Origin of the sequence: Streptococcus sp. ST14, assembly GCF_046098195.1 — a bacterium.
GTDB lineage: Bacteria > Bacillota > Bacilli > Lactobacillales > Streptococcaceae > Streptococcus.
The window spans coordinates 1-57671 of sequence record NZ_JBJUSF010000007.1 but is presented as its reverse complement, the minus strand read 5'-3'; the positions used below and the strand labels follow the sequence as shown (position 1 = coordinate 57671).

Sequence of the window (57671 nt, the reverse complement as noted above, 5' to 3'; positions counted from 1 at the left end):
ATCTATTCTCCCATCAATCAAGAAAAGCTGGGTACAGTACCTGCTATGAGTCAGGTTGAAGTAGATGAGGCTATGAAAGCAGCGCGTGCAGCTCTCCCAGCATGGCGTGATTTAGCACCCGTTGAGCGTGCAGCTTATTTGCATAAGACAGCAGACATTTTGGAACGTGATAAAGAAAAAATTGGTACCATTCTTGCCAAAGAGGTTGCAAAAGGAATTAAAGCAGCCATTGGAGAAGTAGTACGTACAGCAGAATTGATTCGTTTTGCTGCCGAGGAAGGTCTCCGTATCACTGGACAAGCAATGGAAGGTGGCGGTTTTGAAGCTGCAAGTAAAAATAAACTAGCCGTTGTTCGTCGTGAGCCAGTTGGAGTGGTGTTAGCTATCGCGCCATTTAACTACCCAGTAAACCTTTCTGGATCTAAGATTGCTCCGGCATTGATTGCCGGAAATGTCGTTATGTTTAAACCACCAACACAAGGATCTATTTCTGGTCTCTTGTTGGCTAAAGCATTTGACGAAGCCGGAATCCCAGCAGGTGTCTTTAACACCATCACTGGACGTGGTTCTGAAATCGGAGACTACATCATCGAACACAAGGAAGTGAACTTCATTAACTTTACAGGTTCAACACCGATTGGGGAGCGTATTGGTCGTTTAGCTGGTATGCGCCCAATTATGCTGGAGCTTGGTGGAAAAGATGCAGCAATTGTCTTAGAAGATGCAGATTTAGAAAATGCAGCTAAGCAGATCGTAGGTGGTGCCTTTAGCTACTCTGGTCAGCGTTGTACCGCTATCAAACGTGTTTTGGTTGTGGAAAGCGTAGCAGACAGATTGGCTGAATTGCTCCAAGCTGAAGTTACTAAGCTAACAGTCGGTGATCCATTTGACAATGCAGATATCACACCTGTTATTGATAATGCTTCAGCTGATTTCATCTGGGGATTGATTGAAGATGCTCAGGAAAAAGGAGCCAAAGCGCTCAGCCCAATCAAACGTGAGAACAATCTCATTTGGCCAGGACTTTTTGATTATGTCACAAGAGATATGAAATTAGCCTGGGAAGAACCATTTGGACCAGTTCTCCCGATTATTCGAGTTGCAGATGCCAACGAAGCGCTAGAAATTGCTAATGAATCAGAATTCGGTCTTCAATCTTCAGTCTTTACAAATGACTTTAAGAAGGCATTTGAAATTGCTGAAAAACTTGAAGTGGGTACCGTTCATATTAATAATAAAACACAACGTGGACCAGATAATTTCCCATTCCTTGGTGTAAAAGGTTCTGGTGCAGGAGTGCAAGGAATTAAATATAGTATCGAAGCGATGACAAATGTCAAATCCATTGTTTTTGATGTGAGATAATTTATAAAATCAGGAAAATAACTTCCTGATTTTATTTTTTTCAAAATAATACAGTAAAAAATTGATAAAAAACGAATATTCTGGTATTATAATAAAAAAATATATGGAAATTGTTTCGTGTTCTATTTTCTGGATATCTTTTTTAAAATGCTAGGTAATTTTTTGAAGGCTTTCATAAAAAAATATGATTTCCTTCGTAAATTACTTGAAAGTTATCTTAAAAGAGTGTATAATAGAATTATAGAAAACGCTTACAAAAGAAAGGGGATTGAATGAATAATCAAGAAGCATTAAGAACCTTTACTACAGGTGAGAACTTTCACCTCCAGCATTATTTAGGAGCGCATAGAGAGGAGAAAAATGGAGAAATAGGCTATACCTTTAGGGTTTGGGCCCCGAATGCACAAGCAGTTCATCTAGTTGGTGATTTTACTAATTGGGTTGAGAATCAGATTCCCATGGTTCGTAATGAAGCAGGTGTTTGGGAAGTCTTTACGAGTCAAGCTCAGGAAGGTCAGATTTATAAATATCATATCACGCGTGCAAATGGTCACCAGATTATGAAGATTGATCCTTTGGCAGTTTATTTTGAAGCTAGACCGGGTACAGGAGCTGTTTTGACCAATATCCGTGAAAAGAAATGGAAAGATGGACTTTGGCTAGCACGTCGCAAACGTTTGGGATTTTTCGAGAGACCAGTTAATATATACGAGGCTCATGCAGGGTCTTGGAAGAGAAATCCAGATGGTAGTCCCTATACGTTTTCGCAACTGAAAGACGAGTTGATTCCATACTTAGTTGAGATGAACTATACACATATTGAGTTCATGCCTTTAATGGCTCACCCACTTGGATTGAGCTGGGGCTATCAACTTATGGGTTACTTTGCTTTTGAACATTCCTATGGCACACCTGAGGAATTCCAAGATTTCGTTGAAGAGTGTCATATAAATAACATTGGTGTTATTGTAGACTGGGTTCCAGGTCATTTCACCATTAATGATGATGCCTTGGCATATTATGACGGTACACCAACTTTTGAATACCAAGATCACAACAAGGCTCATAACTATGGTTGGGGTGCTCTGAATTTTGACCTCGGGAAAAATGAGGTCCAGTCTTTCCTGATTTCAAGTATTAAATTTTGGATTGATTTTTACCACTTAGATGGTATTCGGGTCGATGCAGTGAGCAATATGCTGTATCTAGATTATGATAATGCTCCTTGGACTCCAAATAAGGACGGCGGAAATCTTAACTACGAGGGTTATTATTTCCTTCAACGGTTGAACACAGTGATTAAGTTAGCTCATCCAGATATCATGATGATTGCAGAAGAAAGTTCATCAGCAACAAAGATTACTGGTATGAAAGAAATGGGCGGCCTTGGATTTGACTATAAATGGAATATGGGCTGGATGAACGACATTCTCCGTTTCTACGAGGAAGATCCGATTTATCGCAAGTATGACTTTAATCTTGTGACTTTCAGCTTTATGTATGTTTTCAATGAAAACTATCTCCTGCCTTTCTCACATGATGAAGTAGTTCATGGCAAAAAGAGTATGATGCATAAGATGTGGGGAGATCGCTACAATCAGTTCGCTGGTCTGCGCAACCTCTACACCTATCAAATTTGTCATCCAGGCAAGAAACTCTTGTTCATGGGTAGTGAGTACGGACAATTCCTCGAGTGGAAGTCTGAAGAGCAGTTAGAATGGTCTAATCTAGAAGATCCGATGAATGCCAAGATGAAGCATTTCACTTCACAACTGAATCAATTCTATAAAGAGCATCGTTGTCTTTGGGAAATTGATACTAGTTATGATGGTATAGAGATTATCGATGCTGATAATAGAGATCAGAGTGTCCTTTCCTTTATTCGTAAGGGCAAGAAGGACGAAATGTTAGTCTGTGTCTTTAATATGGCACCAGTTGAACGTAAGGACTTTACGATTGGTTTACCTGTTGCAGGTATTTACGAAGAAGTTTGGAATACAGAATTAGAAGAATGGGGAGGTGTGTGGAAAGAGCACAATCAAACAGTTCAGACTCAAGAAGGCTTATGGAAAGATTATGAGCAGACTTTGACCTTTACCTTGCCTGCTATGGGAGCAGGCATCTGGAAGATCAAGCGTCGTTTGAAACCGGCTAAGAAAAAAGAATAATGGGCTGTTGATTACAATTTTTTAGTTTTTAAAAACGGATGTACTTGTATTGGACTTGAAACACAAGAGAAATGGATTTCCTATTATTTTTATAAAAAGTTTGACTTCCGACCTTCTTTCGATTTTAACGTTCACATGTCTTTATAAAGGAGTAGAAAATGAAGAATGAAATGCTAGCTTTGATCCTTGCGGGTGGGCAAGGAACACGTCTCGGAAAACTCACTCAAAGCATTGCCAAACCGGCAGTGCAATTCGGTGGGCGCTACCGTATCATTGACTTTGCTCTTTCCAACTGTGCAAACTCTGGAATCCATAATGTTGGTGTGATTACGCAGTACCAACCTCTCGCTTTGAACAACCATATCGGAAATGGTTCGAGCTGGGGATTGGATGGTATCAATTCAGGCGTTTCTATTTTACAACCTTATTCAGCCAGCGAAGGAAACCGTTGGTTTGAAGGGACTAGTCACGCTATCTACCAAAACATTGACTACATCGACAGTGTTAATCCTGAGTATGTTTTGATTCTTTCTGGTGACCACATCTACAAGATGGACTACGACGATATGCTTCAGTCCCATAAGGATAACAATGCCAGTTTGACAGTAGCTGTCCTAGACGTACCTCTCAAAGAAGCTAGCCGTTTCGGTATCATGAATACAGATGCCAATAACCGTATTGTTGAATTCGAAGAAAAACCTGCGCAACCTAAGTCTACAAAGGCTTCTATGGGAATCTATATTTTCGACTGGAAACGACTTCGCAATATGCTTGTTGCTGCTGAAAAGAGCAATGTGGATATGTCTGATTTTGGTAAGAACGTTATCCCTAACTATCTCGAGTCTGGTGAAAGTGTCTATGCTTATGAATTTAATGGCTACTGGAAAGACGTTGGTACGATTGAGTCACTTTGGGAAGCTAATATGGAGTACATTTCGCCAGAAAACGCCTTGGATAGCCGCAATCGTCAGTGGAAAATTTACTCAAGAAACTTGATTTCACCACCAAACTACTTTGGTGCGCATGCACATGTTGAGGATTCATTGGTCGTAGATGGATGTTTTGTAGATGGAACCGTAAAACGTTCGATTCTTTCAACAGAAGCACAAGTACGTGAAGGTGCTGAGGTCGTTGATTCTGTCATCATGAGCGGGGCTATTATTGGCCATGGAGCAAAGATTACTCGTGCTATTATTGGTGAGGGTGCCATTATTGCAGACGGCGTAGAAATTGACGGAACGGATGAAGTACAAGTAGTAGGATACAATGAAGTAGTGGGGGTAGCAACAGATGAAGATTGATAAATATTCAGCCATTTTAGGAAACACAGTTGGTTTTCATGATATGTCAACGTTAACAGAACACCGTCCGGTAGCTAGCTTGCCTTTCGGTGGGAAATACCGTTTGATTGACTTCCCCCTTTCCAGTCTTGCAAATGCAGGTGTTCGTAGTATCTTTGGTATTTTCCAACAAGATAATATCAGCTCAGTTTTTGACCATATTCGTTCAGGTCGTGAGTGGGGCTTGTCAACCCTTCTAAGTCACTACTATCTAGGAATTTACAATACTCGTGTTGAAAGCAGTACAGTTGGAAAAGAGTATTACCAACAGCTTCTTACCTATTTGAGACGTTCAGGTTCAAACCAAACCGTTTCGATTAACTGCGATGTGCTGGTGAATATTGACTTGAATCAAGTCTTCCACCTACACAATACAACGAATGGTCCGATCACAGTTGTATATAAGAAACTTCCAAAGAAAGACATTTCTGATGTGAATGCTATCTTGGAAATTGATGAAACTGACCATGTTCGTTCACACAAACTCTTTGATAATAAATCTACAGATGAACTCTTCAACATGTCTACAGATATCTTTGTTGTGGATACTCCTTGGTTGATTGAACGACTTGAAGAAGAAGCTCAGAAGGAATATCCTGAAAAGTTGCGCTATGTCCTTCGCGATTTAGCTGTAAAAGAAGGAGCTTTTGCTTACGAATACACAGGCTACTTAGCAAACATTCATTCTGTTCAGTCCTATTATCAAGCAAACATCGATATGCTTGAATCTAAAAAGTTCTACTCACTCTTCTCACCAAATCAAAAAATTTATACCAAAGTTAAGAATGAAGAACCAACCTACTATGCGAATACTTCAAAAGTAAGTACTTCTCAGTTTGCTTCTGGTAGTATCATTGAGGGTGAAGTAGTTCAGTCAGTCCTATCTCGTAACATTTATGTTCACAAAGATAGTGTTGTGAAGAACAGCGTTCTGTTCCCTCGTGTTGTGATTGGTCAAGGTGCCCAAGTTGAATATGCTATCTTGGACAAGGGAGTTGAGGTTGCGGACGGTGTTGTCATTCGAGGCACAGCAGAACATCCAGTTGTAGTGAAGAAGGGTGAAACAGTAACAGAGGACATTTATTCATGAAAATTTTATTTGTAGCGGCAGAAGGAGCACCCTTTTCAAAAACAGGTGGTTTGGGCGATGTTATTGGCGCACTTCCCAAATCACTTGTAAAAGCGGGGCACGAAGTTGCAGTTTTCTTGCCTTATTATGATATGGTAGAAGCTAAGTTTGGAGACCAGATTGAGGATGTTCTCCACTTTGAAGTTAGTGTGGGATGGCGTAGACAGTACTGTGGCATTAAGAAAACGGTCTTGAATGGGGTTACTTTCTACTTCATTGATAATCAGTATTATTTCTTCCGTGGTCATGTGTACGGTGATTTTGACGATGGTGAGCGCTTTGCCTTTTTCCAACTGGCTGCTCTTGAAGCTATGGAACGCATCGGCTTTATCCCTGACCTTCTACATGTTCATGATTACCACACAGCCATGATTCCCTTCTTGTTAAAAGAAAAGTACCATTGGATTCAGGCATATCAAGGAATCAGAACCGTTTTAACTATTCATAATTTGGAATTCCAAGGTCAATTTTCTGAAGGAATGCTGTGGGATTTGTTCGGTGTGGGCTTTGAACGCTATGCTGATGGCACCCTTCGCTGGAATGATTGTCTCAACTGGATGAAATCAGGTATTCTCTACGCGGATCGTGTCTCAACCGTTTCCCCTAGCTATGCGCACGAGATTATGACCAGTCAGTTCGGCTGCGGTTTGGATCAGATTCTTCGCATGGAGTCAGGTAAGGTTTCAGGGATTGTTAATGGTATTGACGCAGATCTTTATAATCCTCAAACAGACCCACTTTTAGACTATCATTTTGATAAGGAAGATTTGTCTGGAAAGGCGCAAAATAAGGCAAAATTGCAAGAAAGAGTTGGGTTGCCTGTGAGAGCAGATGTTCCTCTAGTTGGGATTGTCTCTCGTTTGACCCGCCAAAAAGGTTTTGATGTCGTTGTAGAAAGCTTGCATCGTTTCTTACAGGAGGACGTTCAAATAGTCCTTTTAGGAACAGGTGACCCGGCTTTTGAACATTCCTTCTCATGGTTTGCTCAAGTCTATCCTGACAAGCTATCAGCAAATATCACTTTTGACGTCAAACTTGCTCAAGAAATCTACGCAGCTTGTGACCTCTTCCTCATGCCAAGTCGTTTTGAACCATGTGGCTTGTCTCAAATGATGGCGATGCGCTATGGAACTCTACCATTGGTTCATGAGGTTGGTGGACTAAGAGATACAGTTCAATCCTTCAATCCAATCGAAGGAACTGGAACTGGATTTAGCTTTGACAATTTAACACCATACTGGCTTAACTGGAGTTTCCAAACAGCCTTGGATGTTTATAAGTACCAGCCGGACGTTTGGAGAAATCTACAAAAACAAGCTATGGAATGCGATTTCTCATGGGATACAGCCTGCAAATCTTACATGGACTTGTACCATAGTTTAGTCAACTAATAGATAAAATCGTATGATTCTTTCATACGATTTTTGGGCTGTTTAGAAAGGAAAGCTTATGTCTCAAGAAAAAGGCTTGTGTGTCATGGACGTTGACGGCACCCTGATAGCAGAAGAGGTGATTGATCTTTTAGGAAAAGAAGCAGGTTGCGAAGAAGAAATATCGCAGATTACAAGCCAGGCAATGCGAGGCGAACTGGACTTTGAAACAAGCTTACGAGGGAGAGTGGCTTTGTTAGAAGGTCTTCCGATTTCAGTCTTTGATACTGTCTTCAAATCCATTCATCTGTCTAAGAATGCTCAAGAATTTATCTCCATACTTCAAAAGAAGGGTATTCTAGTTGGTCTAGTGTCTGGTGGATTTGCACCAATAGTTGAGAGATTAGCAAAATCCCTTGGTATCTCCTATTTCTCTGCCAACCAGTTGGAAGTCAAAGACGGTTTTTTAACAGGAAAATCAGTTGGTGAAATTGTGACAGGTCAAGTAAAAAAAGCTACTCTTGAGAGATGGAGAAAGGAATTAGAACTGCCCAAAGAAAGAACGATTGCCATCGGTGATGGTGCTAACGACCTCTTGATGTTAAAGACAGCAGGATGTAGTATTGCATTTTGTGCCAAAGAGGTCGTAAAAACAGAGATAGCTTGTCATGTAGATACGAGGGATTTTTTGGAAGTTCTACCTTTGATTGATTTCTTAGAATGAGAGGGAACTATGAAAATTGTAATTGCACCCGATTCTTTTAAAGAAAGTTTGACGGCAGAAGAGGTCGCTCAAGCTATAAAAAGAGGATTCCAAAAATCGATAGCAGATGTAGAATGTCTGCTTTGCCCTGTAGGCGATGGTGGGGAAGGAACCGTAGACGCTATTCGACATTCTCTTGACCTAGAAGAAAAATGGCAAGAGTTGACTGGACCTTTTGGCCAAAAAGAATCAATGCGCTACTTTTATAAAGATCAAATAGCGCTCTTTGAAGTTGCTGACTTGGTTGGTCTTGGAAAGATTCCGCAGGAGAAACGAAACCCTCTCCACATCCAAACTCGCGGTATCGGAGAATTGATCCGCCATCTTATTGATCAAGGTATGAAAGAAATCTACATCGGTGTAGGTGGTACGGCTAGTAATGATGGTGGAATTGGCATTGCAGCTGCTTTGGGTTATCACTTTTATGATAAGAATGGAAAAGAATTGCCAGCTTGCGGTCAGACTTTGCTTGAATTCGAGTTAGTTTCAAATAGCAAGTTGTATAGGATACCTGAAGACGTGAAAATCCGCATTTTAGCAGATGTCGTGAGCCCTCTATGTGGTCATCAAGGGGCGACCTATACATTTGGAAAACAAAAGGGCTTGGATCCTGGTTTATTTGAAAGAGTAGATCTGGCTATACAGCGGTTCTATGAAAAATTTTCACCATCAACCCTCTCTCTTAAAGGAGCAGGAGCCGGCGGTGGGATTGCGGCTGGACTCTGTGCCTTTGCTGAGGCCACTATCGTATCTGGGATTGACACTTGCTTAGATTTGATTGACTTTGACAAGAAAGTTGAAGATGCTGATTTGGTTATCGTTGGAGAAGGTAGACTGGACAGTCAAAGCCTTGCTGGGAAAGCGCCTATAGGCGTAGCAAAAAGAACCCCTAACGGAGTTCCAGTTATCGCTATTTGTGGTAGTCTTTCCGAGGATTTACCTTCCCTGCCATTCGAAAATATACAAGGAGCCTTTTCTATTTTAGAAAAAAGTGAACCTTTGGAAGACAGTCTGAAAAATGCAAGACTCTATTTGGAGCACACATCTACTAATATTGGTCGTTTATTAAATATGAGAAATCATTAACCAAACCATTTTTTCCAGATGGATTTTTTAGGTGGCTCTGCCTTTTTCTCTTCCCAGAGGCTTGAGAATGCAAGTCTAAGGTCCTTTTCGTCTACTTGAACAGGTTCATTTGTATGAATGACAAGACCGAAAGGAGAGGTGATATGATCATCTGAAACAATAGTCGCCTGACAGTTGCTTTCCTTTGCTTGTTTTAAGTAAAAGACCTGTTTGTCAAACTCGATATTTGGTGAAATCTTCACAAAAAGTGCCTCTACCTTTTCTTGAAACCCCTCTAAAATAGAGAAAAATCCATGTTCTAATTCAGGACTATTGGCAGTACTGATATCAGCGTAGCCAAGAACTCTTTCCTCGAAAGTCCCGAGATAGCGGCGTTGTTCGTCAGGGTTTAATTTCGGCCCACCATGAGCTTTTTCTAGTAGTTGTTTTGATAAATCTGTCATAAAAACAGTATATCACAAAAATCGTAAGAAAACAGACAAAAGAAAGCGATTACTTTATAAAGTTAAGGAAAATTTGCACAAAGATAACGTTTTTTCTTGAAAAACGCTTATTTTTAAGGTATCATAGAGGTGTAAAAAATTTAACTCAAAGGAGAGTAAAAAATGTCAATTATTACTGATGTTTACGCTCGCGAAGTCCTAGACTCACGCGGTAACCCAACACTTGAAGTAGAAGTTTATACTGAATCAGGTGCTTTCGGACGTGGTATGGTTCCATCAGGAGCTTCTACTGGTGAACACGAAGCAGTTGAACTTCGCGACGGTGACAAATCTCGTTACGGTGGTCTTGGTACACAAAAAGCTGTTGACAACGTAAACAACATCATTGCTGAAGCAATCATCGGCTATGATGTACGTGACCAACAAGCTATCGACCGTGCTATGATCGCACTTGACGGTACTCCTAACAAAGGTAAATTGGGTGCAAACGCAATTCTTGGTGTGTCTATCGCTGTAGCTCGTGCTGCTGCTGACTACCTTGAAATCCCACTTTACAGCTACCTTGGTGGATTCAACACTAAAGTTCTTCCAACTCCAATGATGAACATCATCAACGGTGGTTCTCACTCAGACGCTCCAATCGCTTTCCAAGAATTCATGATCGTACCTGCTGGTGCACCATCATTCAAAGAAGCTCTTCGTTGGGGTGCTGAAATCTTCCACGCTCTTAAGAAAATCCTTAAATCACGTGGTTTGGAAACTGCCGTAGGTGACGAAGGTGGATTCGCTCCTCGTTTTGAAGGAACTGAAGACGGTGTTGAAACTATCCTTGCTGCAATCGAAGCTGCTGGATATGTTCCTGGTAAAGACGTATTTATCGGATTTGACTGTGCTTCATCAGAATTCTACGATAAAGAACGTAAAGTTTACGACTACACTAAATTCGAAGGTGAAGGAGCTGCTGTACGTACTGCTGCAGAACAAATCGACTACCTTGAAGAATTGGTAAACAAATACCCAATCATCACTATCGAAGATGGTATGGACGAAAACGACTGGGACGGTTGGAAAGCTCTTACTGAACGTCTTGGTGGTAAAGTTCAATTGGTTGGTGACGACTTCTTCGTAACAAACACTTCTTATCTTGAAAAAGGTATTGCAGAAGGTGCTGCTAACTCAATCCTTATCAAAGTTAACCAAATCGGTACTCTTACTGAAACATTCGACGCTATCGAAATGGCGAAAGAAGCTGGTTACACTGCTGTTGTATCACACCGTTCAGGTGAAACTGAAGATTCAACAATCGCTGATATCGCAGTTGCAACAAACGCAGGACAAATCAAGACTGGTTCACTCTCACGTACAGACCGTATCGCTAAATACAACCAATTGCTTCGTATCGAAGACCAACTTGGTGAAGTAGCTGAATACCGTGGATTGAAATCATTCTACAACTTGAAAAAATAAAATAGTTCAGTGAACTATTTTATCCCGAACCTTGAAATTCAAAAGTTCGGCCGTTGATTTAACAACGTTTTAAGCCCCTCGGATTTTTTCCGAAGGGCTTTTTTCTGTTCAGGGAGCAAAAAGGGGGCAGTGTTTATGGTATAATAGACAAAAACACTTGTATTAGGAAGAAATTATGTCTAAAGAGATTGATATTGAGTATTACCACCAACTAGCACTGCAAAAGCAGAAGGAGCACCGCAAAGTGTTAGCTAATCTAAAGAAAAAACCTCCTAAAAACTTAGATAAGATTGCGCAGCAGATTCACCAAGAAGTCTTTGCTGAGATTGATTGTACTGCCTGTGCTAACTGTTGCAAGACTTTGGGGCCCGACTTTAAAGAAGCAGATATTACCCGTATCGCTAAGTACTTTAAGATGAAATTACCAGCCTTTGAAGCAGAGTTTTTACAGGTAGATGAAGACGGGGATAAGGTTTTCAAATCCATGCCTTGCCCCTTTCTAGGAGGAGACAATCTCTGCTCCATCTATGATGTTCGTCCCAAGGCCTGTCGTGAATTCCCCCATACAGATCGGAAAAAGATCCATCAAATCAACTATTTGACGATTAAGAATACCTTGACCTGCCCAGCAGCCTATCTCTTTGTTGAGAAATTAAAAGATAAGTTATAGATTTTACACCTTTAAATCTTGTACAAAAATTCTGGGGCGGAAGTATCTTATATCTGTTAGACTATAGTTAGAATTGAACACGGCCTAAAAGCTGTGTGAAAAAGATGAAATTTTTTCGGAGCAGGAGCCCCTCCGTCAATTTTCCAATTTTCACTTTGCTTTTAACGGTCTTAGTATCTTTTGTGAGGTGAAAAAGAATATGATGCATCAATTCAATCGAACCATGGAATATCTGGAAAGTAAGTTGGACGCAGAAGTGGATTTGCAGAAATTCCAGCAGCTATCAGGCTATTCTTATGCTCTCTTTAGCAGGCTTTTTTCCATCCTAGCAGATATGACTTTAGCAGAATACTTACGCAATCGCAGGTTGTCAGAAGCTGTGACAGACTTGCGGGAAGGCTCTGAGAAAGTCATTGACATAGCACTGAAATACGGCTATGAGTCTGCGGATGCTTTTAGTGCGGCCTTTAAGAAATTCCATGGGGCAACTCCCTCAGAAGTTCGAAATGGAAAACCTTATCGGATCTTTCCTAGACTTCAATTATCCTTAAAGATTACAGGAGGAAAGAACATGGATATCAAGATTCAAAAGAAGCCTGCATTTACCGTTGCAGGTATCCTATTGGAAGCTATTGACAATAGCAAATGCCCGTCTGCTTGGGAGAATCTCTATAACAATTACAGCTTGGAAAGCCTAGAGAGTCTAGGTAGTGGCCAATCCTTCGGCATCTGTTCGGATGTCAAAGAAGGAGAAATCATCAACTATATGGCTGCTTATGATGTGACGGATAAAGCGAAAGCAGAAGAACTAGGTCTGTCCATCAAAGATGTCCCAGCCGCTGAATATGCTATCGTACCAGTCAAAGGTCCTATACCAGCTAGCATTCACAATGCTTGGAAATATGTCTTGGAGGTCTTTTTCCCTGAAACAGGCTATCGCCACTCAGGAGCACCAGACTTTGAAGTCTATACCGAAGGTGACATGTCGTCACCAGACTATCAAATGGAACTCTGGATACCAGTGATTAAGTACTAGATCATTTTCTGACATTTTATAAAGATGCAAAACCAACTCTGTAGAAGATAGCTTTTACAGAGTTTTTCTTTCTTTGATTACACGAATTTATGAGAAGAACAAAAAAATTGATTTTACTTAAATTTAAGTATAAGGAATTTTTAAGCATTTACTTGTATACTTTTCCAATCATCAAAGAAAGAGGTGTAAATATGAACTATCTAGTTATCCCAGCTTACGAACCTGACTACAATCTCATCAAATTGATTGAAAAGATTCACTATAAGAGCGATTTTTACATCATTGTCATTGATGATGGAAGTTCGGCAGAATGCCAAGACATTTTTGCTCGAGCAGCGAATTTTGCGACGGTCCTTCGCCACCAGGGCAATCAAGGAAAAGGGCAAGCTCTGAAAACAGCCTTTGAGTACATTCAGTCTCTCAATAAGCCAGGGACTGTGGTTACAGCAGATGCAGACGGCCAGCATAGGATCTGGGACATCTTTCGTAGTTTGACCAAATCAAATGAAAATCCTAATACACTTGTCCTTGGTGTCCGTGCCTTTACTGGCAAGGTTCCCTTGCGTAGTCGCTTTGGAAATAGCTTGACTCGTATCTTGTTTAAACTGCAAACGGGTGTCGCTGTATCCGACACACAGACAGGATTACGTGCCTTTTCAACGGATATGATCCCTTTTATGTTCAAGGTAGAAGGACAACGGTATGAATACGAGATGAACATGCTCCTCGAAGCAAGTCAAGTCTACCCAATCTTAGAAGTTCCGATTGAAACGGTCTATATCAACGACAATGAGGCCTCTCACTTCCGACCTATTCGAGATGGCTTGATGATTTATAAAAATATTTTAAAGTTTGCGCTCTCGTCTTTTAGTAGTTTTATCGTAGATTATGTGGTCTACGCTCTCTCTATTCTATGCTTGAGCTTCATTCCGACTGGTTTGCGTGTTCTCCTCTCAAATGGTTTGGCACGTGTGACTAGCTCCATCTTTAACTTTTCTACCAACAAAAAATTGGTCTTTAAGAACAAGGCTAGCAGTTTTAAAACAGGATCAGGCTATTTTGGACTAGCTGTTTGTCTCTTTATCTTAGACACCATCCTGATTCGTTTCTTTAATTCGGGTCTTGGAGTTAATTTGCTGATCGCGAAGATACTTGTCGGAATCATGCTCTTTATCCTCTCTTGGACAGTTCAAACTCGCTTTATTTTCAAAGAAAGGACTTGTAGCCCATTATGAAAGTTTTAAAGAAACCCTATCTATACGCCTCGGTCTTGGGCTTGCTCCTGACAAGCTCCTTTACCTATTCGATGTTGAAGACCTTTGTACTCGCTGAAACGATTTCCACTGTATCTAATACCGGCTCAACCTCTAACACCGCAGCAGCAAGTCAGGCAGCAAAAAATGCTCAAGTGACGGATACTAGCTATTCAGATGGAAATATCAGTGTCAATCTCACTGAAAAGACTGTCAATGAAACGCAGGTCTATGTAGCTGATATAACCCTTAGTTCATCGGACTATCTGAAAACAGCTCTAGCTCAAAACTCCTATGGAACCAACGTCACAGCTAAAACCTCTGTAACAGCCACTGAAAACAATGCTATTCTAGCTGTCAACGGTGACTACTATGGAGCTAATAGTTCTGGTTATGTTATCCGTAATGGAGTTGTCTATCGTGACAGTGTCCGTGAAGACGCTAGTAATGGTGACCTTGCCATTTACAAGGACGGCTCCTTTAAAATCATCTACGAGGACCAAGTTTCAGCTGATCAGTTGGTTCAGGACGGTGTCGTCAATCTACTGGCATTTGGTCCGTCTCTAGTTGAGAATGGAGAAATATCTGTTGATACCAATACAGAAGTCGGTCAGGCCATGTCATCGAATCCTCGTACAGCTATCGGGATTATCGATGAAAATCACTACATCATCATCGTTTCGGATGGTCGTACCTCTGAAAGCAAGGGCTTGTCTCTTTACCAGATGGCAGAAGTGATGAAATCTTACGGAGTGAAGACAGCCTATAACCTTGATGGTGGTGGATCCTCAACTCTCTACTTTAACGGTCAGGTAATCAATAAACCGACTACAGGTGGAAGTAAGATATCAGAAAGGGCGGTGAGTGATATTGTCTACATCGGTTACTAAAATCAAAAACAAACGCCTCAAAAAGACACTCGTTAGCTATAGTCTTCTCACTATTTTCTTCTTTGCATTTAGCCGTATCTACGAGTCCCTTAGTTTTGGGGAGACGTCGCTTCATATGCACTATCTCTTTGCAGTTCCTCTACTAGGAGGCATCGTTCTGGCATTGTTGTTGAAAATCATGCCAAACCTAGGACGAATCAGCCTAAACTTGTGGAACTCGGCAGTTGCAGTCCTAACAACTGGAATGCTCTTTCGAGGAATTGTCAATCTATCAGGTCGTTCAACGACCCTAGATCAACCTTACTGGTATGTCGGCCTAGCCTTTGGTATTTTGGCTATCGCCTCGCTTTTCTTTCATAAGAAAAACAGTTAAAAATTAGCTTTAAAATTAAAAACTGGTTGTTGAGAGAAACAGCCAGTTTTCTTATTGAAGTTCATGACTATAGATCACAAATACCCATATTTTTTGTTTGGATTTTATGGGGCATGCGAATAGTTTTCTCGGTATAATAGTCCCATAGAAGATAAGGAGGCATGAATATGCAGATGTATTTTGGAGATGTGTCACTTTGCTATAGCTATTCATTGGCAATGGCACTGGCTAGCTATGGCTATGACTTTAAAGCAGACTTTCTAGAGGCAATCATGGTAATGGGAAATGGCGCTAGTATCGTAAAGGAAGATGACCAGCACCCTCTAGTATTCTTTGATAACGGAATGCCAGATCTTTCCATCTCCCATTCCTTAAAAATACTTGGGTTTGACTATGAGGATTTCTATCTAAAAGATGGAACTGAAGTAGATTTGGAAGAGATTAAAGGAAAGTTAGAAACCTTTCTGTCCAATGGACCTGTCGTACTGGGACCTCTTGATATGGGCCATCTGACCTACAATCCTAATCACACAATCCTTTATGGTGTGGATCACTTCGTAACCGTGTATGGCATTGATCATCAGCACCTCTATTTGCATGATCCAGCTGGTTTTGCCTGCATGAAGGTTGCTTTTAATGACATATTAGAAGCCTGGAAGGCAGAGACTATTGACTATAAGCGTGGATCTTACTCCATGTGGGGAAATTTTAAGAAGGTCAAGAGTCCTAGTCAGACTGAAATCTATCAGGAAACGGCAAGGATTATGAAAAACCGATATCTGAATGGCCAAAACGGTGTTTTGGAATGTTATGCAAAAGCAGTTGCTGAAAACGGCTTAAATACAGAGCAAAAACAATTGCATCAGTACTTCAGCTTTAAACTTGCAGCTGTTCGAAATCTCTATCTCAGTAAGTTCTTAAAAGTTCATGATCCAGAAGGGGCAAGATTAAAAGAGGAATTGGCTACTCTATTTGGCCAAGCCCACCTTTCGTGTTTAAAAGAAGATTACCAAGAACTGTCCCACTTGCTCTATCAGATAGCAGAAGTGGACGGTCTCTTTAAAGATTTATATGTAAAGTAGTGACTATAAGCATAAAAAATAGTTAGTAGAAGCAGTTTTTCTTAAAATGAAGAACTGCTTTTTGATTATGGTATAATGAAGTAAGAAAACACCTTAAACTACTAGAAAATGAAGGGAGAAATCCTGTGACTAGACCAAAAACAAAAGAGGAGCTAGTGTTAGCCTCTAAGGAAAACTATGAAAAACTTAATCTCCTAATTTCTCAGTTAAGTGAAGAGGAGTTACAGACTTCTTTTGATTTTTCAAAAGACCAAAAGAAAAAAGAAGCTCACTGGAAAAGAGATAAAAATCTAAGAGATGTTCTGATCCATCTCTATGAATGGCATCAGTTACTTTTGACCTGGGTACATTCTAATCAAAAGGGACATGAAAGACCTTTTCTCCCTGAGCCTTATAATTGGAAAACTTATGGAGAAATGAATGTCGCTTTTTGGAAGAAGCACCAGAGAACTTCCTTAGAAGAAGCTATTAAACTCCTCGATCAATCGCATAAAGAGGTTTTAGAGTTGATGGAAGGCTTTAGCAATGACCAACTCTTTAACAAAGGTGTCTATAAGTGGACGGGAGGGACAAGTCTAGGTTCCTACTTTGTCAGTAGCACCTCCAGTCACTATGACTGGGCTCTGAAAAAACTCAAAGCTCATCAGAAAAATTGCAAGAGCAACTAGATGAATTGATAATGAAGTTTAGAAAAGGTTCTTCTAAACTTCGAATAGCTTCATTCTCGTGATTTATGAACAATTCTAGCTTTAGAATCCTTCAAAAATTAAAATTTAAGGATATCATAGACTTAGAATAGTAATAAAACATTTATTTTAATGTAATTCTAAACTTAGAATTACATTGATATTAAAGTAATTGAGCTGTTCGATGCTTAGAATGCCTTTATTCTGAGAAATGTTGACTAGAAAATGGAACAAATGACTTTTTTCTGATATAGGATGATAGATAGATGGGTGAGATGATGAACATACAAAAAGAGAAAGTTAGAAAAGAGTTGATGTCCCTCTGTTTGGGAGAGTTCACAGCCGTCCTATCTATTTGGTTTTGTTTTTTCCTTTTGAAAAATAGGCTTGGTGATTGGAATGGTTTGATCTCTATTCTTCATCCGTTGTCTTTACTGACATTTATTTTGCTTCAAGGTTCAATCTATTGGGCGATTTTGATTAGAAGACTCTCGAAACCTCAGTTCGGAAGTGAAAATGTCCCTAAACTATATGGTGTGCTCAGAATACTAGACCTCGTTTTACTTATTTCAGGCTTTCCTTTTATTGTCTGGAATGCACAGAGTGTCCTAGTGACTATCTTAGCCACGTTGATACAGCTTTTTGCCCTTATCGAATTGGTTAATTATTTCCTCCTACGCCTATCTTATAGTTTGAACCCTCTTGTTTTATGGAAACGAATTACCAAGGGAAAACTTGAAAAAAGCAGAATAGCCAAGGAGTTGGGGTAGGGGGAATGAATGTATGTTTTAGATACTATCAATATAAAACTTTAGTTGACGTTAAATAATATTAAAAATGAGTAGGAGAATATCTATGTCTGTAGGGTTAATGGTTGGTTATAATTGGTGGACTATAGGAGAAGGGAGTCTTTTTAATTCATTCTTTTCGACTATTTATGTTCGCTTAGAGAATAATGAGTGGGGAAGTAGATACCCAGTAATAATGAATAAGCTTTACTGGGGAAATGTTCCTTTTGAATTTGTTGAAAGAGGAATAGCTGAGTTGGTATCTATCCAAGAGGAGTTGAAAAAATTTCTCCCTCAGGATGTTATATGGGATTTTGAAGATTTGTCACTCACTCCTCCTTGGGGAAATAATATCGCAGAGAATATAACAAATTTATCGCATTATTTCATAACGAGTTCCGGAAAAGATTTATTCGAAGTTTTGCTGACTAGTTTTAGATTTGCACTTGAGCACGGTCAAAATGTGAGTGTAAAAAGTATTTGAAACTCAATAAATCAAAGGTTCATTTATGCTATAATGTTCTTAATGAATTTTCAGAAAGGAAACTCAATGCCCTACAAATTTCTACTCTTCGACCTCGACCACACCTTGCTTGATTTTGATGCTGCTGAGGATGTGGCTTTGACGCAACTTCTAAAGGAAGAAGGAGTTGCGGATATTCAAGCCTATAAAGACTATTACATTCCTATGAACAAGGCTCTCTGGAAAGACTTGGAGCAAAAGAAAATCAGTAAACAAGAACTGGTTAACACGCGCTTTTCTCGTTTATTTGCTCATTTTGGACTGGAGAAAGAAGGTAGTTTTCTTGCCCAGCGTTACCAATTTTATCTCGCTCAACAGGGACAAACTTTTTCGGGCTCACATGAACTCTTGGACAGCCTCATCGAGAGAGATTATGAGCTATACGCTGCGACAAATGGGATTACTGCCATTCAGACGGGTCGTCTGGCTCAATCTGGTCTGGCTCCCTATTTCAACCAAGTCTTTATCTCCGAGCAACTGCAAACACAAAAACCTGATGCACTATTCTATGAAAAAATCGGTCAGCAGATTGCAGGATTTGATAAAGAAAAGACGCTGATGATTGGAGATTCCTTAACAGCTGACATTCAAGGTGGTAATAATGCTGACATTGACACCATCTGGTACAACCCTCATCACCTCGAAAATCACACACAAGCCCAGCCGACTTATGAAGTTCATTCTTACCAAGACTTGCTGGATTGTTTAGATGCTTTGTAGTGATTTTCCTAAGAGGTGTTGATATGGAAATTAAAGTCATTGAAGAGATTGATAACTTACTAAATCTCATCGAGCAGTATCAGTTAAAAGGTGTGGTTGCTCAAGTAAATTCGTTAAAAGAGTTAAAGTATATCATAAGCAATCATATAGAGTTAAGTACTCGAGAGAAGATGAATATCCACTATTCACTTTTTCTCCCTAGGGGTGGCTTATCTGAACTCTACTATATGGACGCTAATTTTGAACGGATGAAGTCTGTAAATAATCAACTTTCCTATGCTATTGAAACAATCGAAAAGTTTTTAATGGCTGATTGATACTGTGAATACTAATGTCCAATACTAGGATGAATAACAGTATATATAAGAACTGTAAAAAGTGGTTTAGATAGCCACTTTTTGCTATAATAGAGGCAGTAAAAACGAAGGAGTTGAAGATGCAACACTCATCATGGCATGCTTTGATTAAGGAGCAATTACCTGAAGGTTATTTTGGGAAAATCAATCAATTTATGGAACAGGTCTATGCTCAGGGAACTGTTTATCCACCTAAGGAAAAAGTTTTTCAGGCTCTCTTGACTACACCGCTTGAAGAAGTGAAGGTGGTGATTCTAGGGCAAGACCCCTATCACGGGCCAGGTCAAGCGCAGGGTTTGAGTTTTTCTGTACCTGACTCAATCCCAGCTCCGCCGTCCTTGCAAAACATTTTAAAAGAATTGTCAGATGATATCGGCGTTAAGAAATCTCATGATTTGACGTCTTGGGCTGAGCAGGGAGTCTTGCTTCTCAATGCTTGCTTGACGGTTCCTGCTGGGCAGGCCAATGGTCATGCTGGGCAGATATGGGAGCCATTTACAGATGCTGTGATTCGGGTTGTCAATAATCTAGACAGACCTGTAGTCTTTGTACTCTGGGGTGCTTATGCACGCAAGAAGAAGGCCTTGGTTACCAATCCTCACCACTTGGTTATCGAATCAGCCCATCCTAGTCCTTTATCGGTTTATAGAGGATTTTGGGGTTCCAAGCCTTTTTCCAAGGCCAATGCATTCTTAAAAGAGACAGGACAAGTGCCAATCGATTGGTTTAGATAAGGAGAGAATATGCCTCAGTTAGCGACGATTTGCTACATTGATAACGGAAAAGAACTGCTCATGCTCCATCGCAATAAGAAGCCCAACGATGTCCATGAAGGCAAATGGATTGGTGTGGGTGGAAAGCTAGAGCGAGGTGAGACTCCACAGGAATGTGCAGCGCGTGAAATCCTCGAAGAAACAGGGCTCAAAGCCAAGCCAGTACTTAAAGGTGTTATCACTTTTCCTGAATTTACGCCAGATTTAGACTGGTACACCTATGTTTTTAAGGTGACAGAGTTCGAGGGTGACTTGATTGACTGCAATGAGGGGACCTTAGAATGGGTTCCCTATGATGAAGTCTTAAGCAAGCCAACTTGGGAGGGTGATCACACCTTTGTTGAGTGGCTTTTAGAAGATAAACCTTTCTTTTCAGCAAAGTTTGTTTATGATGGGGATAAATTGTTGGATACCCAAGTTGATTTCTATGAATAAAGGAGAAAGCAGATGCTACTAATCAAAAATGGTCGTGTAATGGATCCCAAGTCTGGTTTGGATCAAGTGTGTGATGTTTTAGTGCAAGATGGGAAAATTGTCAAAATAGCTGCCGAAATCAAGGAAGAAGGAGCAGAGCTAATTGATGCTACGGGCCTTGTTGTTGCGCCTGGACTAGTCGATATCCATGTTCATTTCCGTGAACCTGGTCAAACTCATAAAGAAGACATTCATACTGGGGCCCTAGCAGCCACTGCAGGTGGCTTTACAACCGTTGTCATGATGGCTAATACTAGTCCAACCATTTCGGATGTAGAGACTCTTCAAGAAGTTCTCCAGTCAGCTGCCAAGGAAAAGATTAACGTCAAGACAGTTGCGACCATTACTAAGAACTTTAATGGCCAAGACTTGACAGACTTTAAGGCGCTTTTAGAAGCTGGAGCCGTTGGTTTTTCAGATGATGGAATTCCGCTTGAAAGTAGTAAAGTGGTTAAGGAAGCCATGGAAGAAGCCAAAAAACTCAATACCTTTATCTGCCTTCATGAGGAAGATCCAGGTTTGAATGGAATTCTTGGCTTTAACGAAAACATCGCTAAAGAACATTTCCATATCTGTGGAGCGACAGGAGTGGCAGAATACGCCATGATTGCGCGTGATGTTATGATTGCCTACGCAACAAAGGCCCATGTTCACATCCAGCATTTGTCTAAGGAAGAAAGTGTCAAGGTGGTGGAGTTTGCTCAAGGACTAGGTGCGCAGGTCACAGCAGAAGTAGCACCGCAACATTTCTCTAAGACAGAAGCTCTTCTTTTAACTCAAGGTAGCAATGCCAAAATGAATCCTCCGCTACGTCTAGAGTCAGATCGTCAAGCCGTTATCGAAGGTCTCAAGTCAGGCGTTATCACAGTTATCGCGACGGACCACGCGCCTCACCATGCGGATGAGAAAAATGTACCAGATATCACCAAAGCGCCATCTGGTATGACTGGTTTGGAAACCTCTCTATCTCTTGGTTTAACTTATTTGGTGGAAGCTGGTGAGCTAAGCTTGATGGAATTGCTTGAAAAAATGACTGTTAATCCAGCCAAACTTTACAACTTTGAAGCAGGCTACTTAGCTGAAAATGGTCCGGCGGATATCACTATCTTTGATGCTAAGGCTGATCGTACTGTTGGTCCAAACTTTGCTTCAAAATCAGCTAATTCTCCATTTATTGGGGAAACTTTAAAAGGGCAGGTTAAATATACCATCTGTAAGGGACAAATCGTCTATCAAAACTAGATGGGATTCTGCTCTATAAACTATAAGAATAGAGAGCGTATATGTATCCAACCCATCAATTTAAAGATAAGTTTGTCTTATTTCTTAAGATATTTTTCCCTATCCTGATCTATCAATTTGCCAATTATTCTGCCTCTTTTGTTGATACAACCATGACTGGGCAGTACAATACCATGGACTTGGCAGGAGTATCAACTGCAACGAGTCTATGGAACCCTTTCTTTACTTTTTTAACAGGGATTGTTTCGGCCATGGTTCCCATCATAGGCCATCATCTGGGACGGGGAAAAAAGGAAGAAGTAGCATCTGATTTTTACCAATTTATCTACTTGGCTTTCGGACTGTCTTTGGTCTTGCTTGGAATGGTAGTATTCTTAGCGCCACCTGTCTTAAACAACATCGGACTAGAAGCTCAAGTGGCGGCAGTTGCAGTTTCCTATCTTTGGTACCTGTCTATTGGAATTATACCCTTGTTGCTGTTCAGTGTCATTCGATCTTTGTTAGATTCTCTTGGATTGACCAAGCTATCTATGTACCTCATGCTCCTATTACTTCCTCTTAATAGTGGTTTTAACTATCTTTTGATATATGGAGCATTCGGTTTTCCTGAGCTTGGTGGTGCAGGAGCAGGGCTAGGAACTTCGCTAGCCTATTGGGTTTTATTGGGGATTTCCCTGCTTGTTTTGTTCAAACAAGAAAAATTAAAAGCGCTACATCTTGAAAAACGAATTCCACTCAATATAGATAAAATCAAGGAAGGTGTTCGGCTAGGTCTACCAATCGGGGGAACCGTATTTGCGGAAGTGGCTATTTTCTCCGTGGTGGGACTAATCATGGCTAAGTTTTCATCGCTCATCATCGCTAGCCACCAGTCAGCTATGAACTTTTCCAGCCTCATGTACGCTTTTCCCATGAGTATTTCCTCTGCTATGGCGATTGTTGTGTCTTATGAGGTTGGGGCTAAACGTTTTGAGGATGCAAAAACCTATGCTCGTCTGGGAAGAGTAACCGCCCTTATTTTTGCAGGTCTTACCCTGTCCTTTCTCTACATTTTTAGAGATCGTGTAGCAAGTCTATATGGAAATGACCCTCACTTCATTGAAACCACGGCTGTTTTCCTGACATACAGTCTCTTTTTCCAGCTAGCTGATACCTTTGCGGCTCCGCTCCAAGGAATTTTAAGAGGGTATAAGGACACTATCGTTCCTTTCTATCTTGGTCTAATCGGGTATTGGGGAGTAGCGATACCTCTAGGATACCTACTAGATCAGGTAACTGACTTAGGGGCATTTGCTTACTGGATTGGGTTAATTGCCAGCTTGATTGTTTCTGGTTGTTTGTATCAATGGCGTTTGAAAACCGTAATGAAAAGATTGAGCTAATTTTAAGAAATTATCCTGAAAAACAACTTTGTGAAAAAATGCTCTAACTAGAGAGAATCCCTGTTTTAACAGGGATTTATTTTTTTATATTGTGAAATTTTATTAGCCATATACTTTGACAGTGTATACTAAAAAAGGTAAAATAGTAAGGTAAGTACAAAGTTAGAAAGGCAAGATTATGTCAACTTTAGATAAGAATCTTTTGCTAGAGATGTTCCGTAAGATGGAAGAAATCCGTCGCATGGACTTAAAAATCGCTCAGTTAGTGAAAAAGGGAAAAGTTCCCGGTATGACTCACTTTTCTGTCGGAGAGGAAGCTGCTAACGTCGGAGCGATGCTGGCTCTTAATCCAGATGATCTGATTACCTCAAATCACCGTGGACACGGGCAAGCTATTGCTAAGGGGATTGACCTCAATGGAATGATGGCTGAAATCCTCGGGAAATACACTGGAACCTGTAAAGGTAAAGGTGGTTCTATGCATATCGCTGACCTGGATGCTGGTAACCTTGGTGCCAATGGTATCGTAGGTGGTGGTATGGGAATCGCTGTTGGTGCAGCCCTTAGTCAACAGATGCAACATACTGGTAAAATCGTTGTCTGCTTCTTTGGTGATGGTGCGACCAACGAAGGTGTCTTCCACGAAGCAGTCAACATGGCTTCTATTTGGAAACTTCCTGTTATTTTCTACTGCATTAACAACGGTTATGGGATTTCTGCGGATATCAAGAAAATGACCAATGTGGAGCATATCCATCAACGTAGTGCGGCATATGGAATTCCTGGAATGTTTATCGAAGATGGAAACAATGTCATCGATGTTTATGAAGGATTTAAGAAAGCTGTAGACCATGTTCGTGGTGGCAATGGACCAGTCTTGATTGAAAGTGTAACTTATCGCTGGCTTGGTCACTCATCATCTGACCCTGGTAAATATCGTACGCGTGAAGAAGTGGAATTGTGGAAACAAAAAGACCCAATCAAAAACCTTCGCAAATACCTCATTGAAAACAATATTGCAAGTGCAGAAGAATTGGAAGAAATTCAAGCACAAGTCAAGGAAGCAGTAGAAGCTTCTGTTAAATTTGCAGAAGAAAGCCCATTCCCACCACTAGAATCCGCATTTGAAGATATTTACGCAGACTAAGGAGAAAGAGATAAAAATGGAAACAAAAACAATGTCCTTCCGTGACACCATTATCCTTGCTATGTCTGAGGAAATGCGTCGCGATGAAAATGTATTCTTGATGGGAGAAGATGTCGGTGTCTTCGGAGGAGACTTCGGAACTTCTGTTGGAATGCTCGAAGAATTTGGTCCAGAACGTGTCCGTGACTGTCCGATTTCTGAAGCAGCCATCTCGGGAGCAGCAGCAGGAGCAGCCATGACAGGACTTCGTCCAATTGTCGATATGACCTTCATGGACTTCTCGGTTATTGCCATGGATAATATCGTCAACCAAGCTGCTAAAACACGTTATATGTTTGGTGGTAAAGGTCAGGTTCCAATGACTGTACGTTGTGCAGCTGGTAACGGAGTTGGTTCTGCGGCCCAGCACTCGCAATCTCTAGAGTCTTGGTTTACACACATCCCTGGTCTCAAGGTTGTAGCACCAGGTACACCTGCTGACATGAAAGGACTTCTCAAGTCTTCTATCCGTGATAATAACCCTGTTATCATTCTTGAATACAAGTCAGAATTTAACCAAAAAGGGGAAGTTCCAGTTGATCCAGACTACACAATCCCACTTGGGGTTGGGGAAATCAAACGCGAAGGTACAGATGTAACAGTCGTTACTTATGGAAAAATGCTTCGCCGTGTGGTTCAAGCTGCTGAAGAATTAGCAGAAGAGGGAATTTCAGTTGAAATTGTGGACCCACGTACCCTCGTTCCACTTGATAAGGATATCATCATTAACTCAGTGAAGAAGACTGGTAAGGTCGTTCTGGTCAACGACGCCCACAAAACAAGTGGCTATATCGGAGAAATTTCAGCAATTATTTCAGAATCAGAAGCATTTGATTATCTAGATGCACCAATCCGCCGTTGTGCAGGAGAAGACGTGCCAATGCCTTACGCGCAAAACCTAGAAAATGCAATGATTCCAACAGTTGAAAGCATCAAAGATGCAATCCGTAAGACTTATAACAAAGAATAATACATAATATAAGTTATGTAAATGAACTAAAAAAGACGAGAAACTTTGTATCTTTTAGGTGCAAAACTCTTTTCGTCCTTGATATTATAGATTAGAGCACGGGCTAAAAGCTCGGAAAAAAGATAAATCTCCTTGACTTCATCGAAGTCTGCGTTGATTTCCGATTTTTCGGTCGCTTTTAAACGCCCTTTGCATCATGTAATTGAATTCGGACGGAGGTCTTCGAAAAAAAGATAGATTTCCTTGTGTTCATCGAACACATCGTCAATCTCCTATTTTTTCATTGCCCTCTTCGTCCTTAATATCTTAGTATAGAATTGGAGAGGTCATGGCTGATGACAAGCTAAGAGCGACTCCTGCGGCTAGAAAGTTAGCGGATGATCTAGGAATCAACCTCTACGACGTTTCTGGCTCAGGTGCAAACGGTCGTGTCCACAAAGAAGACGTGGAAACTTATAAAGACACAAACGTGGTTCGCATTTCGCCACTTGCAAAACGAATTGCCCTCGAACATAACATTGCTTGGCAGGAAATCCAAGGAACAGGTCACCGTGGTAAAATCATGAAGAAGGACGTTTTGGCCTTACTTCCTGAAAATATCGAAAACGACACCATCAAGTCTCCTGCTCAAATCGAAAAAGTGGAAGAAGTTCCAGACAATATCACTCCTTATGGTGAGATTGAGCGTATTCCAATGACACCAATGCGTAAGGTTATCGCGCAACGTATGGTTGAATCTTACCTAACTGCGCCAACTTTCACACTCAACTATGAAGTTGATATGACTGAAATGCTGGCCCTTCGTAAGAAGGTTCTTGATCCGATTATGGAAGCGACTGGTAAGAAGACTACTGTAACAGACCTTCTTTCACTCGCTGTTGTGAAAACATTGATGAAACACCCTTACATCAACGCTTCATTGACTGAAGATGGTAAGACCATTGTCACTCACAACTATGTCAACCTTGCGATGGCAGTTGGAATGGATAATGGATTGATGACACCTGTTGTTTATAATGCTGAAAAGATGAGCCTTTCAGAGTTGGTTGTAGCCTTCAAGGATGTCATTGGTCGTACCTTGGATGGTAAATTGGCTCCAAGTGAACTTCAAAATTCAACATTTACAATTAGTAACTTGGGAATGTTTGGTGTTCAATCTTTTGGTCCGATCATTAACCAACCCAACTCAGCAATTCTGGGTGTAAGTTCGACAATTGAGAAACCAGTTGTTGTTAATGGTGAGATTGTTATCCGACCAATCATGAGTTTAGGATTAACCATTGACCACCGTGTTGTTGATGGTATGGCTGGTGCTAAGTTTATGAAAGACTTGAAAGCCTTGATTGAGAATCCGATCTCAATGTTGGTTTAAGTCAGCTATTGTTTTTTAGAGATTTAGATAAAGGAAGTAAGACATGGCCTTAGAAGTAATTATGCCAAAAGCCGGCGTGGATATGACAGAAGGACAAATCGTCCAATGGAATAAAAAAGTCGGAGAATTTGTAAAAGAAGGAGAAATCCTTTTGGAAATCATGACTGACAAAGTCAGCATGGAATTGGAAGCCGAAGAAGATGGATACTTGATTGCCATCCTTAAAGGAGATGGTGAAACTGTTCCAGTAACTGAAGTTATCGGTTACCTTGGTGAAGAAGGGGAAAACATCCCAACTGCTGGAGCGGCTGCGCCAGAATCAAAACCTGCACCTGCAGCTAGTGCCTCAAACGACGATGGTAAGAGCGATGATGCCTTTGATATCGTTGTGATTGGTGGAGGTCCTGCTGGATATGTGGCAGCCATTAAAGCTGCTCAACTCGGTGGTAAGGTTGCCCTTGTTGAGAAATCTGAACTCGGTGGAACCTGCTTGAACCGTGGATGTATCCCAACTAAGACATACCTTCACAATGCTGAAATCATCGAAAACATCGATCATGCAGCAAACCGTGGTATCGTCATTGAAAATCCGAACTTCACTGTAGATATGGACAAACTCCTTGAAACCAAGTCTAAGGTTGTTAATACTTTGGTTGGTGGAGTTGCAGGTCTTCTTCGTAGCTACGGAGTTACTGTTCATAAAGGAATTGGTACCATCACTAAAGACAAGAATGTCTTAGTTAATGGTTCAGAATTGCTTGAAACCAAGAAAATCATCCTTGCTGGTGGTTCAAAAGTCAGCAAGATCAACGTTCCTGGTATGGAATCTTCACTCGTGATGACAAGTGACGACATTCTTGAAATGAACGAAGTTCCAGAAAGCCTTGTTATCATCGGTGGTGGTGTTGTCGGTATCGAACTTGGTCAAGCCTTCATGACATTTGGCTCAAAAGTAACTGTTATCGAAATGATGGACCGTATCGTTCCAGCTATGGATGCGGAAGTTTCTAAGAATCTTCGCTTGATTCTTGAGCGTAAAGGAATGACCATTTTGACAGGCACAAAACTGCAAGAAATCATCGAGGAAAATGGTCAACTTCGTATTAAAGTTGAAGGAAAAGACGATATCATCGCAAGCAAAGCGCTTCTTTCAATTGGTCGTGTGCCAGACCTCGAAGGAATTGGCGATGTTGAGTTTGAATTGGATCGTGGACGTATCAAGGTCAACGAATATATGGAAACTTCTGTTCCAGGTATCTACGCACCAGGTGATATCAATGGTACCAAGATGTTGGCTCACGCAGCCTTCCGTATGGGTGAAGTTGCCGCTGAAAATGCGCTTAAAGGAAATCACGTCGTAGCGAAACTCAACTTAACTCCTGCAGCCATTTACACTCTTCCTGAAGTAGCAGCAGTAGGTTTGACAGAAGAGCAGGCTCGTGAGAAATACGATGTTGCCATTGGTAAATTCAACTTTGCGGCTAACGGACGTGCTATTGCTTCTGATGCGGCTCAAGGTTTCGTTAAAGTCATTGCAGATAAGAAATACGGAGAAATCCTTGGTGTACACATCATCGGTCCTGCAGCTGCAGAATTGATCAACGAAGCGTCAAGCATTATCGAAATGGAAATCACTGTTGAAGAAATGCTGAAGACCATCCACGGACACCCAACTTACTCTGAAGTTATGTACGAAGCATTTGCAGATGTTCTAGGAATGGCTATCCATTCACCTAAGAAAAAATAAATAAGATTTTCAACTAAATTTTCTTAAAGTAGTACGGACGGCAGCGACCTCTATTAGAGTTCCATGCCTAAAAATTGAGCCTCTTGTCTCAATTTTTCCGAGAAATGTAACGATAACACGTTACATTTCTTTTTACCACTTTAGAAAATTGGATTGCTATGAACAGAATTTAAAAACTAAATTTTTGGAAATACTATGAAATACATTATCAATCATTCAAACGACACTGCCTTTAATATCGCCTTGGAAGAATATGCTTTTAAACACCTTTTAGATGAGGATCAAATCTTCCTTCTCTGGATTAACAAACCTTCGATTATCGTTGGTCGCCACCAAAATACCATCGAAGAAATTAACCGTGACTATGTTCGAGAAAATGGTATCGAGGTAGTCCGCCGTATCAGTGGTGGTGGAGCTGTTTATCACGATCTAAACAACCTCAACTACACGATCATCTCAAAAGAAGATGAAAACCGTGCCTTTGACTTTAAGAGTTTTTCAACTCCAGTCATCAATACCTTGGCTCAACTTGGTGTTAAAGCTGAGTTCACAGGCCGTAATGACCTTGAGATTGACGGTAAGAAATTCTGTGGAAATGCCCAAGCCTATATCAATGGGCGTATCATGCACCACGGTTGCTTGCTCTTTGACGTTGATCTGTCAGTCCTTGCTAACGCCCTCAAGGTTTCAAAAGACAAATTTGAGTCAAAAGGTGTGAAATCCGTCCGTGCTCGTGTAACCAATATTGTCAATGAATTACCAGAAAAAATCACAGTTGAAGAATTCCGTGATTTGCTATTGGAATACATGAAAAAAGAGTACCCAGAGATGACTGAATACGTCTTTTCAGAAGAAGAATTGGCGGAAATCAATCGTATCAAGGATACTAAGTTTGGTACTTGGGACTGGAACTACGGTAAATCACCTGAATTTAACATCCGTCGTGGAACAAAATTCACTAGTGGTAAAGTAGAAGTCTTTGCCAACGTCATTGAATCAAAAATCCAAGACATCAAGATTTATGGTGACTTCTTTGGTATCGAAGATGTTGCAGCTGTAGAAGATATCCTTCGTGGCGTGAAATACGAACGTGAGGATGTTCTTAAAGCCTTAGAAACTATTGATATTACACGCTACTTTGCTGGTATCAGCCGTGAAGAAATCGCTGAAGCAGTGGTAGGATAAAAAGAAAAAAGAAGTTGCATATTTTAGCAACTTCTTTTTTTGAGATTAATTTTACATAATTATTATTACGCAACAATCATAAGCTGTCCAAAGCATTCTTTTGTTCATCATTGACGATATGGGTATAGAGGTCAGTTACTTGTGTGCTAGCATGACCTAACTGATGGCTGACCAAAACTTGCGATTTAGTAGCATCATAGAGCCTAGTAGCCAAGGTATGGCGTAGTTTGTGGGGAGTTACTCGGACTTTGAAGTCCTCAGAGTACTTAGCAACCATTTTTTCAACACTAGAAGCATCGATACGATTGGGAACACCTCGGTATAAGGTCAGAAAGAGCGCTGTATCTGTCTTTTCTGTCTTATAGCGTTGATTTCGAATGGCGAGATAATTCTCTAGGTATGGCTTAGCAAAGGCTGCGACATTGACCGAGTCTCGTTTACCACCTTTTCGAGTGACATCGATAACCATCATTTTGAGATTGAGATCTCTTAGATCCAGATTAACAGCTTCAGATAAGCGGACACCTGAGGCTAAGAGAAGTGCAATAATGGCCAAATCTCGCTCCTTGTTCTTATTAAAGGAAGATAGAGCTCGATTGGAGAGCTGTTGTGGGTACTCCTGATCGATATAAGTTAGAAAACCCTCTGTTTCATCACCTAGAAAGAGTTTTTGCTTGATGTTTTCAGCTCGAGCAGCAAGTGTTTCCTTCTTTTTTTTGGTTGAAACTTTCTTCATTACATTACGATAGAAATAGGGCTCTCCTTGGTCATTTTCAACTTCCTCAGTTAGATACTTGTAAAGACTGGAAAGTGCTGACAAGGTCCGATTGATAGTTGTCTGTGAAACACCTTGCTTGGTTGTATTAGCATTCAGCAATGGACGTTCACGTAGATATAGGATAAAAGCTTCCATATCTTTCTTAGACATATTTTCCAAGACAGATAAAGGAATGTCAGAAATTTTATCAGCATTAGAAATTCCAGACTCCAAAACCCAGCTAAAAAATCGATCGTATTCCTTGAGGTATTCGTATAAGGTTGTAAAACTGTAGGGAACAGCAAGCTTTGATTGGTAGTATTCCAGAACATACCAGGGCATGATTTGTTTTAGTTTGTCGATTCGTTCTAGTAAAATCTCACGTTTCATGATTTTCTCCATAATTAAATCTACTAGTAGTATAGCATAGACTTATATATTTTTCAAGAAAATTATAGTTTTTCGGAAAGATGTTATAAGTGTTTGATGGATTCTAGAAAAAACAAAGACCTGGTTCCACAATCATAAGAAACAGGTCTTTTGTGTGTATGTAATCCGGCAATATGTTTATATTTTAATTTCTCTAAAATATTGCAATTGCCATTTTTCCATTGCTATCTTTTGTCGACAGAATGTTTTTACGAATAGCTACCTCGTTTGGAATAATGAATAGTCCCCTCTTATCATTATCAATGATAACGATTATAAGTTCATTTCCTAAGTCCTCATTGGTATAAGGAATGTTCTTGTTGTTTTGGTCTTTTTTCCAAAAAACTGTAAAATATCCTTCTTTTTTTGGTGTTCTTTTTGCCAAGCGGCATCTTTTATACCCTTGCTCTTCCTTTATATTGATAAGAATACCTTCGTATTTTTCATTGTATTTTTCTTCAATGAAATCAAAATCACCATAAAAATTATATAAAACATCGAGTATTTTCATTATGATGTATGTCCCCCTTAGCAAATAACTTTTCCAAAGAATAATACTGTTTCCAACAAAATCAGCTAACAACTATACTCATCTTTTTTATGTATTACCATATAGCAGGATACCAAGATGACGAAGATTTTAATAAGGTAGGTTTCGTATCGTTCAATGTCTATGGTTAGCTGAGACAAGACGTTAATGATCGAATGTGTCATAACGCAAATCCAGAGATTCTTTGTTTTGATATAAAGAGCTGAGAGTATGAAAGAATTCGTCAGCAATCCAAATAAAAACGGTAGAATTTGCAGTGTTGCTAGGGAACCATCTATGTAAAAGAACAACAGATGCCAAAGCGCCCAGCTGAAAAAGGTTAAGATTGTTGAGTAAAAATATAGCAACTTTTCTTGTAAAATTGGTTGAAAAACATATCGCCATCCAATCTCTTCTATACCACCAAAGACAATAAATTTGAAGAACATCAAAAATGGGAGATACCAGCTAAATTCTATTATTTTTCCACCAAACATTAGAAAAGAAAAATCAAGGATAATAAGGAAAAAAGATAATAAATAGTGTTTATAACTGGTATGAATGTTAAAAAAATCGTTTACAATCTTCTTAAAATGAATATGAAAATAGTGATTTGCAACAATTGTTCCCCAAAGAGCTGAAGAAATGCCACCTAAAATGATTCCTAAAATAGTTAATAGATTGGACTGAACAGAAAAATGATTAAAGAGAAAGAAAAGGAGACAAACTGATACTAACTGGCTAAATGTGCCTAGCAAATATACTGCAATTGCCTTATTTCTTTTCATAGAGAATCCTTCCAATAATATTTTACGTAAAATAAATTATGTAAACGGAACTTATAACAACAAATCTTTGACTTTTCCAATTTCACTTTTTGGAATCACCAAGTGAATCATATCACCCAGATACATTCTAGTTGAGCCGTTAACGGTTTGGCTTTTGCCATTATGGACTTGGGTGGTGATGAGTACGTTATGTGGCAAGTTGAGCTCGTGAACCTGTTTTCCAGCGATTTTGTCAGACACAGGGATTTCTATGAGGGTGACTTCTCCTTCGTCTGTTGCTTCTTCTGGTAGCATTTTTTCGAGCATGGCCTCATAGACTGGTGCTCCCTTGAGCAGATCCATGACGATGTAGGCGACTAAGGTCACTAAGCCCAGTGGCATGAGGTTGCGAATATCCCCAACCATCTCAGTTACGAGGATCATGGCAGTTAAGGGAGCCTTGGAAATTGCCCCAAAGTAGCCACTCATTCCCAGAATGACAAATATAGGGAATTGTTCCTGACTGACAAGCCCAAGATTGACACAAATGACACCAACTAGGGCACCAAGTAAGGAACCGAGCGCCAAAATGGGTAGGAAAATTCCTCCTGGGAGGCCACTTCCATAGCTAATCATGCTCCAAACAAAGCGAATCAAAAAGTAAGCTAATAGAACTTGAAAACTAAAATTTTGCTCAGTCAAGGAAAGAACGACCTGATTTCCACCACCGAGAATTTGTGGCAAGAAAATCCCGACTGGTATGATAAGGATAAAGACTAGGATTGGATAATAAGCTTTATCCAAATGGATTTTTTGACCAATCCAGTCATAAATTCGACCAACATTGAGTACAGCTTTCTCATAGAGAAAACCAGAAAGCCCGAGAAAAACTCCCATAAGGAGGTAAATCCAATACTGGTCTAGGGTCATGAGAGGAATGTTGTCTGGCATATCCAGTACGGGTGTTAGGCCAAATATGAGCAGAGAAACAAAGTTTGCTACGAGACTGGCTGCTAGAGTCGAGACCCAGAAAAAACGTGAAAAATGGTGATAGACTTCTTCTACAACAAAGAGGAGGCCTGCAATCGGTGCATTAAAGGCAGCGGCTAAACCTGCAGCAGCTCCACTGGCAATCAGGGAACGTTCCTCTACTGGACTGGATTTGAGCCACTTGGCGATGCCTTTACCACCAACTGCTCCAAGTTGAATACTTGGCCCTTCTCGACCTAGCATGAGCCCACTGGCAATAGCAAGAATCCCCAATACATATTTCTTCCAGAGAACACTCCACCAGTTAAGAGTCATGAGTCCCTTTAGTTCGGCTTCGACTTGAGGAATTCCTGAACCCTTGATATCTTTTTCTGACCGAGTTAGTTTCGCACTAAGCCAGCAAACTATTACATAAAATAGACCAATGATAAAAAGATTGCGCACTAGGTGCGCTTGATCTTGATAGAGTCCTTGTAGCAGGTGGAAGCCCTTTTCGATTAAGAAACGAAAAGATCCGACGATTAGCCCGACGACGAGGCCAACAATAATTCCTCGGCCAACTTGGGATAATATGGTGCTTGAGGCAAAGGCAAATTCTTTCTTGGAACTGAGTGTTTCTGACTGTTCCTCCATAATCATTTCCTCTTACTTGTCTTTCTTAGTTGAAACCAGTGTTTTGACTGGTTCAAAACTGGTTCGGTGAATTGGGGTGACACCTAGTTTTTCTAGTCCTTTTAGGTGTTTAGCTGTTCCATAACCTGCATTAGCTGTAAAATCATATCCAGGATATTGCTGATCATATTCCTTCATCAATTCATCCCGTGTCACCTTGGCTACTATAGATGCAGCTGCGATTGAGAGAGAGTTGGCATCTCCTTTGATGATTGCTGTTTGGGGAATCGACAAATCCAGTTTCATGGCATCTATCAAGAGGTGCTCAGGTTTCGGACTGAGCTGGGAGATTGCTTCCTTCATGGCTAGTTTGGTAGCTTCATAGATATTGACTTGGTCGATGACCTGATTATCCATGATACCAATCCCGATTGATAAAGCTTGGTCTTGAACGGCTTGATAAATTTCCAGATGTTTCTTTTTAGGGATTTTTTTGCTATCGTTGAGGCCTTTAATCTTACAATTTTTGGGCAAGATAACGGCTGCAGCGACTACAGGTCCAGCCAGAGGACCACGGCCGACCTCGTCAACACCTGCTACTAAGGTCAATCCTTGCTTATACAGTTCTTTTTCATAGGAAAGCATAGTTTCTAGGCGAAGGTCTTCATCCAGTTCAGCCTGAATGGCTTTTTTACGCTTGTTGATTTCCTTTTGAACTCCAGAACGACTATCCTTTTCCAGTTCAAGAAAAAGAGGATTGTCTAATTCTTTGACAGTGGCAAGAAGTTCTTTGATTTCTTTAATCGTCGTCATCGATGTCGTCCAATGTATCTAAGGTGTAGTTACCGAGTTTTCCATCACGGACTTCCTTGACGAAGAGGCTGTAAAAGCGGTCGTAGTCGTCTCGGAAACCAAGGGCACGGGTCATATCCATGATGATAACAGGTGCTTCTTCTTCTATCTTCATTTGTTTGAAGCGTTCAGCTAGCTTTTCTGGATAATGTTTTTTGAAATAATTGAGACCAAAAATGGTCACCTCATCCATAGGAAGCAACTGGTCTTTAATTGCCCCTGTTAGGGCTAGTTTCAAAGCGACGGTTTCGTCTTCGAACTTAGGCCAAAGAATCCCTGGTGTGTCTAGGATTTCAAGGTCTTTATTGGTTTTGAGCCATTGTTGTCCTTTGGTAACACCTGGTTTATTGCCGACAACTGCAATCTTTTTCCCAGCCAAACGGTTCATGAGAGTTGACTTACCGGCATTTGGAATTCCTATAATCATGGTCCGCAAGGTTTCGATCTTGATACCGCGTTCTTTCTGGCGTGCAATTTTATCAGCCATGAGTTTTTTAGCTGCATCCGTCACAACTTTTACAGTTACTTGCTCTTTGGAGTTGATAGCCAGAGTTTGGATTCCCTGTGATTCAAAATACTGACGCCATTCTTTGGTCATTGCGGGGTCAGCAAGATCTGCCTTATTCAAAATCAAAAGCTTTGGTTTATCACCCACAATCTTGGTTAACATAGGATTTTGACTAGATAAAGGTAGCCGAGCATCCACCAAAATCGTTACAAAATCAACAAACTTTAGATTCTCCTGAACTTGCCGCCGAGCCTTAGACATGTGGCCCGGAAACCATTGAATAGTAGCCATAAACATTTCCCCTTCCGACTAAAAAAACGTGATAAAAACGTTTTCTTTCTTACTACCTATTCTATCATAAATGAGGAACTTTTGCACAGGCTTTGACCACAATAAATGACAAATAGTATTGGTCCGAAACATCCTTGATGCCAGTAACGATTTACTTGACTTTTTTTGTTTTCAGGTATATACTTAGTGTATACTAATTCGTGGAGGTAGAGCAATGAATACAGTAAAGACTCGGAAGGTGGGGAATTCGCTCACTGTGACCATTCCTAAAAATTTGGGGATGACAGAAGGTCAAGAAATGGTCGTCTACAAAGGGATTGACGGAGTCATTGTCTTAGCTCCAAAACTGAAAGATCCTTTTGATGGGATTACTGATTTGAGAATGACAAATGATTTTGAAGGGGTAAGATCACTTGATAGCGAAATCTGACTATATTCCTGAAAAGCAGGATATCATTTGGCTGGACTTTGATCCATCAGTCGGTCGGGAGATTCAGAAAAGGCGACCTGCCTTGGTAGTTTCTAGGAGAGAATATGCCTTGCAAACTGGATTTGTGGCTGTCTGTCCTATCACTCATGGCCAACATCGTTTGGCAGAAAAAGGCTTGCTCGTTCCTGTCTCGTCGGACAAGGTAGATGGCGCTGTCAATCCATTTCAACTGTATACCTTTGATTTTCGGATGCGTAATGCTCAAAAAATAACAAGAATGGACACACAATGTTTTCAGAAAGTCGTCCAACTTTACCAGTACATCTTTGGAGATACATAAATCCTACCATGCATAGACAAGGTAGGATTTTTTCTATATGAGTAACCTATCTAAAAACGGGTGAAGGCAATTGAGAAGAATTCCTCTAATCCAGCTTTCTTGTGCAGATGATAGATGCTCTGCCTGAAGGCATTCTTTTAGAAAATCGCAGACTTGTTCTGGTGCAATTTCAAACTCAAATGCTTTCATCTTGTAGAAAAAGTCGATGAGATGCTCAGATAAGTAATCATCTGAAAAGGGTACTTCTCCACTTTTTCGAAATTCTAATAAGAGTCGAGAAAATCTAGCTTTTTCATCAGGTAAATCCCGAAAATAAGAATTAAGAAGCCAAGTCTGCTTCTGCTTTCGTTCAATAGGATCTTGATTTGCAATTCGCTGATCCTTTTCCAACTCCTTTTGGTTTTGTTTAACCTTGATAGCCCGTTCGTCTCTATTTTTTCCAAAGAGGATTTTTTCCCATTTTCGTTCTTCTTGGGTCAAGGTTTCTGTAAAGCCAAAGTAATCTTGATAGGCTCGTTCTGCAGGTCCCATGGCAAGAATGAGGTTGTCAGCGTATTGCTTGGCGATTTTATCTCTTTTCTTGCGTTCTTTCTCTGCTTGAATCCGTAGATGCTGCTCGTAGTCGATTTTCTCCTTGCCTAGTTTGACAAGGTAGAGTTGTTCATCGGTCTTACCAAGTAGAAAAGGTTTGATACACTTTTCCAGCACTTCTTCCATACGAGCCTTCTTCTTTGGCTCTGCCTTGGTCCAACTTCCGCCTTGAAAGACCTCTAGGAAGAGCTGATAGTCTCTCTCAGGCGCAAAATGATTGCCACGATTGGCTTTGAAAACACCTTTTTCCCAAAACCATTTTAAAAGTCGTTCGTCAAAGTCGCTTTTATTGACCTTGATTTTTTCCTTTTTCTGAGCCTTTCTGGTTAGGTTTTCAAGTTTTCTGAGAAGCTTGTCTTCCTCTTCCAGTTGCTGATCGAGGATAATACGATGAAAATGACGGACGCAGTCACTACCGATTGGAAAGAGGCGTTGGCCTGTGACACCATTAAAGAGTTCGTAGGCGTATTTTATGGCATTCCCGCAAACACAATTACTACGGCCAATGCCATTAAAAATCAAGGAAACTTCATTCCATTCCTTGGTAGCTTGATCCCAAGTATCGGCTTTTGAAGCCTGTAAAACCGCATCGTGCAGGGATTTTCTAACTGGAAGTGTCATGAGGTCTCCTTTCTAGGTTATACTTTTACAACTTGAACCTCATCTTTGCCGAGCAAAATCAAGTATTTTTCAATGTTTTCAATCGAATAGGCTCGTGATAAAGCTTCTCCGTATAAGGCTAACTGACCACGATAGCGGTCTATGAGTTGACTTGGTTCATCGTAATGGTCTGTTTTGTAGTCGAAAAGAACGATACGATCCTTATAAAGAAGATAGCCATCCAAGATTCCACGAACAACAAAGTCTTCCTGACTCTTTTGGTCGCGTTTGAGCATGGAGAAAGGTTGCTCGCGATAGAGATGATTTGTATTGGCGAGAATTTCTTGACCGAGTGACGTATCAAAGAAGGCTAGGATTTTAGAAAGATTGATCTTGTCTCTAACAGCTGGACTAGTTTGAACTTGTTTAAGAGTATCTTTCAGGCTAGCAAGTGTTGGTTGCTGACCAAGGTCCATTCTCTGCATGAGTTCGTGGGTTGCACTACCAATTTCTGCTCCTGTTACCTTTTCTTTAGTTGAAAAATCTGGTAAATCAAAGCTGATTGGCTTCTCTGGTGATTTGGTTTGGTTAGCAATTTGTACCCCTTCCATATCCATTACTGGTTCGTAGAATTTCTTGATTTGGCTTGGAGTTTGGACACTAGGGAGTTCAATAGCTGCACGGTGAAGCGTATTATAGACTTCTACTTCTTTTAGCATTTCCAAAGCTTCTTTGATAGTTTCTGACTGGCGATTGTCTGCTTGAGAGCTATCTTGGAGAGGGCTCTTGTTTTCCAATTCTCCGATAGCTTCTCTAGTCAACTGGTCTTCACCAACAAAACGATAGCTAAAGTTGAGATTGTCCTTGGTAAATACTTTACTGATAGCCCAGACCCAATCTTGGAAATTTCTTGCTTGCAGTCTGGTATTGCCATCTAATTTTCCATTGTTTGCTGCTGGATATTCCTTGGCTTCTAGCTTTTCACGAGAACCCTTGCCGACAAGATAGAGTTTTTTCTCAGCTCGCGTCATGGCAACATATAGCAGACGCATCTGCTCTGAATAGCTAGCCAGTTGCAGTTCTTTCTCATTCTGCGTATAAGTTAAGCTAGGAATAGAGAGTTTGATGGTTTTAGGATAGTGTGCTTCCACTGCTCCTGTTTCCACTTTGGCAATGTATTTGACACCAAGCCCATTTTGACGACTGAGAATAACTTCTGACATCGAGTCTTGCTTGTTGAAGTCCTGATCCATATTGAGGATAAAGACATAAGGAAACTCCAGTCCTTTGCTCTTGTGAATGGTCATAAGTTCCACGGCATCTTTAGGCGGTGCGACGGCTACGCTTGCGAGATCATGCTGGGCTTCCAAAACCTGATCAATCATACGAATAAAACGAGACAAGCCCTTGAAATTACTCTTTTCAAACTGATCTGCTCGCAGAGCTAGGGCGTAGAGATTGGCCTGTCTAGCAGGTCCGTTTGGCAAAGCCCCAACATAGTCATAATAAAAACGGTCGTTGTAAATCTTCCAAATCAAGTCATAGAGAGAGTGGGTTTTGGCATATAAGCGCCAAGAATCCAAAATATCCATGAATTGATTGAGTTTTTCAGCTAGAGCTGTATGAATCAAGTTTTTCTGACTTGTTGCCAGTTTTTGAGCATTGACCAGTTTCTCATAGAGATTTTCTTGGATTTTATTCTCTGCTTTCTGGAGGGATAAACGTGCCAACTCGTCCTCATCAAAACCAAACATTGGAGACTTCATCAGAGCAACTAAGGCATAGTCTTGCAGGGGATTGTGAATGACACGAAGCGTATCCAGCATGACTTGCACTTCTAGGGATTGGAGATAATTGTTTTGCTCACCGTCGGTTTTGACAGGTATCCCGTACTCAGACAGGGCAAGAAGAATCTGGTCATTACGACTGCGGCTGGAAGTCAAAAGGGCTATTTCTTTAAAGGTAACACCTTTTTCCTGATGAAGCTTTAAGATTTCCTTGATGACCAGGCGCATTTCCCCAGTGAGTTTCGTTTCTGCTTGGCTTTCTTCTTCCTCTTGCCCACTATCGTTCTTGTCGTAGAGGAGAAATTCTGCCTTATTTTCTGGATTGGGAGTTAGTTTGGTATTGGCAAAAACAAGCTGGTGCATGCTATCGTAGTTGATTTCGCCGACCTCCTGGTCCATAAGGCGTCCAAAAACATCATTGGTTGCTGACAGAACTTCTGAACTACTACGGAAATTTTCCTTGAGCAAAATCAGCTTTCCTTCTTGAGGATTTTGCGCATAGCGTTGGAATTTTTCATTGAAAATCTGGGGATCTGCCTGACGGAAACGGTAGATGGACTGCTTGATATCTCCCACCATAAAGCGATTGTGACCATTCGACAGCAATTCCAGCATCCGTTCTTGAATGTGGTTGGTATCCTGATACTCATCGACCATGACTTCATGGAATCTCTCTTGATAAGTCTCGCGAACTTGTGGGAAATTCTCTAAAATCTCAATGGTGTAATGACTAATATCAGCGAATTCAAAGGCATTTTCCTGGTGTTTGCGTTCACGATAAGCCTCCACAAAATCACTCATAAAGGTTTGGAAGGTTTTAGCTAGATCCCAGGTATCTTCATGATAACGCTCTTGATAGTCGAGAATGGTTATCTGGTCTGACAGTTGTCCTAGTTTAGCAAACTGGACCTTTCTCTCATCGTTATAGGCATCAGCCAGTGGTTTCAAATCGGCCTTACGACTGGAGTTAGCCAGAGCTCGACCATTTTTTTCCTTAGAGATGGCGACAATACGCGCAAGCACAGCTTGATAAGCCTGGCTATCGGACTCTTGATTTAGAGAGTCAACTTCTTCCAGAACCTGTTGAACAACTTCTAAATAGGCAGCTTTTGGAAACTCCTTGGCATCGTTATCCAGATGATAACGGAAGAAACTTTCCAAGTCCCAAAGCGCTTGTTTGATTTGCTCGGTCAGTTTCTCTTTTTCATTTGCAAAGTCAGCTTTTTCAAACCCTTTGAGAAAAGACTCGTTCAGCCATTTTTGGGGACTGCTGGTGGATTGAAGGAAATCATAGATTTTGTAGACTTGCTGGCGCAGACCTCGTTCATCCTTGCCACGTCCAGCAAAGTTCTTCACCAAACGGCTAAATTTCTCTTTATTCTCACCTTGGTAATGCTCTTCAAAAACCTGATGAAAAACTTCGTTTTTTAAAATTAACTGTTCACTTTCATTTTGCAAAATACGGAAGTTCGGTGCGATATCAATCAGATAGCCATGTTTGCCAAGGAATTTTTGTGTGAAAGAGTCCATGGTTCCAATGGCAGCGTTTGGTAGATCTGCCAATTGACGTCCCAAGTGTTGTTTGAGATCAACATCATCGGTTTCTTGGATTTGTTGGCTGATTTTTTTCTCCAAGCGCTCTTTGAGTTCAGTAGCAGCCTTGACGGTAAAGGTCGAGATAAAGAGTTGGCTGATTTCCACGCCACGTGCTAATTGGTCCAGAATACGCTCTGCCATAACAAAGGTCTTCCCTGAACCAGCAGACGCTGAAACAAGGATATTTTGCCCTGCCGTATAAATGGCTTCAATTTGCTCGGCAGTTTTCTTCTGTTCCTTGCTCGAACTCGCTTCTGCTTCTTGCAGTTTTTGAATTTCTTCCTCCGTTAAAAAGGAAATGGGCTTCATCGATTCAACTCCTCTCTCATTTTCTCAAACCAAGCTTGCTTGAGTTTTTCTCCGACCAGACGCTTGCCGTCAGCCAACTCTAATTTCTCAAGGAAACGGGCTTGTCCTAAGTGATAATTAGCTTCAAATCCAGTGATGGCTTGATGTTGCTGAACGTATGGGGCAATACTTCTGCCGTTCTCTGTATATGGATTGATGGCAAACTGGCCTTCTAAAATCTTTTCAGCAGCCTTCTTGTAAAGATGGGCATTATAGTCTAGTAGGAACTGGAACTCCTCGTCTGTCAGCTGATTGGCCTTGTTTTTGTTGTAAAATTCGCCCAAGTGACTGCTTTCTTTTTCTAAAAAGAGCCCTTGGTATTTCATAGACTTGCTGGCTTCTGCTACTGCTCCAGACAAACTTTTAACAGATAATAAAGATTGGACAGGTTCAGCCATTACCAAGTACATGGCACCGAAAAAGTTCTGCTCCCCTTCTCTTTTTAGGGCAGCAAGATAGGTTGGCAGTTGGGAATTGAGCCCATTGAAGAAATGAGGAAACTGGAACTGAGTCAGACTAGACTTGTAGTCCACCACCCCTAGCGCTCCATCAGCTTTCAGGCGATCAATTCGGTCAACCTTGCCTCGCACATGGACACTGCGACCATTATCCAACTGAATAAAGGCCTGGTCCTTACCGCCAAATGTTGCCTCCTCTTGAATGGTTTCAATGGCTGGATTATGACGAAGGATGTGGCCCGTAGTTCGCGCAACATCAAGTAGAATTTCTTTTGTAAACTGGGCTTCCAAACTTTCCTGATAAATAGCTTCAAATTCGCGTTCTTGGCTGGTTTCTTGAATAGCTTGTTCCAAGCGTTGGTCAAATGGATTTTCAGCAGGTAGTTTCAAGGCACGTTCAAAAATACGGTGTAAAAAATTCCCGTGACTGCGAGCATCTGGGCGCAGGCGCAATTCTTCCTGCAAACCAAGGACATAACGGAGGAAATAACTGTATTCATTGCGGTAAAACTCCGTCAAACCAGATGTAGACAGGTAAAACTCTTTGTCAACAGGGTAGAGAGCCTGCAAGGTCTCTTTCTCTAATGGCTTGCTGCTTGGACTGGTTGGGAGGGCTGGATTTGTAAGACCTTTTTGATCTAGTTTTTTCCCCATCACACGCGCCAAAACCTTAACAAAAGTTAAATCTTGCTCCCTATCACTCGTCTCGCCCTGCTGGTGATAGGCAACGAGACTGGACAAGAGACTGTGATAAGAACCCATATCTTCTTTGCTAAGATTTTTATGGTTCATTTTCTTTTCTCTTCTGCTAAATCCCAAACTCACCAGTTCCTGAAGATAGGCCGATTCTTTACTCTCATTTTCATTGAGGAGACTTGGTGCTGACAACACCAACTGTTTGCGAGCAGCATTGACTAATGAAAGCATGGTATAGCGATTTTTCTTGAGATTTTCGCTACTTGCAATCAGTAATTGTGCTCCCTCTTCAGTCGCTTGGTTTAGGCTTTGTCTTTCTTCGTCTGTTAACAGGCTGGTGTTTTGCGCAATTTTTGGTAAATGATCCTGAGTCAGCCCAATGGCATAGACAAAATCAGCCGTTAAGGGCGCAATCAAATCGTAACTCTGCACCAGAACGGTGTCAACAGTTGCTGGAATGGTACGATACTGGGATAAGCTCATTCCAGAATGGAGCAAGGCTAGGAAATCCTCTAAACTAACCTGTGAACCAGCAAAAACCGTCGCAAATTGTTCTAAAACATGGCAGAAAGCCTTCCAAACTTCGGCTTGTCTTTCCTGTTCTAGAGTTTCCATAGTAGCTGTCAATTCTTGCATCTGCTTGCTTAAAGCAGCATTTTTTAGAAAAGTATTCCACTTTTGCAAGAGATTTTCAGTCTTTTGCTTCCGACTGGCAAATAAGGTTTCAAGTGGCGCCAAAACGCGCAGACGAATAGCATTCAAACGTTCCAAATCGAATTTTCCATGGTGGGATTTGGTGAAGGTCTGCTGAAAAGCTGGCAAGCCATTGATGCCAAGATAGCGGAGATATTGTTCAAAAGCATCAATATCCGCTTGGCTAAGGTCAGTATACAGACCAGTTCTGAGAAGATTAATCAAATCCTCCTGACGGAAACGGTAACGTTTCAAACGTAAAATAGACTCCACATACTGAGTCAAAGGATGATGAGCCATGGATTCACTTCTACCAAGATAGAAAGGAATCTGATACTGGTCAAAAATGGTTTTCAGCGATAACTGGTAAGAAGCCACATCCCCTAAGAGAATGCGAAAATTCTTGTAACTCAGTTCTGGATGGTCATGTAATTTCTGACGAATAGCGCGAGCCACCAACTCCAACTCTTCCTTTTGTGTCAAACAAGACCAAATTTGCAGATTTTCACGGTCCTTCTCATTGATATCCAAGGTAAGTTCTGAGAAATCATAAGAAGACTCCAGCAAACGAGAGGTCTTATCAAAACTATCCATTTTCTCATGAGTCTGAGAACGTTCCTGAGCAGGTGTTTGGTATTTTGCCCCCAAATGATGAAGAAATTCCACACTGGCTTGGTAGAGATTCCCTTCAGTGAACGGACTGGTATAAGCCTTCTTGCTTGCATAGGCCCCAATAACAATCTCAACACCCTTGCCATGAAGTAGATCCACTACACGCTCTTCCTCAGCTGAAAAACGGGTAAATCCATCAATAACCAAGGCAATCTGACTGAAATCACTACTTACCTTATCATTCTCAATAGCCTCAATCAAATGGGACAACTGACTTCCCTGAGCCAACTGACCTTGATTGAGATAGGCAGTCACTTGCTCAAAAATCAAGAGTAAGTCTACTCGCTTATCTTCATCTGTTAAACTTTCCAGGTCTAAAAAGTTCATCTGAGCAGTCATCATCTCATGATAAAGTTCAATCAACTGCTGGATAAATTGAGGATCCTGCTTAATTGCACCATACACACGTAAGTCTTTGGGATCCAGTTCCGCAAGACATTTATAAAAAGCCATTCCAAGCCCGATGTCATCTAGACTCGTCTTAGCTGGCAAATCATTTAAAACCAGGTAACGAGCCATCTGAGCAAAACGCGTGACGGTAATCGCAAAAGAAGCCTGCTGGGACAAGCATTCCAGCACGGCGCGTTCCTTTTCAAAAGAAAGAGAGTTGGGGGCGATGTAGAAAACCCGCTTGCCAGCAGCAACCAGCTCTTCTGCCTCTCTCGTTAAAATTTCAGTCAAAGAAGTCCGAATATCAGTATAAAGTAATTTCATCTCAGCCTCGTTTGCTTTATCAAAGTTTCTTACTCTATTATAGCAAAGTTCGCTTCACAGTCCAAATCCAAAATTTTAGTTGACAATCATTTAATTAGCAAATCAATCATGCTTCATCATCAACTTTCATATGCTGAAAGATATAGAGAAAAAAGTCTTTGGAAACTTCAAAATGTCCATAACGAAGTCGAGAAGTATAGTCTTTCCATTCAGGATGTTGTCTGGCTATTTCTATGGAACAATCTTTGACTGGTTGATAATACTCGACATTTCGTCTAAAGGGAAAGAATCCTTCGAACTGCTCTACTTGATAGGCCTTTTCGTCTATAATTTTACCTACGGCCACAAAAGCCTGTAACTTATCATGACCATTCATATCGTATTTGGGACTATAGTATAAAAAGTAGTCACCTTTTTTCATACGATTTAAGGGGCCGCCCTTTCCATGACAGACCTGGCAAAAATTCCCTTCAACTCCTCTTAAAACATGGTTCTTCGAAACAACTCCGACCCAATATCTAGGCATTTTTATCCTCCAACTCTACTAACATGCGATTAAAAACTTCTCTATCATTAGATAGTTTTTCAAAAAATTCTTCATCAACCCCTTCTACTAAGGGTAAAGCTTGATTGACCTTCTCCGCGCCAGATTTCGTCACTGAGACTAGTTTTGCCCGACTATCCTTTGGATGTTGATCGCGTTTAATGTAGTCTTTCTTCTCCAGTAGTCTAACAATCTGGGAAACCGTCATGACATCCATACCAGAGAACCGAGCAATATCAACCTGCGTTACATATTCCTCTCTATTAGACAGAAACAAAAGCGAAGTCAAAACGATAAATTGAGGCAAAGTGAGGTCAACCGATTTCAAAACTCTTTTTAAATTGCTTTCCAATTTGTTGTAAACTTTAATGAAAAGAAGACCTGTAGACTCTGTTTCATCATTCTTGTAAATTGAATTAAAGTGATACTTTGACATTTTTTCTCCTAAAATATTAAGTATGCTTATTATATAAGAATTTATTTTGTTTTTCAAGAAAAGGAAAGCCGAATTTTACAATTCTGTCAGACATTTTATAGTCTATATGCTATAATAAAAGCAAAACACCTAGAAAAGGAAGTCTTATGATTAAACTACTAGCCTTGGATATGGACGGAACCCTCCTTAACGAAGCCAAGGAAATCCCGCAAGCCCACATAACTGCCATTCACCAAGCCATTGAAAAAGGTGTCAAACTGGTTCTCTGTACAGGTCGCCCGCTTTTCGGTGTCCTTCCCTACTATAAAAAACTAGGACTGGACCTCCAGAATGAGTACGTCATTGTCAATAATGGTTGTTCAACTCACCAGACCAGTGACTGGGGTCTAGTTGACTGGCAAGAACTCAGTCCAGCTGACATTGAATACCTCTATGACTTAGCAGAAAAAAGCGACGTCCAGTTGACCCTTTTTAATGAGGAACATTATTTTGTACTCGGTGGCAAGCCTAATCAAATCGTTCAAAATGATGCCAAGTTAGTCTTTTCAGACCTGACTGAAATCTCCCTTAAGGAAGCTACTAGTGGCAAATATCGGATGTTCCAAGGTATGTTTTTAGGAACAAAAGAACAAACAGACGATTTTGAGCAGCGTTTTGCGACAGAACTCTGCCAACGATTTAGCGGCGTTCGTTCGCAGCCTGTCATTTATGAAGCCATGCCACTTGGGACGACAAAGGCTACTGCTCTTTCTCAACTGGCAGCGATTTTGAAGATCGAGCCCTCAGAAATTATGGCCATGGGCGATGCCAATAACGATATCGAAATGCTCCAGTTTGCAGGACTTGGCATTGCAATGGGAAATGCTAGCGATTATGTCAAGTCCCTTGCTAATGACGTTACAGCCAGCAACGATAAAGACGGTGTCGCGCGTGCCATTGAGAAGTATATTTTATAAGAAGAAGCCCAGTTCGTGTCAACTGGGTTTTGATATTTAAGAATTTCTAAAACTTTAGAAACTCTTTAGAAATACTTGAGCTTTCTTTGATTTCTATAGCTTATACTAAAGTTAGAAAAATAAATCTAAAGGAGAAAATCATGAAAACAGTACTCGAAATTCATGGACTGACCAAACGATTCGGCCAACAAGCTATTCTTCAAGATCTTAGTCTAACCATAAAAGAGGGAGATATTTATGGTCTAATTGGAAAAAATGGAGCAGGTAAAACTACTCTTATCAAAATCATTACACAACTATTGTTTGCGGATAAAGGAACTGTTTCCCTCTTTTCTAGTCAATCGGAAAATGAGTGGACCAAAGCTCTATCTCGCGTGGGTTCAGTTATCGAATCACCTGTAGCCCATAATCATTTAACAGCTTATCAAAATCTGAAATATTATTGTATGATTCGCCATATTCCAAATGCTGATAAGGTGATTCAGGAGACCTTGGACTATGTTGGCTTGTCAGATACAGGGAAAAAAGTCTTTCGTGATTTCTCACTAGGAATGAAACAAAGGCTTGGCATTGCCATTGCCCTCCTATCAAAACCCGACTTCCTGATCCTTGATGAACCTATTAACGGTCTCGACCCAATTGGAATCAAAGAATTTCGTCTTATGATCCAGCGGCTCAATCAAGAAAAAGGAATAACTATCCTCATCTCTAGCCATATCTTGTCAGAACTCTATCTCTTAGCTAATCGCTTTGGTATTCTGGATCAAGGTAAGATTATCCGTGAAATCAGTAAAGCTGAATTTGAAACACTGAGTGAGGATTATATTGTGCTTAAAACAAGCGACAAAGAAAGAGCTTGTCAGGTATTGAAAGAACAAATCAAGCTCCAGTTTAAGGTTGTCAATCCTGACAATGAAATCCATATCTTTGGTAATGAACAAGATGTCAAACAGATTCTTAAGCAACTAACTTTGTCCGATGTTGCTATTGATGAGATATACTTTGCCCGTCAAAACCTAGAAGAATACTTCACACAATTGGTAGAATAGGAGAAAAATCATGATACATACCATTCAAGCAGATTTTTACCGTCTTTTCCGCTCCAAAGGATTCTGGATTACAGAATTCATTCTCTTTGTTCTCTTGCTAATGGGTGCCACTATCGGGGCTACAGGACATTTAATGTCAGTAAATACAACACCACCAGAGACTCCAACCCATGGTTGGAATGGGATAGAAGCTCTAATCAACGCGTCCAGCAATGGTTCAAACCTCGTTTTTCTCTGCATCATCCTAACCTGCCTCGTTCTTGGGGTCGACCTAATCGGCAAACTATATAAAAATAGTTTGACTGTTGGCGTTTCTCGTACAGAGTTTTTCCTTGCTAAATCCTTTGTACTAGCAAGTATCGCTCTCTTACAACTCATCACCAGTCTTGTGATTGCCTTTATTCCCGCGACTCTACTAAACGGACTTGGTACAATGCCTGATGGTTTTATTGCCAATCTCCTCTTGACGATTTCCCTTCAATTTCTCTGCCTTCTCGCTTGGCTTTCGATTGTTTCCTTTATTCTCTACCTAACTCATTCTTATCTTGCCGTATTTATTGGTTATCTGATTAGCTCTATCGTCCTTTCTATGCCAATGCTTGTTTTCCCAGACATTGAAATTCTACGATATTTAATTCTAGATTTTGCCTATGCTATGACTACTAATAGTCAAGCTATTCTCTATACCATCACGGTTTGCGTAACGGTCATACTTTTCTTCTCTTTCAGTGGACTGACTATTTTCAAGAAGAAAAGCTTATAAAAAGGACCTCCTCTAGCCTACAGAGGAGGTTTCTTTTCGTTAAAAATAAATGAAAACCGAAAACCACTGCCCATCTGTGCTTAGTTTCATCTCCGCTCCAAGAAGATGAACCAATTCCTCGGTAATATAGAGACCTAAACCAGAGGATTCTTCTGTGTCTGATAGATTTTCAGAATAAAAACGATTGCTGAGATTGTCTATATTCTTGATTGGTTTTTTAACAAGATTACCAATTTCCAAAACAAGCCTATTTTCTTCCTTTTTCAAAGAAAGCCGAGCTTGCTCCTTGCCGTGCTTGAGAACATTTCCAAGGAGGTTTTGTAAAATTCTATCCAGAAAGTCCACATCAGTCGTCGTTTTCAATCCTGGTTCAACGTTAAAATCAAGAACAATATGAGAAGATTGAAAAATGTCATAATAGGCTAAAGTCTTCTTCGTTATAAAAGTTGATAAATCAAGTTCTTCCAGTTTCAGTTTGACTGCTCCTTCCATCAAATGACGATATTCGAGGAGAGCTTCCAAACGTTTGGAAACCAAATCAAGGTGATGGGCTATTTTGTTTAAAGTTTCTGGGTTAGGTTCAGGATTTTTTATCAGTTGCTGAGTATATCCGGAAGCGATTGTCAAAGGTGTCCGAATATCATGAGCAATGTTACTGATTGCCATATCTAGGGTGCGTTTTTCACGCTTCATGATTAGCAGATTTTGCTCCACTTCTTGAAATAGATTCTCAATTTGGTTATGTAGACGCAAAACGGTCTTTGAAAAGAAGTTTACACCAATCCTTCTCATGCTACCAGAGCGAATCTTTTCTTCGATTTGTCTGCTTAAATCTCTAACTGCTAGATGATAGCGAATCAAAGAAATCACCAAAATGATGTTAATGAGGAGCAATATAGATATCAAAATATACATCATTGCTTGTCTCCTTTTAATCGAACACCAACTCCCCAAATGGTTTCGATGTACTCGTGATTTGGATCCAGTTGATGCAGTTTTTTACGGAGATTGCTTAGATGAGTGTTGAGCGTATTGTCTCCAGGCAGGTAACTTTCTTCCCAAATCAATTCATAGAGTTCTTCTTTGGTGAAGATCTTTTTAGGATACTGGAGCAACATTTGGAGAATCTGACACTCTTTCTTTGCAAGGCGAATGGTTTCAGTTGCGTTACTTATTTCAAAACTATCCGCATCGAACTGGATATTTTTAAAGTTTTGTACGAAGTTATCAATTTCTCTTCTATTTCCTGACTGATGTTCCCCACTTTGGCGTAATTGCACGGTGACTCTGGCAAAGACTTCGTCCAAATCAAAAGGTTTTACTACATAATCATTGGCACCATCTAAGAGATATTGGCTGATGAGCTTTTTATCACCTAAAGCAGTAAGCATGATGACCGGAGTCTGACTCGTTTGTCGAATAGCTTGCAAGACTTGGTCACCATTTTTCCCAGGAAGCATGATATCTAGCAAAACGAGATCAATGCCACCTTTATCAAACTGCATGATACCTTCTGTGCCTGAAAATGCTTGAATCACCTCGTGTTCCTCTGCAAGAAGGGTTCTTAAGATTTCCTGGATTTCATTATTATCTTCAATTACAAGTATGCTCGCCATAAACCTCGTCCTTTCTAAAACTATTATAACATGTTTTGTTGGGAATTCCAGATACAGAAAAGCTCCTCTCACATTTTAAGCAAGAAGGAGCTAATGAATATTGAATCTACTTAACCAAATAAGCAATCAAGGTTATAATCCATAGATGAGCTGGGTAGAAAATATAAAAGAAATATTTACTCCAACTGGTTTCTTTTCCTCGCTGTCCATTATACAAGGCCGTAAAAGGAAATACGGTGATAAAGAGCCAGTCAGAATTGAAAAGCATCATTTCCAGTGTTTGGTGCCAAGTGTCGTAAATTTGGATGGAAGTCACTAACAAGAAGGCCCACAGAAAGGCATAGAGGAGATTTCGCAAGCCTTTGCGATTTCGACAAGAGTAACTAATCAAGAGAAATGGTAGCATGGTGATACCACCCTCAGTAAAAAGACAACCGAAAATCAAGAGACCAGCAAGCCCAATCCGACGCCACAACTTCTCTTTTTTATCCAGCTCTTTTCTGGGAAAACCAATCCAAAGCATGGTAACACCGATGGCCAAAGTAAAGAAAATATTATTAGTGACCATTACTCCTTTGGATGCAAATAGGGCATTGAGGAGGCTATTTCCAGCAAACATGATCAGCGCCCAAGACCAGAGGCGGATGAGGTAGTTTTTCAAATTTCGAGTATGGATGAAGCCTTCCATAGCCATATAGGCAAACCAAACTCCCACACAACGGGTCATAGCGTGAAAAATACCTTCCCACAGAGGAGAAACGATCCCGGTAATATGCGGGATATGGTCTAGAACCATTACTGCCGCCATCAGGTACTTCAACTGCGTCGCATTCCATTTTCTCATAATAAACCTCTTTCTTTTTGATCTACATAGAGTATAGCATACATTTCCACGTATAATCGTACACCTATCTTACATTTAAAAAGCCTATCTTACATTTTTGTAAGACAGGCGTGAATATCAAAAATTTATTATGAAAGATACCTTCTAGTCCGTAATTCGTTTGTACATTTCTGGTCTTCTATCACGAAACAGTCCCCAGTTGAGGCGTTCGCTTGCTCCCTTATCAAGGTCATAAGTGGCTAACAGAACAGCTTCACCTTGTCTTTCAGCTTGCTCTAGAATAGCTCCTGTTTCATCTGTCATAAAGGAGGAACCGTAGAAGTCAAGACTGGAACTTTGTCCACCATTTTCCTCACTAGGAGTGACTTCTTCCAAACCGTAACGATTGACTGCAATGACTGGGACAATATTAGCTGCTGCGTGCCCTTGCATAGTACGTTGCCAGTGACCACAACTGTCTGTATCCAAAATTGGTTCTGAACCGATTGCTGTTGGATAAAAGAGTAACTCTGCTCCATTTAACGCAAGACAGCGCGCTGTTTCAGGGAACCATTGATCCCAACAGATACCGATACCAATCTTGGCATAGCGAGTATCCCAGACCTTGAAACCAGTGTTGCCAGGCGTAAAATAAAACTTTTCTTGATAATAATGATCATCTGGTATGTGGGTCTTTCGATAAACACCCAGCACTTCCCCATCTGCATCAATAACGGCAATAGAGTTATACAAGACATTGCCATCTTTTTCATAGAAACTGATTGGTAAAACGACCTTTAGCTCCTTTGCAATGGTTTTAAAATGCTGAATAGCTGTATTGTCTGTCACCGACTGGGCATGCTGGTAGTAGTCATACTGGCGTTCTTGACAAAAGTATGGACGTTCAAACAACTCGGGTAAGAGAATAATTTGTGCGCCTTGTTTTGCAGCTTGGCGAACTAAACGTTCCGCTGTTTGGATATTCGTTGCCACATCCTTGTCGCATTGCATCTGGATCGCTGCAACTCTTACATTTCTCATCTTTTTCTCCTATTCTGGGATTTGTTGGGTGATACAGTGAATATTGCCACCACCTAAGAGAATATCTCTGGCTGGAATTCCTACGACCTTACGGTTTGGGAAACACTTGTTGAGGATATCTAGGGCCACTTGGTCATTGACATCCTCAAACTGGGGAACCAAGACAGACTTGTTGGCAATATAGAAATTGACATAGGAAGCTGCAAGACGTTCACCTGCATAACGCTCTTCTTCACCTTCTTCATAGATATAGCCTGGCAAATCCTCTTCGGTTACAACTTGATGAAGCGCTGGGATTGGCAATTTATGAATGGTGAAGTGACGACCTTTTGCATCTGTTTCTTTTTCTAAAAGCTCAAGGTCAGCTGCAGACATGGCATATTGAGGATCATTTTGATCATCTGTCCAAGCCAAGACAAGCTCTGCAGGACCAACGAAAGCGGCAACATTGTCAACGTGTTCATTGGTTTCGTCCTGATAAATACCATAAGGCAGCCAGATAACTTTTTCAGCGCCAAGGCACTCTAATAAGGTATTCTCGATTTCCTCTTTACTGAGATGAGGATTGCGACCAGTGCTTAGAAGGCAACTTTCAGTCACAAGAATGGTTCCTTGACCATCGCTATGGATTGCTCCGCCTTCCAGTACAAAAGGTTTAGCATCATAGACAGGCATTTCCAAGGCCTCAGCAAAACGACTAGCTACTTGGTCATCCTCTTCATAATCTTGATAAAGACCATCGACTGTACCACCCCAGGCATTGAAAGACCAATCGACTGCCAATTTTTCTCTTTTATCATTGACAAGAATAGTCGGACCCGTATCACGCGCCCAGGCATCGTTTGTAGGGATATCTAAATAAACAACCTTGTCTCCTAGATAGGACTGGGCTTCAGATAGATAATCTTGCTCCACCAAAAGGTAAACCCTTTCCCCTTCTGCTATGGTCTTGATAATCTGAGTAAATGCTCTTTTTGCAGCCTTACCTTGAAAGGGCCATGAACCTGGTCGAGTCGGCCAGATCATGAGGGTACCATGATGGGGTTCATATTCTGCTGGCATACAATAGCCTAATTTCTTTGGACTGTCCATTATGATAATCTCCCTTTAAAGTCTTGATAGCCGAAGGTTTTGACTAAGCTGCAGTCACCTTGCTCGTCCATGAGATAGAGACTTGGCAAGCCAATACCGTTAAAGGTATTATTTTTGACAAAGGAGTAGATTGCCATGTCTTCAAAGTAAAGTCTATCACCGATTTGGACTGGATTTTCAAAACTATAATCACCAATCACATCACCCGTCAGACAGGTATTGGAAGAAAGTCTATAGGTATGGGCTTTTTCCTGCGGTTCAAAACCATTTCTCAAAGGTGGACGATAGGGCATTTCAAGTACATCTGGCATATGGCAGGTTGCAGAGGCATCTAAAACCAAAATATCCATACCGTTTTCGACAATGTCCAATACTTCAGTTGCTAGATAACCCGCATTGAGCGCAATAGCTTCACCCGGCTCGATATAGACTTCAAGATTGTAAGTATCTCGGATACGCTTGATTTCAGAAATCAGCAAATCCACATCGTAGTCTTCTCTTGTAATATGGTGGCCACCACCCATATTGAGCCATTTGACCTCATGTAAATAAGGACCAAACTGAGCTTCTACAGCTTTCAAAGTTGTCTCTAAATCATCCGCCCCTTGCTCACAAAGGGTATGAAAATGAAGCCCATCCACTAAGTCCAGCAAATCACTCGGTACCTTGTCTAGGCTAACTCCAAAACGAGATCCAGGTGCACAAGGATCGTAGAGCGCGTGATCTCCTTGAGTTGAACACTGTGGGTTGAGACGCAAACCAACACTAATACCAGCCTCTCGGCAACGAGCCCCATGTTTCCGCAACTGTCTCTCCGAATTGAAGACGATATGGTCCGTTATCTCCAGCAATTCCTCCAAGTCTGCATCCTTGAAAGCAGGTGCAAATACATGGACTTCCCCTGGGAACTCTTCTCTAGCTAACTTAGCCTCATAGAGACCACTAGCCGTCGTACCTGACAGATACTGACTAATCAAGGGATAGGTTTTGTAGAGGGAATAAGCCTTCTGAGCAAGTAAAACCTTGCAGCCCGCTTCTTCCTGAACTTGCTGTAAAATCCGGCAATTTTCCTCTAGTTTGGCTAAGTCAATGACGTAGGCTGGTGTTGGTACTTGTTCTAACTTCATTAGTCCACCATTTGCGGATTTTCAACCACAACCCAAGGCAAGCCATACTCATTCAAAGCTTCAATAAATGGATCTGGATCCAATTCTTCAAGATTATAAACCCCAGGTTGTTTCCAAGTACCATTCATCACTAATTTTGTCCCAATCATGGCTGGAACACCAGTCGTGTAAGAAATGGCTTGTGAACCAACTTCTGCGTAACATTCCTGATGGTCGCAAACATTGTAGATATAGATGGTCTTTTCAACACCGTCTTTGACACCTGTAAAGATACAGCCGATATTGGTTTTTCCAACAGTGCGTGGGCCAAGGCTGGCAGGATCAGGAAGCAAGGCTTTTAAGAATTGAATCGGCACAATGTCTCGTCCATTAAAGTTAATAGCATCTGTACGAAGGAGACCAACGTTTTCCAAGCATTTCATATGCGTTAGATAAGATTGACCAAAAGTCATAAAGAAACGAATACGTTTGACTCCAGGAATGTTTTTGGCCAATGATTCGATTTCTTCATGGTGAAGAAGATACATGTCTTTTTGTCCAACTTGAGGGAAATCATACTCACGCTTGATAGACATAGCTTCAACTTCGACCCATTTTCCATCTTCCCAGTAAGAACCTGGCGCAGAAACCTCGCGGAGATTGATTTCTGGGTTAAAGTTTGTTGCAAATGGATAACCGTGGTCCCCACCATTACAGTCTAAAATGTCGATATAGTGGATTTCATCAAAATAGTGTTTAAGGGCGTAAGCAGAAAAGACGCTGGTCACACCTGGGTCAAAACCAGATCCAAGCAGAGCGGTCAAGCCTGCTTCTTTAAATTTTTCCTGATAAGCCCATTGCCATGAGTAGTCAAAGTAAGCTGTAAAACCAAGTTCCTTGCAGCGTTTTTCGTAGATGGCACGCCACTCAGGATCTTCTGTATCCTCTGCCTCGTAGTTAGCTGTGTCGATATAGTGAACTCCAGTCGCTAAACAAGCATCCATAATGGTCAAGTCTTGGTATGGTAAAGCTACGTTTAAAACGGCTTCTGGCTTGTAGCTTTCAATCAAGGCAATGACCTCTTCTACATTGTCAGCATCAAGAGCAGCCGTCTCAATCTTAGTACTTGTTTTACCTTCCAGTTTAGCCTTCAAGTCATCACATTTTGACTTGGTACGGCTAGCAATCATAATCTCTGTAAAAGTTTCGCTATCTAGGCAAATCTTTGAAATAGCAACTTGGGCAACGCCCCCACATCCAATAACTAATAAACGACTCATTTTTTTCCTTCCTCTTCTTCTAAAATGTCCTCAACATACTTGGGCAACATAAAGGCTCCCACGTGTAAGTTTGCAGTGTAGTATTCTGTGAAAAGCTGGCGTTTTTTCCAGCCTTCCTTGTCAAAATCTTTAACAGGGTGATATTTTTTCGATGCAAATCCAAACAACCAATAGCCAGCAGGACTGGTTGGGATATGTGCCTGATAAACTCGGCTGATTGGAAAGGCTTGATCGACCTTGCGGTGCATGCTTCGGCAAGCTGACTCATCCTCGTCAAAGAAGGGACTGCCATGCTGATAGATCATGATGCCGTCTTCTTTGAGAGCTCTGTAACTGTTCCCGTAAAATTCCTTGGTAAAGAGCCCTTCCGTATGTCCAAATGGATCCGTCGCATCGTTAATAATGATATCGTAATCATCCTCACAGTTTCTCAAAAAGCGTAGCCCATTTTGGTAGTAAATGGTAACACGAGGATCATCTAGCCCTGCAGCAAAATCTGGGAAATACTCACGACAGACTTCAACCAACATCTCATCCGGTTCCACAATATCGATTTGTTCCAATTCTGGATACAGTGTCAAAACTTGGGCAACACCGCCGTCGCCACCCCCAATAACCAAGACTTTCTTGGGATTTGGGTGGACAGCCATGGGAACGTGGACGGTCATTTCATTGTATACAAAATCATCTGCATCTGAAAACAAGACATGGCCATTTAAGATTAATATTTTCCCAAAAGCTGGCGTATCTAATACTTCGATATCCTGCCATTCACTTTTTCCAGCGTAGAGTTGCTTGGCTGTTCTCAAGGATAATTTCACATCTGGAGTATGAACTTCAGAAAACCATAAATCCATCTAGTTCTCCTTTCTTTCAATGACATTGATGTGATTGACCTCTGGATCTTCCGTTCCTTGGAGGGAACAACCACGTTCCTTGGCAAATTGGATATAGTCTACAATTTCTCGTGTAATGCGTTCACCTGGTGCTAGGATTGGAATCCCTGGAGGATAGCACATGACAAATTCCCCACAGACTTGTCCAACAGAATCATCCAAGGTTAAACTTTTTCTTTCTGAATAGAAGGCTTCTTGTGGAGACAGCACCAACTCGGGCTGGATATATTCTCCAGCAATCAAATCTTTTCCATCTCTTGAGTAGAGTCTCTTGATATCCGCCAATGCACCGACCAAACGTTCGATGTCTTGGATGCGGTCACCGATGGAAATATAAGCCAAGATATTGCCAATATCCCCGAATTCAATCTGAATATCGTATTCATCTCGCAAGAGATCATAAACCTCTATTCCTGTTAGCCCAATTCCCTGAGTGTAAACTGACAGCTTGGTCACGTCAAAATCACAAACGGACACACCGTCTATGAGCTCTTTTGAGTAGGCATAATAACCACCGATAGCATTGATTTCACGACGAGCATACTCAGATAGTTCAATGACTTTCTCAAAAGACTCTTTGCCACGAAGGGCTAAGTTGCGACGAGAAATATCCAAACTAGACATAAGTAGGTAAGAGGCAGATGTAGACTGGGTCAGGTTAATGATCTGACGAACGTACTCAGAATTCATCTGCTCCCCGATAAGAAGGATGGAGCTCTGGGTCAAACTCCCACCAGACTTATGCATAGAAACCGCCGCCATATCCGCTCCAGCGTCCATAGCAGATAGTGGCAATTTATCTGTGAAATGTAGATGAGCTCCATGGGCTTCATCCACTAAAACAAACATGCCAGCTTCATGAGCCATTTCTGTTAAACCCTTGAGATCTGAACAAATTCCATAGTAAGTAGGATTGTTAATCAAAATGGCCTTGGCATCTGAATGCTCCTTAATTGCCTGCGCAACACGGTCATTTTCAAGACCTAAAGCGATGCCGATTTTAGGATCTACACTCATCTCGATATAGATGGGAATGGCGCCACATAGCACCAGCGCATTGATAGCAGATTTATGGACATTACGTGGCAGAATAATCTTATCTCCTGCCTTGCAGGTGGAAAGAATCATGGTTTGAACAGATGAAGTTGTTCCACCGATCATGAGAAAGGCATGCGCTGCTCCAAAAGCATCCGCAGCCAGCTCCTCTGCGTCTCGAATAATCGAAATGGGATGGCCTAAATTATCCAAGGGTTTCATCGAATTGACATCAATGCCAACACATTTTTCTCCCAACAATTCAACAAGTTCTGGATTTCCCCGTCCGCGTTTGTGACCTGGTACATCAAAGGGAACAATCCGTTTCTTTCTTAGCTTTATCAGACCTTCATAAATAGGGGCCTGATTTTGATCTAACTTTTTCAAGACATACTCCTTTACCGTATTTTTAGCTCCTCAAAATGATGAGGGCGACCAAAGGTTGACTTATGAAAAAAGGCTCTATAATATTTGTAGTGGGTAAATCCTCTATAGATATTATGGAGCCTATTTTTGTATAGAAAAAAAGTCCCAT

53 protein-coding genes and 1 pseudogene (1 of these 54 running past the window's edge) are annotated in these 57671 nt (G+C 40.9%); 33 read left to right on the top strand and 21 right to left on the bottom strand.

The features are described from left to right. From ACIY19_RS03870 to ACIY19_RS03840, 7 genes are all read left to right on the top strand, one after another. Positions 1 to 1365, top strand: the 3' portion of a protein-coding gene (locus ACIY19_RS03870) for an NADP-dependent glyceraldehyde-3-phosphate dehydrogenase (RefSeq protein WP_409002728.1). The gene continues 60 nt to the left of window position 1, outside the view; the window shows 1365 of its 1425 coding nt (coding positions 61-1425); its start codon lies beyond the left edge, outside the window; the stop codon is at positions 1363 to 1365. Between the two features lie 272 nt (positions 1366 to 1637). Continuing rightward, positions 1638 to 3533: a 1,4-alpha-glucan branching protein GlgB gene (gene glgB / locus ACIY19_RS03865; RefSeq protein ID WP_409002727.1), complete on the top strand. Its 1896-nt coding sequence runs from the start codon at positions 1638 to 1640 to the stop codon at positions 3531 to 3533. A 158-nt stretch (positions 3534 to 3691) separates the two neighbouring features. Then, entirely contained in the window at positions 3692 to 4834 is a 1143-nt protein-coding gene (locus ACIY19_RS03860; RefSeq protein WP_000787250.1) for a glucose-1-phosphate adenylyltransferase, read from the top strand. Beyond that, positions 4824 to 5963 carry a glucose-1-phosphate adenylyltransferase subunit GlgD gene (gene glgD / locus ACIY19_RS03855; RefSeq protein WP_084918360.1) on the top strand — a complete coding sequence of 380 codons (1140 nt, stop codon included), beginning with the start codon at positions 4824 to 4826 and terminating at the stop codon, positions 5961 to 5963. Before ACIY19_RS03860 ends, glgD begins: the two co-directional genes overlap by 11 nt. After that, the gene (gene glgA, locus ACIY19_RS03850) at positions 5960 to 7393 is read left to right on the top strand and encodes a glycogen synthase GlgA (protein ID WP_044020740.1); all 1434 of its coding nucleotides are present in this window, start codon (positions 5960 to 5962) and stop codon (positions 7391 to 7393) included. The genes glgD and glgA overlap by 4 nt, the downstream gene beginning before the upstream one ends. Positions 7394 to 7451: 58 nt before the next feature. Further along, positions 7452 to 8096: a phosphoserine phosphatase SerB gene (gene serB / locus ACIY19_RS03845; RefSeq protein WP_409002726.1), complete on the top strand. Its 645-nt coding sequence runs from the start codon at positions 7452 to 7454 to the stop codon at positions 8094 to 8096. Between the two features lie 9 nt (positions 8097 to 8105). Continuing rightward, positions 8106 to 9221: a glycerate kinase gene (locus ACIY19_RS03840; protein ID WP_409002725.1), complete on the top strand. Its 1116-nt coding sequence runs from the start codon at positions 8106 to 8108 to the stop codon at positions 9219 to 9221. Here the strand turns inward: ACIY19_RS03840 and ACIY19_RS03835 are convergent. Further along, positions 9218 to 9664, bottom strand: coding sequence for a DUF1694 domain-containing protein (locus tag ACIY19_RS03835; protein WP_042902244.1), 447 nt, complete (start codon positions 9662 to 9664; stop codon positions 9218 to 9220). The genes ACIY19_RS03840 and ACIY19_RS03835 overlap by 4 nt on opposite strands. Positions 9665 to 9826: 162 nt before the next feature. Here ACIY19_RS03835 and eno point away from each other — a divergent pair, with 162 nt between their 5' ends. The 21 genes from eno to ACIY19_RS03730 all read left to right on the top strand — a co-directional run bounded on the left by eno (position 9827) and on the right by ACIY19_RS03730 (position 29839). Next, a complete protein-coding gene (eno, locus tag ACIY19_RS03830) occupies positions 9827 to 11131 on the top strand; it encodes a surface-displayed alpha-enolase (RefSeq protein WP_000022821.1) in 1305 nt (434 codons plus the stop codon). Positions 11132 to 11306: 175 nt separating this feature from the next. Then, positions 11307 to 11801, top strand: a complete 495-nt coding sequence (locus ACIY19_RS03825; RefSeq protein WP_042902245.1) for a YkgJ family cysteine cluster protein — start codon at positions 11307 to 11309, stop codon at positions 11799 to 11801. A gap of 199 nt (positions 11802 to 12000) precedes the next feature. Then, positions 12001 to 12837, top strand: coding sequence for an AraC family transcriptional regulator (locus ACIY19_RS03820; RefSeq protein ID WP_084945188.1), 837 nt, complete (start codon positions 12001 to 12003; stop codon positions 12835 to 12837). 191 nt (positions 12838 to 13028) lie between these two features. Beyond that, positions 13029 to 14072, top strand: coding sequence for a glycosyltransferase (locus ACIY19_RS03815; protein ID WP_409002724.1), 1044 nt, complete (start codon positions 13029 to 13031; stop codon positions 14070 to 14072). Continuing rightward, entirely contained in the window at positions 14069 to 14980 is a 912-nt protein-coding gene (locus ACIY19_RS03810; RefSeq protein ID WP_000866187.1) for a phosphodiester glycosidase family protein, read from the top strand. Before ACIY19_RS03815 ends, ACIY19_RS03810 begins: the two co-directional genes overlap by 4 nt. Continuing rightward, positions 14955 to 15353, top strand: coding sequence for a hypothetical protein (locus tag ACIY19_RS03805; RefSeq protein ID WP_002893287.1), 399 nt, complete (start codon positions 14955 to 14957; stop codon positions 15351 to 15353). Before ACIY19_RS03810 ends, ACIY19_RS03805 begins: the two co-directional genes overlap by 26 nt. Before the next feature lie 167 nt (positions 15354 to 15520). Next, entirely contained in the window at positions 15521 to 16435 is a 915-nt protein-coding gene (locus tag ACIY19_RS03800) for a hypothetical protein (protein WP_001178514.1), read from the top strand. A 125-nt stretch (positions 16436 to 16560) separates the two neighbouring features. Continuing rightward, positions 16561 to 17103, top strand: a complete 543-nt coding sequence (locus tag ACIY19_RS03795; RefSeq protein WP_409002723.1) for a ClbS/DfsB family four-helix bundle protein — start codon at positions 16561 to 16563, stop codon at positions 17101 to 17103. A 284-nt stretch (positions 17104 to 17387) separates the two neighbouring features. Then, positions 17388 to 17891, top strand: coding sequence for a hypothetical protein (locus ACIY19_RS03790; RefSeq protein ID WP_316717912.1), 504 nt, complete (start codon positions 17388 to 17390; stop codon positions 17889 to 17891). 85 nt (positions 17892 to 17976) lie between these two features. Further along, positions 17977 to 18393, top strand: a complete 417-nt coding sequence (locus ACIY19_RS03785; RefSeq protein WP_316717913.1) for an immunity 70 family protein — start codon at positions 17977 to 17979, stop codon at positions 18391 to 18393. A 66-nt stretch (positions 18394 to 18459) separates the two neighbouring features. Further along, positions 18460 to 19152: a YjjG family noncanonical pyrimidine nucleotidase gene (locus tag ACIY19_RS03780; RefSeq protein WP_316717914.1), complete on the top strand. Its 693-nt coding sequence runs from the start codon at positions 18460 to 18462 to the stop codon at positions 19150 to 19152. A 23-nt stretch (positions 19153 to 19175) separates the two neighbouring features. Continuing rightward, positions 19176 to 19469, top strand: coding sequence for a hypothetical protein (locus ACIY19_RS03775; protein WP_000404133.1), 294 nt, complete (start codon positions 19176 to 19178; stop codon positions 19467 to 19469). A gap of 119 nt (positions 19470 to 19588) precedes the next feature. Further along, positions 19589 to 20242, top strand: coding sequence for a uracil-DNA glycosylase (locus ACIY19_RS03770; RefSeq protein WP_001164853.1), 654 nt, complete (start codon positions 19589 to 19591; stop codon positions 20240 to 20242). Between the two features lie 9 nt (positions 20243 to 20251). Next, positions 20252 to 20716: an 8-oxo-dGTP diphosphatase gene (locus ACIY19_RS03765; protein ID WP_001135768.1), complete on the top strand. Its 465-nt coding sequence runs from the start codon at positions 20252 to 20254 to the stop codon at positions 20714 to 20716. Between the two features lie 12 nt (positions 20717 to 20728). After that, positions 20729 to 21997, top strand: a complete 1269-nt coding sequence (locus ACIY19_RS03760) for a dihydroorotase (RefSeq protein ID WP_316717916.1) — start codon at positions 20729 to 20731, stop codon at positions 21995 to 21997. 41 nt (positions 21998 to 22038) lie between these two features. Further along, entirely contained in the window at positions 22039 to 23379 is a 1341-nt protein-coding gene (locus ACIY19_RS03755) for an MATE family efflux transporter (RefSeq protein WP_316717917.1), read from the top strand. A 178-nt stretch (positions 23380 to 23557) separates the two neighbouring features. Beyond that, entirely contained in the window at positions 23558 to 24526 is a 969-nt protein-coding gene (locus tag ACIY19_RS03750) for a thiamine pyrophosphate-dependent dehydrogenase E1 component subunit alpha (RefSeq protein ID WP_409002722.1), read from the top strand. Between the two features lie 16 nt (positions 24527 to 24542). Next, on the top strand, positions 24543 to 25535 hold the full coding sequence (locus ACIY19_RS03745; RefSeq protein WP_000448714.1) for an alpha-ketoacid dehydrogenase subunit beta: 993 nt from the start codon (positions 24543 to 24545) through the stop codon (positions 25533 to 25535). A gap of 328 nt (positions 25536 to 25863) precedes the next feature. Further along, a complete protein-coding gene (locus tag ACIY19_RS03740; protein WP_409002721.1) occupies positions 25864 to 26907 on the top strand; it encodes a dihydrolipoamide acetyltransferase in 1044 nt (347 codons plus the stop codon). A 43-nt stretch (positions 26908 to 26950) separates the two neighbouring features. Next, entirely contained in the window at positions 26951 to 28654 is a 1704-nt protein-coding gene (gene lpdA / locus ACIY19_RS03735; RefSeq protein WP_409002720.1) for a dihydrolipoyl dehydrogenase, read from the top strand. A gap of 195 nt (positions 28655 to 28849) precedes the next feature. Next, positions 28850 to 29839, top strand: a complete 990-nt coding sequence (locus tag ACIY19_RS03730; RefSeq protein ID WP_409002719.1) for a lipoate--protein ligase — start codon at positions 28850 to 28852, stop codon at positions 29837 to 29839. A gap of 76 nt (positions 29840 to 29915) precedes the next feature. Here ACIY19_RS03730 and xerS read toward each other — a convergent pair whose 3' ends face one another. The 6 genes and pseudogenes from xerS to ylqF all read right to left on the bottom strand — a co-directional run bounded on the left by xerS (position 29916) and on the right by ylqF (position 35574). Continuing rightward, positions 29916 to 30986, bottom strand: coding sequence for a tyrosine recombinase XerS (xerS, locus tag ACIY19_RS03725; protein ID WP_314434894.1), 1071 nt, complete (start codon positions 30984 to 30986; stop codon positions 29916 to 29918). 196 nt (positions 30987 to 31182) lie between these two features. Further along, positions 31183 to 31536: pseudogene (locus ACIY19_RS03720) on the bottom strand (MepB family protein); the annotation flags it as partial. 65 nt (positions 31537 to 31601) lie between these two features. After that, a complete protein-coding gene (locus ACIY19_RS03715; RefSeq protein ID WP_409002718.1) occupies positions 31602 to 32342 on the bottom strand; it encodes a CPBP family intramembrane glutamic endopeptidase in 741 nt (246 codons plus the stop codon). Positions 32343 to 32393: 51 nt separating this feature from the next. Continuing rightward, on the bottom strand, positions 32394 to 33944 hold the full coding sequence (locus tag ACIY19_RS03710) for a chloride channel protein (protein ID WP_409002717.1): 1551 nt from the start codon (positions 33942 to 33944) through the stop codon (positions 32394 to 32396). Between the two features lie 12 nt (positions 33945 to 33956). Continuing rightward, positions 33957 to 34736, bottom strand: a complete 780-nt coding sequence (locus ACIY19_RS03705; RefSeq protein ID WP_409002716.1) for a ribonuclease HII — start codon at positions 34734 to 34736, stop codon at positions 33957 to 33959. Then, a complete protein-coding gene (ylqF, locus tag ACIY19_RS03700) occupies positions 34723 to 35574 on the bottom strand; it encodes a ribosome biogenesis GTPase YlqF (RefSeq protein WP_000201310.1) in 852 nt (283 codons plus the stop codon). The genes ACIY19_RS03705 and ylqF overlap by 14 nt, the downstream gene beginning before the upstream one ends. Before the next feature lie 214 nt (positions 35575 to 35788). On the opposite strand from ylqF, the gene mazE reads away from it, so the two are divergent. Further along, positions 35789 to 36004: a type II toxin-antitoxin system PemI/MazE family antitoxin gene (mazE, locus tag ACIY19_RS03695; protein WP_001098942.1), complete on the top strand. Its 216-nt coding sequence runs from the start codon at positions 35789 to 35791 to the stop codon at positions 36002 to 36004. After that, positions 35988 to 36344, top strand: a complete 357-nt coding sequence (locus ACIY19_RS03690) for a type II toxin-antitoxin system PemK/MazF family toxin (RefSeq protein ID WP_061427366.1) — start codon at positions 35988 to 35990, stop codon at positions 36342 to 36344. The genes mazE and ACIY19_RS03690 overlap by 17 nt, the downstream gene beginning before the upstream one ends. A gap of 33 nt (positions 36345 to 36377) precedes the next feature. On the opposite strand, the gene ACIY19_RS03685 is transcribed toward ACIY19_RS03690, so the two are convergent. From ACIY19_RS03685 to ACIY19_RS03665, 5 genes are all read right to left on the bottom strand, one after another. After that, positions 36378 to 37556, bottom strand: coding sequence for a hypothetical protein (locus ACIY19_RS03685; RefSeq protein WP_409002715.1), 1179 nt, complete (start codon positions 37554 to 37556; stop codon positions 36378 to 36380). Positions 37557 to 37573: 17 nt separating this feature from the next. Continuing rightward, complete coding sequence (gene addA / locus ACIY19_RS03680; RefSeq protein ID WP_409002714.1) at positions 37574 to 41227, bottom strand: helicase-exonuclease AddAB subunit AddA; 3654 nt, start codon at positions 41225 to 41227, stop codon at positions 37574 to 37576. Further along, a complete protein-coding gene (rexB, locus tag ACIY19_RS03675; protein WP_409002713.1) occupies positions 41224 to 44499 on the bottom strand; it encodes an ATP-dependent nuclease subunit B in 3276 nt (1091 codons plus the stop codon). Before rexB ends, addA begins: the two co-directional genes overlap by 4 nt. A gap of 106 nt (positions 44500 to 44605) precedes the next feature. Next, the gene (locus ACIY19_RS03670) at positions 44606 to 45025 is read right to left on the bottom strand and encodes an EVE domain-containing protein (RefSeq protein ID WP_409002712.1); all 420 of its coding nucleotides are present in this window, start codon (positions 45023 to 45025) and stop codon (positions 44606 to 44608) included. Beyond that, on the bottom strand, positions 45018 to 45479 hold the full coding sequence (locus ACIY19_RS03665) for a MarR family winged helix-turn-helix transcriptional regulator (RefSeq protein ID WP_409002711.1): 462 nt from the start codon (positions 45477 to 45479) through the stop codon (positions 45018 to 45020). The genes ACIY19_RS03670 and ACIY19_RS03665 overlap by 8 nt, the downstream gene beginning before the upstream one ends. Before the next feature lie 146 nt (positions 45480 to 45625). Between ACIY19_RS03665 and ACIY19_RS03660 the strand changes: the two genes are divergently transcribed. From ACIY19_RS03660 to ACIY19_RS03650, 3 genes are all read left to right on the top strand, one after another. Further along, positions 45626 to 46435, top strand: a complete 810-nt coding sequence (locus ACIY19_RS03660) for a Cof-type HAD-IIB family hydrolase (RefSeq protein WP_409002710.1) — start codon at positions 45626 to 45628, stop codon at positions 46433 to 46435. 140 nt (positions 46436 to 46575) lie between these two features. Further along, complete coding sequence (locus ACIY19_RS03655; RefSeq protein WP_409002709.1) at positions 46576 to 47484, top strand: ABC transporter ATP-binding protein; 909 nt, start codon at positions 46576 to 46578, stop codon at positions 47482 to 47484. Positions 47485 to 47494: 10 nt separating this feature from the next. Continuing rightward, on the top strand, positions 47495 to 48247 hold the full coding sequence (locus tag ACIY19_RS03650) for a hypothetical protein (RefSeq protein ID WP_409002708.1): 753 nt from the start codon (positions 47495 to 47497) through the stop codon (positions 48245 to 48247). 39 nt (positions 48248 to 48286) lie between these two features. Here ACIY19_RS03650 and ACIY19_RS03645 read toward each other — a convergent pair whose 3' ends face one another. The 9 genes from ACIY19_RS03645 to ACIY19_RS03605 all read right to left on the bottom strand — a co-directional run bounded on the left by ACIY19_RS03645 (position 48287) and on the right by ACIY19_RS03605 (position 57523). Beyond that, entirely contained in the window at positions 48287 to 49165 is an 879-nt protein-coding gene (locus ACIY19_RS03645; protein WP_409002707.1) for a sensor histidine kinase, read from the bottom strand. Further along, on the bottom strand, positions 49162 to 49863 hold the full coding sequence (locus tag ACIY19_RS03640) for a response regulator transcription factor (protein WP_215804674.1): 702 nt from the start codon (positions 49861 to 49863) through the stop codon (positions 49162 to 49164). Before ACIY19_RS03640 ends, ACIY19_RS03645 begins: the two co-directional genes overlap by 4 nt. A 106-nt stretch (positions 49864 to 49969) precedes the next feature. Then, positions 49970 to 50707: a TraX family protein gene (locus tag ACIY19_RS03635; protein WP_409002706.1), complete on the bottom strand. Its 738-nt coding sequence runs from the start codon at positions 50705 to 50707 to the stop codon at positions 49970 to 49972. Between the two features lie 144 nt (positions 50708 to 50851). After that, a complete protein-coding gene (gene aguB / locus ACIY19_RS03630) occupies positions 50852 to 51727 on the bottom strand; it encodes an N-carbamoylputrescine amidase (protein ID WP_409002705.1) in 876 nt (291 codons plus the stop codon). Between the two features lie 9 nt (positions 51728 to 51736). Further along, on the bottom strand, positions 51737 to 52822 hold the full coding sequence (gene aguA / locus ACIY19_RS03625) for an agmatine deiminase (RefSeq protein WP_409002743.1): 1086 nt from the start codon (positions 52820 to 52822) through the stop codon (positions 51737 to 51739). Beyond that, positions 52819 to 53946 (bottom strand): carboxynorspermidine decarboxylase, encoded by a 1128-nt coding sequence (gene nspC / locus ACIY19_RS03620; protein ID WP_409002704.1) that lies wholly within the window; start codon positions 53944 to 53946, stop codon positions 52819 to 52821. Before nspC ends, aguA begins: the two co-directional genes overlap by 4 nt. Then, entirely contained in the window at positions 53946 to 55205 is a 1260-nt protein-coding gene (locus ACIY19_RS03615) for a saccharopine dehydrogenase family protein (RefSeq protein WP_409002703.1), read from the bottom strand. The genes nspC and ACIY19_RS03615 overlap by 1 nt, the downstream gene beginning before the upstream one ends. Further along, on the bottom strand, positions 55202 to 56062 hold the full coding sequence (gene speE, locus ACIY19_RS03610) for a polyamine aminopropyltransferase (RefSeq protein WP_409002702.1): 861 nt from the start codon (positions 56060 to 56062) through the stop codon (positions 55202 to 55204). Before speE ends, ACIY19_RS03615 begins: the two co-directional genes overlap by 4 nt. Further along, positions 56063 to 57523 (bottom strand): aminotransferase class I/II-fold pyridoxal phosphate-dependent enzyme, encoded by a 1461-nt coding sequence (locus tag ACIY19_RS03605; RefSeq protein WP_409002701.1) that lies wholly within the window; start codon positions 57521 to 57523, stop codon positions 56063 to 56065. Between the last annotated feature and the right edge of the window lie 148 nt (positions 57524 to 57671).

Bases quoted from the DNA above. Each gene is read 5' to 3' on its own strand.
- xerS (WP_314434894.1), bottom strand. From the start codon at position 30,986: ATGAAACGTGAGATTTTACTAGAACGAATCGACAAACTAAAACAAATC.
- ACIY19_RS03705 (WP_409002716.1), bottom strand. From the start codon at position 34,736: ATGACGACGATTAAAGAAATCAAAGAACTTCTTGCCACTGTCAAAGAA.
- ACIY19_RS03745 (WP_000448714.1), top strand. From the start codon at position 24,543: ATGGAAACAAAAACAATGTCCTTCCGTGACACCATTATCCTTGCTATG.
- ACIY19_RS03730 (WP_409002719.1), top strand. From the start codon at position 28,850: ATGAAATACATTATCAATCATTCAAACGACACTGCCTTTAATATCGCC.
- ACIY19_RS03660 (WP_409002710.1), top strand. From the start codon at position 45,626: ATGATTAAACTACTAGCCTTGGATATGGACGGAACCCTCCTTAACGAA.
- ACIY19_RS03685 (WP_409002715.1), bottom strand. From the start codon at position 37,556: ATGACACTTCCAGTTAGAAAATCCCTGCACGATGCGGTTTTACAGGCT.
- addA (WP_409002714.1), bottom strand. From the start codon at position 41,227: ATGAAGCCCATTTCCTTTTTAACGGAGGAAGAAATTCAAAAACTGCAA.
- ACIY19_RS03655 (WP_409002709.1), top strand. From the start codon at position 46,576: ATGAAAACAGTACTCGAAATTCATGGACTGACCAAACGATTCGGCCAA.
- ACIY19_RS03780 (WP_316717914.1), top strand. From the start codon at position 18,460: ATGCCCTACAAATTTCTACTCTTCGACCTCGACCACACCTTGCTTGAT.
- ACIY19_RS03740 (WP_409002721.1), top strand. From the start codon at position 25,864: ATGGCTGATGACAAGCTAAGAGCGACTCCTGCGGCTAGAAAGTTAGCG.
- ACIY19_RS03820 (WP_084945188.1), top strand. From the start codon at position 12,001: ATGATGCATCAATTCAATCGAACCATGGAATATCTGGAAAGTAAGTTG.
- ACIY19_RS03750 (WP_409002722.1), top strand. From the start codon at position 23,558: ATGTCAACTTTAGATAAGAATCTTTTGCTAGAGATGTTCCGTAAGATG.
- ACIY19_RS03810 (WP_000866187.1), top strand. From the start codon at position 14,069: ATGAAAGTTTTAAAGAAACCCTATCTATACGCCTCGGTCTTGGGCTTG.
- rexB (WP_409002713.1), bottom strand. From the start codon at position 44,499: ATGAAATTACTTTATACTGATATTCGGACTTCTTTGACTGAAATTTTA.
- nspC (WP_409002704.1), bottom strand. From the start codon at position 53,946: ATGAAGTTAGAACAAGTACCAACACCAGCCTACGTCATTGACTTAGCC.
- glgB (WP_409002727.1), top strand. From the start codon at position 1,638: ATGAATAATCAAGAAGCATTAAGAACCTTTACTACAGGTGAGAACTTT.
- lpdA (WP_409002720.1), top strand. From the start codon at position 26,951: ATGGCCTTAGAAGTAATTATGCCAAAAGCCGGCGTGGATATGACAGAA.
- ACIY19_RS03665 (WP_409002711.1), bottom strand. From the start codon at position 45,479: ATGTCAAAGTATCACTTTAATTCAATTTACAAGAATGATGAAACAGAG.
- ACIY19_RS03775 (WP_000404133.1), top strand. From the start codon at position 19,176: ATGGAAATTAAAGTCATTGAAGAGATTGATAACTTACTAAATCTCATC.
- glgD (WP_084918360.1), top strand. From the start codon at position 4,824: ATGAAGATTGATAAATATTCAGCCATTTTAGGAAACACAGTTGGTTTT.
- ACIY19_RS03770 (WP_001164853.1), top strand. From the start codon at position 19,589: ATGCAACACTCATCATGGCATGCTTTGATTAAGGAGCAATTACCTGAA.
- ACIY19_RS03840 (WP_409002725.1), top strand. From the start codon at position 8,106: ATGAAAATTGTAATTGCACCCGATTCTTTTAAAGAAAGTTTGACGGCA.
- ACIY19_RS03635 (WP_409002706.1), bottom strand. From the start codon at position 50,707: ATGAGAAAATGGAATGCGACGCAGTTGAAGTACCTGATGGCGGCAGTA.
- ACIY19_RS03650 (WP_409002708.1), top strand. From the start codon at position 47,495: ATGATACATACCATTCAAGCAGATTTTTACCGTCTTTTCCGCTCCAAA.
- ACIY19_RS03790 (WP_316717912.1), top strand. From the start codon at position 17,388: ATGGGTGAGATGATGAACATACAAAAAGAGAAAGTTAGAAAAGAGTTG.
- ACIY19_RS03645 (WP_409002707.1), bottom strand. From the start codon at position 49,165: ATGATGTATATTTTGATATCTATATTGCTCCTCATTAACATCATTTTG.
- ACIY19_RS03825 (WP_042902245.1), top strand. From the start codon at position 11,307: ATGTCTAAAGAGATTGATATTGAGTATTACCACCAACTAGCACTGCAA.
- ACIY19_RS03760 (WP_316717916.1), top strand. From the start codon at position 20,729: ATGCTACTAATCAAAAATGGTCGTGTAATGGATCCCAAGTCTGGTTTG.
- speE (WP_409002702.1), bottom strand. From the start codon at position 56,062: ATGGATTTATGGTTTTCTGAAGTTCATACTCCAGATGTGAAATTATCC.
- ACIY19_RS03615 (WP_409002703.1), bottom strand. From the start codon at position 55,205: ATGAGTCGTTTATTAGTTATTGGATGTGGGGGCGTTGCCCAAGTTGCT.
- ACIY19_RS03815 (WP_409002724.1), top strand. From the start codon at position 13,029: ATGAACTATCTAGTTATCCCAGCTTACGAACCTGACTACAATCTCATC.
- serB (WP_409002726.1), top strand. From the start codon at position 7,452: ATGTCTCAAGAAAAAGGCTTGTGTGTCATGGACGTTGACGGCACCCTG.
- mazE (WP_001098942.1), top strand. From the start codon at position 35,789: ATGAATACAGTAAAGACTCGGAAGGTGGGGAATTCGCTCACTGTGACC.
- ACIY19_RS03835 (WP_042902244.1), bottom strand. From the start codon at position 9,664: ATGACAGATTTATCAAAACAACTACTAGAAAAAGCTCATGGTGGGCCG.
- ACIY19_RS03800 (WP_001178514.1), top strand. From the start codon at position 15,521: ATGCAGATGTATTTTGGAGATGTGTCACTTTGCTATAGCTATTCATTG.
- ACIY19_RS03755 (WP_316717917.1), top strand. From the start codon at position 22,039: ATGTATCCAACCCATCAATTTAAAGATAAGTTTGTCTTATTTCTTAAG.
- ACIY19_RS03710 (WP_409002717.1), bottom strand. From the start codon at position 33,944: ATGGAGGAACAGTCAGAAACACTCAGTTCCAAGAAAGAATTTGCCTTT.
- ACIY19_RS03785 (WP_316717913.1), top strand. From the start codon at position 17,977: ATGTCTGTAGGGTTAATGGTTGGTTATAATTGGTGGACTATAGGAGAA.
- glgA (WP_044020740.1), top strand. From the start codon at position 5,960: ATGAAAATTTTATTTGTAGCGGCAGAAGGAGCACCCTTTTCAAAAACA.
- ACIY19_RS03860 (WP_000787250.1), top strand. From the start codon at position 3,692: ATGAAGAATGAAATGCTAGCTTTGATCCTTGCGGGTGGGCAAGGAACA.
- ACIY19_RS03715 (WP_409002718.1), bottom strand. From the start codon at position 32,342: ATGAAAAGAAATAAGGCAATTGCAGTATATTTGCTAGGCACATTTAGC.
- aguB (WP_409002705.1), bottom strand. From the start codon at position 51,727: ATGAGAAATGTAAGAGTTGCAGCGATCCAGATGCAATGCGACAAGGAT.
- eno (WP_000022821.1), top strand. From the start codon at position 9,827: ATGTCAATTATTACTGATGTTTACGCTCGCGAAGTCCTAGACTCACGC.
- ACIY19_RS03670 (WP_409002712.1), bottom strand. From the start codon at position 45,025: ATGCCTAGATATTGGGTCGGAGTTGTTTCGAAGAACCATGTTTTAAGA.
- ylqF (WP_000201310.1), bottom strand. From the start codon at position 35,574: ATGGCTACTATTCAATGGTTTCCGGGCCACATGTCTAAGGCTCGGCGG.
- ACIY19_RS03765 (WP_001135768.1), top strand. From the start codon at position 20,252: ATGCCTCAGTTAGCGACGATTTGCTACATTGATAACGGAAAAGAACTG.
- ACIY19_RS03640 (WP_215804674.1), bottom strand. From the start codon at position 49,863: ATGGCGAGCATACTTGTAATTGAAGATAATAATGAAATCCAGGAAATC.